A 54,723-nucleotide genomic window follows, 5' to 3' on the forward strand; every position below is an offset into this window, starting at 1 on the left:
GCAATGTGGCCCAGAATCGCTGCACCGGTCGGCGTCAGCAGTTCGGCGTCGACCGGGCCACCGCGGAGCGACCAGTCGGAACGCTCGGCGATTTCGACGACCGCCGGCGCGGGAATGGGATACTCGCCGTGGCTCATCGACACCGTGCCGTCGCCGGTCGAAATCGGCGTGGTAACGATTCGATCGGGCTCGAGATCGTGGACCAGCGCCGCGGCCCCGACGACATCCGCGATCGCGTCGTCGGCGCCGACCTCGTGGAAGTGAATCGACTCGAGATCCTCGCCATGGACGCCCGCCTCGGCTTCGCCGAGGAGTTCGAAGATCGCGAGCGCGTCGCGTTCGATCGCCGGCTCGAGGTCCATCTCGGTGACGATCTCGCAGACCTCGCGATAGCTGCGGTGGGGGCCGTGTCCTTCGGCGTGGACGCCGTCGTGGCTGTGGTCGTGGTCGTGGCTGTGATCGTGACTGTGGCCGTGGTCGTGCTCATGGCTATCGTCGTCGCCGTGATCGTGACTCGAGTCACCATGAGCGTGGTCGTGGTCCGCTTCCTCGTGGTCGTGGTCCGCTTCCTCGTGGTCGTGGTCCGCTTCCTCGTGGTCGTGGTCCGCTTCCTCGTGGTCGTGGTCCGCTTCCTCGTGGTCGTGGCCGTCGTGTAGGTCGTCGTCCGCCAGGAGCACGTCGACCGACGTCGCGGCGATGCCGCTTTTGTCGACGGTGTCGATCTCATATTCGACCTCGAGGGCGTCAGTCACGGACTCCAAGACAGCAGGATCGGCACCGGCGTCGAGGAGGGCGGCGAGGATCATATCACCGCTCGCACCCATCCGGCCATCGAAAGCGAGAACGCGCATGTTCATACTCCGGATGGGAAGCGAGAAAAAGCCATCTCTCCGGCCGGTCGGCACGCTGTCGGTAGGGCCAAAACCCACCGAGGCCGGTACATCTTTGTAGCGTCCGGTCCCAAGTATCTATGGTACAGACTAGCACATAGATGTGGGGTAACACAAAACCTATCCGATCACGTGTCGGAGACATTAACATCGCCGTCCATCCCTAAACCATGAACGAAGTCCAACTCGAGGTCGCGAAGGCGTACCCGAACGATTCGGGTCGTGGTATCGCCCGACTCGACCCGGACACGCTGTTACATTTGAAGCTCAGTCCGGGCGACATCATCGAAATCGAAGGTGCAGACACCACCGCCGCAAAGGTCTGGCGTGCAGACCGGCAGGACTGGAACACCGATACCGTCCGTATCGACGGGTTCACCCGCCAGAACGCAGACGTCGGTATCGGCGAGCGCGTGACGATCCGCAAAGCCGAGGCAACGAAAGCCGACAAGCTGACCTTGGCCCCACCGGAGGAGGCGTCGGTCCAGTTCGGCTCCGACGCCGCCGGCATGGTCAAACGCCAGATCCTCAAGCGACCGGTCGTCGGTCGCGACATCGTCCCCGTCATGAGCTCGACGAACCACCCGTTCATGCGCTCGCCGGGGCAGGCGATCCCGCTGATCGCCGTCGAAACCGAACCCGAGGGCGTCGTCCTCATCACCGAGGACACCGACGTCGAACTCCGCGAGGAACCCATTTCGGGCTTCGAGAAGACCGGCGGCGGGATCACCTACGAGGACATCGGTGGCCTGCAAAACGAGATCCAGCGGGTCCGGGAGATGGTCGAACTCCCGATGAAACACCCGCAGATCTTCAAGAAGCTCGGCATCGAGCCGCCACAGGGTGTCCTTCTGCATGGCCCGCCGGGGACCGGGAAGACCCTGCTCGCGAAAGCCGTCGCCAACGAGACCTCCGCCAGTTTCTTCTCTATCGCCGGGCCGGAGATCATCTCGAAATACTACGGCGAGTCCGAACAGCAGTTACGCGAAATCTTCGAGGACGCGACCGAGGAGTCGCCCTCGATCATCTTCATCGACGAACTCGACTCCATCGCGCCCAAGCGCGAAGATGTCACCGGTGAGGTCGAACGCCGCGTCGTCGCCCAGCTGCTGACGATGATGGACGGCCTCGAGTCACGCGGCCAGGTGATCGTCATCGCGGCGACCAACCGCGTCGACAGCGTCGACCCTGCCCTGCGCCGGCCGGGTCGCTTCGACCGCGAGATCGAGATCGGCGTCCCCGACGAGACGGGCCGTGAGGAGATCCTCCAGATCCACACCCGCGGCATGCCGCTGTCGGATGACGTCAGCCTCGGGCATCTGGCCGACGAGACCCACGGCTTCGTCGGAGCCGACATCGAGAGCCTGACCAAGGAAGCCGCGATGAAAGCACTGCGGCGCTACTTACCGGAGATCGATCTCGACGAGGAGGACATCCCGCCGAGCCTGATCGACCGGATGATCGTCAAACGCGAGGACTTCCGCGGCGCGTTGAACGAGGTCGAACCCTCGGCGATGCGGGAAGTGCTGGTCGAACTCCCGAAGATCTCCTGGGACGACGTGGGTGGCCTCCACGACGCCAAAGATCAGGTCAAAGAGTCCGTCGAGTGGCCGCTCTCGACGCCCGAGCGGTTCGACCGGCTGGGCGTCGATCCGCCGGCCGGCGTCTTGCTCTACGGCCCGCCGGGGACTGGCAAGACGCTAATGGCCAAGGCAGTCGCCAACGAGACCAACGCGAACTTCATCTCGGTGCGTGGCCCGCAACTGCTCAGCAAGTGGGTCGGCGAATCGGAGAAGGCCATCCGCCAGACCTTCCGCAAGGCCCGACAGGTCTCGCCGACGGTCATCTTCTTCGACGAGCTGGACGCGCTCGCTCCAGGTCGGGGCGGTGAGACCGGCTCGAACGTCTCCGAGCGCGTCGTCAACCAGCTGCTGACCGAACTCGACGGACTCGAGGAGATGGGCAACGTCATGGTTATCGGCGCGACCAACCGGCCGGACATGATCGACCCCGCACTGCTGCGCTCGGGGCGGTTCGATCGGCTGGTCATGATCGGTCAACCCGACGTCGACGGCCGTGAGCGCATCCTCGAAATCCACACCGAGGACACGCCGCTGGCCGCCGACGTCACGCTGCGCGAGATCGCCGAGATCACGGACGGCTACGTCGGCAGCGACCTCGAGTCGATCGCCCGCGAAGCGGCCATCGAGGCCCTGCGTGAGGACGAGGAGGCCGACATCGTCGAGATGCGCCACTTCCGGCAGGCCATGGAGAACGTCCGGCCGACGATCACCGACGAGATTCTCGAGTACTACGAGCAGATCGAAGAAGAGTTCCGCGGCGGCACGACCGGCGGCCCCGACCCAACTGGTCGTCGCGGCAGCCGAATCGGCTTCCAGTAACCGCCGTTCTTTCGGCCTGCAATTTCTGTTTTCGCGCCCGACTGCGATGACGGCGTTGGCGTTGCGTTCCTACTGGCGCTCGGTCGACTCCCGAGCAGCATCGAAGTGACGGCGCTCGATGCGGACCGTCGATGCCTTCTCGTTTGCTGTCGCTGGATCGTGCTCGCTTGCGACCTCGCGGATCGCGCGCATCGAAGCGTCTCTGACCAGTGCCTCGAGGTCGGCGCCGGTATAGCCCTCGAGATCGCCTGCGAGGGCCGCGATATCGACGTCGTCGGCGAGGGGTTTGCCACGAGTGTGGACGGTAAGGATCTGCTCGCGCGCTTCCAGGTCGGGTTCGCCGACGAAGACATGTGTGTCGAGCCGTCCGGGCCGGAGCAGCGCCGGATCGATCTGGTCTTTACGATTAGTCGCGGCCAGCACGACGAGATTCGGGTTTTCACGCATGCCGTCGAGTTCGGTCAGCAATTGTGAGACGACGCGCTCGGTGACTTCGTGGCCCTCGCCGCGAGCAGCCGTGATCGCGTCGATCTCGTCGAAGAAGACGATCGACGGGGCCGCTTGGCGGGCGCGCTCGAACACCTTGCGGATCGCCTTCTCGCTCTCGCCGACGTAGCGGTCGATGATCTCGGGGCCGTCGACACGGACGAAGTTGACGTCGGTTTCACCTGCTAACGCGCGCGCGAGCAGCGTCTTCCCAGTGCCCGGTGGGCCATGCAGTAAGACGCCAGAGGGCGGGTCGGTGTTTGTCTCCTCGAAGAGGCGGTCGTAGGTCAGCGGCCACTCGACGGATTCTCGAAGGGTCCGCTTTGCGTCCTCGAGCCCGCCGACGTCCGAAAAGTCCGTCGTCGGCGATTCGGCGACGTACTCGCGCATTGCCGAGGGTTCGACAGAGGCCAGCGCCGCGTCGAAGTGGGCTTTCTGGACTGTCGGGTTCCGATTCCACTCGCGGCGCTCGTCGTCGGCTGCCGGTCGATCGCGGATGGCGGCCATCGCGGCCTCGCTCGCGACGGCGTCGAGATCGGCGCCGACGAAGCCGTGGGTCCGGCGTGCGATCGCGTCGATGTCGACCTCCTTGGCGAGTGGCATCCCGCGGGTGTGAACCTCGAGGATTTCTCGACGGCCCGTCTCGTCGGGGACGCCGATCCCGATCTCGCGGTCGAAGCGCCCGCCACGCCGGAGCGCGGGGTCGATGGCGTCGACGCGGTTGGTCGCGCCGATAACGATGACTTCGCCGCGAGCGTCGAGCCCGTCCATCAGCGTCAGCAACTGGCCGACGATGCGGTTTTCGGCGTCGCTCTCGTCGTCGCGCGTGCCGGCGATCGAGTCGATCTCGTCGAAAAAGATGATCGTCGGTGCCTCCTCGCGGGCACGCTCGAAGGTTCGCCGGAGCTGTTCTTCCGACTCGCCTTTGTACTTCGACATGATCTCCGGGCCCGAGATCGTCTCGAAGCGGGCGTCGACCTCGTTGGCCACCGCGCGGGCGATCAACGTCTTGCCCGTGCCCGGCGGGCCGTGCAGCAAGACGCCCGAGGGCGGCTCGACGCCGAGTCGTCTGAACAGTTCGGGCTCCGACAGCGGGAGCTCGATCACCTCGCGGACTAACTCGAGTTCCTCGTCTAAGCCGCCGATGTCCTCGTAGGTAACGCCGGAACTCGTAGGCTGCTCATCGGTGCCGGCGTCGGGTGCAGTCGCTGTCTCCGATCCCGTCGCGTCGCTCGCGTCGGGGCGACGGCTGGCAGTCCCCGATTCACGCTCCCCCGAGTCAGTAGTGGGCGCGCTCGAGTCGGTACCGACGATCCGGACCGTCGTCTCCCGCGTGATCCGCACGTCGCCGTCCGGATCGGTGTCAGTTACCTTGAACGGCTGTTGATCGATACCCTCGATTCGGACCTGCTCGCCGGCACGAACCGGTCGGTTGCGGAGTTTTTCCGCTGCACCGGTTTCAGCGGCTCGCTGCTGATTCTCGGCGAGTCCCGGCGGCGCGATCAGCGTGACGCGGTCGGCGTCGGTGATCGTCGATTTGTCCTTCGCTCGGACGGTGACGGTGTCACCGACGTGAACGCCGGCGTTGGCTCTGGTATCCCCATCTATCTGGACGGCGTCGTCCGGAACGGACGGGTCTGCGGGCCACATCTTGGCAACCGTCGTTGACTCGCCGTCGATGACGACGGCGTCGCCGCTCAGGATACCGAGCTGTCGCCGCACCGGTTCGGGAATCCGTGCGACACCTCGGCCTGCGTCCCCCTTCTCGGCGGCGCGTACCGACAGCGTCACGCCGTCTCCCTCCGACGAACTCATAGTCGTTCCTTTCGGGCCAGCCACCTTGAGAATTGTCCCCGCGGGCGTCGTGAGACGCCACCAGACACGGGATTCTCGAGGCCCATTCGGTCAAGACAACTGAAAAAACGCCTTTTGTTGTTCGTCTCCCATGAGAACGTATGGTCGTCCAGACAGAACGCGACGACACGACCTGGTACGAGTGTGAGACCTGCGGGCTCCTTTTCGACGAGCAGTCGGATGCAACGGACCACGAACGGATGTGTGACGACAGCGACCCATCCTACATTCAGTAGGACAGCCGCTAGATCCGAAATCGGTTACTCGAGGCGGTCGCGATGCTCGGCCGCGAGCTCGCGTGCCTGCTCCATCGTGTGGGTATCCGTCCACCGGACGCGTTCGCCATCGCCGTAGGCGAGCGCAGACTTGAGTTCGTCCCGGAGGACGCCGTGGTCGATCGCTAGCACCGTTCCCGACGCGTCGCCCAGTTCGTAGACGCCGGGCCGATCCGGGGAAGCGGCGACCGTCTCGCGGGTAAGGTCACGCCAGGGTTTCTGTAAGGGCATCAGTCGGTGTTCTCGACGAGTTCGTAGGCGTGTTCGCTCATCTCGTCTTCGGCAAAGACGAAGACGCGCCCGTCGACGGCCGAGAGGTCGGCATCGACGCGGACCGAGTAGGCCTCCGTCGCGACGCGTACGCCCGGGAACAGTTCCTCCTCGTCGTCGCGGTCGAGCATCACGCGGCCGACGCCGGTCGACTCGAGGATGTCGTCGTGGGTGTTCCGATCGTTGACGTAGGTCATGACACCCTCGACGCCGTCGGGGTCAGTGACGAGGACGTGTACCTCCTTGCCCGGCGGGGTCGTCAGCGGGCCCTCGACTGGTTTGGGCGGTCCGTGGTAGAACACCTCGCGGCCATCGAGATACTGGACGACGATACCGCCGTCGACGAGATCGACGCCGATCGTGCTGGGGGCGACGTCGTTTCGCGCGCTCATGACCACACGTTCGATTGGATCGGGCAAAAGGCGTGCGTTCTGAGGGCCATCGAGCGTGTCGAGAACCGACGCCCTCCGTGTCGACGTATCACGAGGATCGTCAGCCGTAAGTATTCGGTCTGAGAGTGTCCGGGTATGGATGGCCGTGCTGTCGCCCCCGCTGCCGGGACGGTACTCAACGCGCTCGCGACCGGGACCGGCTCGGCGTTCGCGATCGACCTCGAGACGACGGCGACCGTCGATCTCACTGATGACGGCGAAATCGTCGGCGAGATCGCCGGTCAGCCCGACGCCGACACGGGGCTTATCGAGTGCTGTGCCGAACTGACGATCGCGGAGTACGCCGACGCGGCGGGACTCGACGAATCGGATGTGGGCGCGCGCGTCCGCACCGAAAGCGAGGTGCCGATGGCAGCCGGCCTCAAAAGTTCCAGCGCCGCAGCCAACGCGACGGTTCTCGCGACCCTCGACGCCCTCGAAGTCGCAGACGCGGTCGACCGGATCGAGGCCTGTCGGCTCGGAGTTCGAGCGGCCCGCGACGCCGGCGTGACCGCGACGGGCGCGTTCGACGACGCCAGCGCGAGCATGCTCGGCGGCGTGACCGTCACCGACAACACAAGCGACGCGCTGCTCGCCCGCGAGGAAGTCGACTGGCACGCGCTGGTCTATACGCCACCGGAACAGGCCTACAGCGCCGACGCCGACGTCTCGGCCTGTAAGCGCATTGCTCCCATGGCCGAACTCGTCGAAGAACTCGCACTCGACGGTCGCTACGGCGAGGCCATGACCGTCAACGGGTTTGCCTTCTCGGCTGCCCTCGAGTTCTCCACGGGTCCGATGATCGACGCCATGCCCGACGTTGACGGCGTCTCGCTGTCCGGCACCGGCCCCAGCTACGTCGCCGTCGGCGATCGGGACTCGCTCGAGGCCGTGCGAGAGCGATGGGACGACCGCGACGGAACGACACGATTACTGCAGACGCGAACCGACGGAACACGAACACGATGACTCGAGAGCCAACAGACACGGCGACGGACGGTGGAATCGACGAGGAAACACTGACACCTGAGGAGATGAGCCTCGACGAACTGCGCGAGGAGATCCGGACGATCGACCAGGAGATCGTCGAACTGATCGCCCAGCGAACCTACGTCGCGGACACGATCGCCGCGGTCAAGGACGAACAGGGGTTGCCGACGACCGACGAAACGCAGGAACAGCAGGTCATGGAACGCGCAGGAGACAACGCCGAACAGTTCGACGTCGACGCGAATCTCGTCAAGGCGATTTTCCGGTTGCTGATCGAGTTGAACAAGGTCGAGCAGCGAGAATCACGCTAAGCCTTACTCTATCAGATTTGAATCGTAGTAAGACACACCGCTGACAAGCCTTTGAACCCCATCCTGAGGCTTATAATTAGTAATTAAAAGGGTACTGTTAATAGTAATACCATATAAATCTGGAAAGGCTCAAACTCCGGGGGGCAGCCTATTTCCTCTGTAGAATGGGGACACCGACCGCCGAAATCCCTCAGTCGTCAGCCGCAGCCGCTTTGGCTTCCTCGGCGCTCGAGCCGGCACGCTCCAGCTCCTCGAGATACTCGTCGGCATCCAATGCGGCTTTCGAGCCCATGCCAGCGGCAGTGACGGCCTGCTGGTAGTGGAAGTCGACGACGTCGCCGGCACCGAAGAGGCCGGCGACGTCGGTTTCGGTCTGACCGCCGCCGTCGCCGCCGGTGGTCTCGAGGTAGCCCTCGTCGTCCAGTTGGACGCCGGTGTTCTCGAGGTAGTCGGTGTTGGGGGTGTGACCGATCGCGTAGAAGACCGCGCCGACGTCGAAGTCGAACTCCTCGGTTTCGGGGTCCTCGAGGCGGTCGGTGGGGTGGCCGGCGTCGTTTTCGACGAGGGTAACGTGGTCGACGCCGTCTTCTTGGGTGCCGTGGATCTCGATCAGTTCGGTGTTTTTCAAGAGCTCGATCTCGCCTTCTTCGACCTTTTCGTGGACGCGGTCGACCCAGTAGTCCTCCGCGCGGAACTCCTCGCGGCGGTGGGCGATGTAGACGGTGTCGGCGAACTTCGTGAGGAAGGTCGCTTCCTCCATGGCGGCGTCGCCACCGCCGACGACGAGCATGTCCTCATCGCGGAAGAACGCGCCGTCACAGGTCGCACACGTCGAGAGACCGTAGCCCATGAGTTCGTCTTCGCCGGGAACCCCGAGCGTCCGAGCGCTCGCACCGGAGGCGGCGATGACTGCATCAGCGGTGTAGACGTCGCCGGTTCTGAGTTCGACGCGGAAGGGTCGGCTCGAGTCGTCAACTGATTCGATGATCCCGTTTTTGAGGTCGGCACCGAACTGCGTGGCCTGCTCTTTCATCCGGTTGACGAGCTCGGGGCCGCCGATGCCCTCGGGGAAGCCGGGGTAGTTGGCGACGTCGGTGGTCAGCGTCAGCTGGCCGCCGGGTTCGTCGCCCTCGATGACCAGCGGCTCGTTGTTCGCACGCCCGGCGTAGATCGCCGCGGTCAGGCCAGCGATGCCGGTCCCAGCGATGATCAGTGGGCGGTGTTCGACGATTTCGTCGTTGGAAATCCCGAGCAATTCGTCGAGTTCGCCGGTCTCGTCAAGTTCGTGTGTGTCGTCCCAGCCACCGACGTGTTCGTCGTCGATGAATACTTGGGGTGCGGTCTTACGGTCGTTTGCGCGCTCGACCATCTCGTCGAAGCGCTCCTCGTCGTCGGAGACGTCGTACGCCTCGTAGTCGACGCCCTTGCTCTCGAAGAGATCCTTGGCTCGCTCGCAGTGTGTACAGCTGCCTTTAGTATAGATCTCGACGCGTGGCTGATCGGTCATATTGCAGGTGTTGGGCCAGAGAGCCTAAACCGCTTGTGCTCGCAGCAACGACACCCCCTTGCTGTGACGGTACTACCGTGCTGTCAGCTAGCGTCGTTCTGTCGCCGGTGGGAAAACCGTGGCCGATTTGACATCCTCCCCGCGCTGAAGCGCGAGGATTCCTTCGTGGGACAGCACGCCGTTCGTGTGCCCCCGAAGGCACCCTGACCGAGACCATCGGGGTCTCGGCTGTGGTTTGTGAGTAGTGCGTCGGGCCACCGAAGTGGCGTGGTGTGCTTGGGTATCCGCTTGCACCTCACAGGCCGTGCCATCGACCCGACTCACCCATGGTGGTTGAGTAGAACATCCGACGCAGGGTTGCTTTTTGTTGACGGAGACCCCAATCCAACTCCAATTTTCGCCTGATGTGCTTACACTACGATATACTGTCGGCCTACTTAATCGTTCGTGGTTTGTGGCCCTGTTGTCGGATTCATCTCCGCGCTAAAGCACGGGGCTTTCTCCTTGATTTCCCGTAATGGCGTTTCTCGAGGACCTCAGAGGCCATGAACGGTCGTACAACTCGAACGTCGTCCGAGGTGACGTCGCATACTCGCGTCGACACGACGCACTTACGGGCCCAAACGACGACCACCGACTATGGCTGCCGATCTCGAGGAGAAGACGGACCGGTATGGCGAGTTACTTACAGAGGCGCTCGACGCGGCGACGATCGCACCGCCGGAGGGGACGCCGATGGCGGACGCGGCTGCTGACTGTTACGAGATGGCGGCCTCGTATCTCGAGGACGGAAATCACTTCCGAGAACAGGACGATCTCGTCAATGCGCTAGCGTCGTTTTCCTACGGCCACGCGTGGCTCGATGCCGGTGCTCGCGTCGGGCTGTTCGATGTCCCACGGGAGGGACACCTCTTCACGGTCGAATAAGACGTTAGCGGCGCACGTACGTCGCGGACTCTCGTCGACAGCTTGCAGGTGAGAGCAAGGGCCGAGCCGGTTTTGTTGGGTATCTGGTGGAGAACAGACATGACTGTCGGCCCTGGTATCTCTGATGATTAATCACTATGTAACCGGAACATATATACCAACAAATCCGTTTAGTTTATAAAGTAGGCGAAAGCTTTATATGCTTTACGGCATTACTCTGTGTTAGCTGAGGCGACCGGGTTTCTTCTGGTTACCCCACCCGGGAGCCCCGAGTAACCCACCCGATACACAATGACTGATACGAACATTCGAACCTATACGAGCGAGCAAGAGACCGAGGACGAAGAAACCACGTCGGTATCCGACGAGCAGGAACGCTGTCCAGAGTGTGGCGGCCGACTCGTCTCGGACGACGAACACGCCGAGACGGTCTGTACCGAGTGTGGACTCGTCGTCGAGGAAGACGAGATCGACCGTGGCCCCGAATGGCGTGCGTTCGACGCCGCCGAGAAAGACGAGAAGTCCCGCGTCGGCGCGCCCACGACGAACATGATGCACGACCAGGGGCTCTCGACCAACATCGGCTGGCAGGACAAAGACGCCTACGGTCGGGCGCTCTCGAGCCGCCAGCGCCAGAAGATGCAACGGCTTCGCACCTGGAACGAGCGCTTCCGCACGCGTGACTCCAAGGAGCGCAACCTCAAACAGGCCCTCGGCGAGATCGACCGGATGGCATCCGCACTCGGCCTCCCCGAGAACGTCCGCGAGACGGCGAGTGTCATCTACCGACGCGCACTCGAGGAGGACCTGCTTCCAGGCCGATCGATCGAAGGCGTCGCGACCTCGTCGCTGTACGCCGCGGCCCGCCAGGCCGGCACGCCGCGCAGCCTCGATGAGATCTCGGCTGTCTCCCGCGTCGAGAAGATGGAGCTCACCCGCACCTACCGCTACATCATCCGGGAACTCGGTCTCGAGGTCAAACCCGCCGACCCCGAACACTACGTCCCGCGGTTCGTCAGCGATCTCGATCTCTCCGACGAAACCGAGCGGATGGCCCGCGAACTGCTCGAGTCGGCCCGCCAGGAGGGTGTCCACAGCGGTAAATCGCCGGTCGGCCTCGCGGCCGCGTCGGTCTACGCTGCCGCCTTGCTGACCAACGAGAAGGTCACCCAGAACGAGGTGAGCGAGGTCGCAAGCATCTCCGAAGTTACGATCCGCAACCGGTACAAGGAGCTGCTCGAGGCCTCTGATACGGCTGCACCTGCGTAAACCCGTTTGACGGTCGCTCGCAGGCTGCTCCGCGGGTGGTGTTTTCGACCGAGTGGAACTGCGGCAATGTTTTTGATCTCTCGTGTGAAAGAGTGTGACATGGATAAAACGACCGTCCAACTGTTGTGTCCCGAATGTGCGAAGGATTGGCAGGTTCCCCCAGACAAGCTCCCTGCGCCCGCCGACATGTTTCACTGTCCGAACTGTCATGCCTCACACCGCACTGCCGAGTTTATGCGGACGGATCGCGATCTCCAGACGCTGAAACAGCTCGGCTAGGCTCGTCGACACCGCGATTGGTAGTCCGTCGATCGGTAACAACTGAGGCGGTCTGCTGTCGATGTCTCGGGAGGACCACGACCGCGCTGTTGGTGAACCGGAACCCACTGACAGGAACTCGTCTGAGTACCGACCATCGGGCTGGCCCTGTAACCCGATTGCACGTCGGCCCTGTGGTCGGTGTCGAACGCGATTCAGTTGTCAACAGTATTTTGATCACGGGGCCAATGACGGTATCGGTTCACTGCGTGTCCGACACGAGTACGAACCGTGTTACGTCCACCGGAGCGTCTCGGAAATCGTAACGAAAGCCGCTATTACACCGGTAAATTACATAATAACGTGGTATCGTCCCCCGGATCCGTTCGCGTAATAACAGCATTCGAATCATCTCTATGAGTTACACACCAATCTCCGAACACAAGTAGTGTGCTAACGCGACTCAAGATAATAATATAACCCTGCAGTGGGTAGGAGTGGATGGTTATGAAGAAGCAGGAGCTCATTCACCTTCACGGCCTTCTCGCGGAGGTATCAAACCAGTGTGCAGAGTGGGAGGACTGCCAAATTGACCTCGAGGAATACGAATCACGAGGCATTCGGCCGACATCCATTCACAAATCGAAGACCGATCACAAAGCTGCTGTTTTTGCGCTCGCCGGGGGAATCACGAAGAATATGCGGGAAGGGGAGCAGGAAGCAGTCGCCGCAACTGCAGACTGAGAATATCGTCGTATCCTCCGATCGTTGCCAGACCGGTGACTGGCGAGACTCGTCGTCCGATCTTCTATCGTAGCCACTGAGATGGTCTGCTGCACCGAGACTGACTGACAGAAGTCCGCATGAACGTCTGTGCACACCTACTCGCACAGCCCTTGTGCGTGTGCGACCTGTGTTAAACCGTTTCAGTTGTTACTAGCGGTGTATTCTGCTATGTCGTGGGTCGCCGGTAGCTGCTCAGAACTGAGCACGCCAAGAAACAGCGACGTGATGCCGATCGGGAGAACCACAACCGCTATTCGACGAGGTCCTCGAACTCGGGAAGGATCTCGTCGTCGTCTGCTGTCTCCTCGGTGTCGTCGGTTGACTCCGTGTCCGTCGACTCGTCAGTCGCCTCCGTGTCAGTCGTCTCCTCCTCTTCGATGACGTCGACCGCCGTCACCTCGAGTGGGATGTTTTCGAGTCGTTGGCCGATCTCCTTTCGTGCGATCCGTGAGGCGTGTTCCTCACGTTCGACGTTGAAGACGGTCATCTCGAGTTCGAGTGCGACGAGCGCTTCGTCGGCGGCGATAAACGCAGGTGGGAGCTCCTCTCCGGATGGTGAGGTGCGCTCGCCCATGTTGATCTCGACGTAGTTTAGATCAGGGTTCAACATCTCTCCCGTCTTCGAGATAGCGATCCGGATCGCCTCGTCCTCCGTTTCAACGTCGAAGACCGGCACGGCAGCTTCAACGACGACCCTGCAATTCATACCGTGACATTGGATGGCCTACAGTAAGAAGGTTCGCCTCAGACCACTTCACCGATCGTATAGCCGGCCTCTCCTAATCGACGGTGGTCGTTCGATTGACACATCGATGGTGGTTCGAAAGGCAAAAGCTCACACCGCCGAAGGCTCGGACGAATGGAAACGGGGACGATTCTGATCGACGAACTGGCGGGTGGGTTCGATCTATACCGAACGCTCGAGAGCGGCCAGTCGTACCTCTGGCGGCGCTCGGACGGCGAGATGTACGGCGGCACGCCGGCACCTGACGCATGGTATACGACGGTCGTCGGCTCGAACGACACGGGAGACGGCGACGTGATCCGTGTGCGGGCCCGCGACGACCGCCTCGAGTGGGAGTCGACGACCGACGCCGAGCCAACCGTCCGACAGTTGTTACGTCTCGACGACGACCTCGAGGAAATCGTCGCAGCTGGGCCGGACGATCCGCTGCTCCGCGAGGCCTACGAGGCCCACCGTGGGATGCGACTCGTCGCTGATCCGGCCTTCGGCTGTCTCATCTCGTTTATTTGCTCGGCCCAGATGCGCGTCGGACGGATTCACACGATGGTCACGACGCTGGCCCGCGAGTATGGCAGTACGGTCGTTTTTGACGGCGAGACCTATCACGCGTTCCCGACACCCGAACAGCTCGCGACTGCGACCGAGGCCGAACTCCGTGACCTCGGACTGGGCTATCGCGCCCCCTACGTCGTCCGGACGGCAGAAATGGTTGCACACGGAGAGGCTCATCCGGAAGCTGCGCGGGACCTTGAGTACGAGGACGCACGCGAGTACCTGACGCGGTTCGTCGGCGTCGGTGACAAGGTGGCTGACTGCGTCCTGTTGTTTTCGCTTGGCTTCGACGAGGCGGTCCCGCTCGACACCTGGATCAAATCGGCGGTCGAGGAGTACTATCCCGAGTGCGATCGCGGTTCGTACGCCGATACCTCACGGGCGCTTCGCGACCGGCTCGGTGGTGAATACGCCGGCTACACCCAGACGTACGTCTTCCATCATCTCCGAACCGGGGACTGATACGGACGCCTGTCAGGCAATGTCGGCGGGCCCGCGACCGCCATCGGGTGCGCCGAAACCCAGTGACAGCAGCCCGGTATAACCGGCCATCGCCGATCGGCTCGTCCGGAACCGTTTTGCAAATTGACTGTCTATTGTCAGTATGGCCACCGCGTCGGTCGTTACCCTCCTCGCGACCGCGGGATTCGTCGGTATCCTGGGTGTCCTGATCAAGTACGCCGGGATGGTGCAGTTGATCGCGGGCTACGATCCGGATCGCGTCACCGACGAAGAAGGGCTCGCCGCGTTCGTCGGAACGAACGTCCTGTACGTCGCAGCGCTTCTCTTGCTCGTCGCGGTCGTCGAGGCAACGGCCCCCGACAGAGCCGATCCGGTCTGGATCGCGTTCGTCGCCGGTGTTGGACTGCTCACTATCCGCATGATCCGTGGTGCTCGCCGCTACGAAAAAGACGAATAACGCCAGGATGAGGAATCGAGGGCTGTCGGTCCGTGTCAGGACTGTTCGCGCCGCCCTCGTCCTGTGTGATCGTCGCTGTCAGTAGCGGATCTCGAAGTCGTCCTCGCCCTGTGGCTCCTCGTACTCGGCTTCGACGGCGTCGACCTCGGCTGCGGGGCTGCCCTCGTGACACCACTCGATCATCGACTCGACCCTCCTTTTGGAGCCTTCGAAAACTGCCTCGACGCGCCCGTCATCGAGATTTTTCACCCAGCCGTCGACGCCCTTCTCGCGGGCGGTATCGCGAGTATTCGCGCGATAGTAGACTCCCTGGACGGTTCCGGAGACGAACACGTGTGCGCGGGTCCGTTCTGCCATGCGCGAGTCGTCGGCTTCGATCAGCAAAAGTCTGGGTCCATTCGAGCGCGGTCGGGACGCCGTGGCGATCAGAACTCGGTGCCGCGTCGCGCTCGCTGTCCGTCGTCGATGGGATGTTTCACCTTCCGCACGTTCGTGATCAGGTCCGCGCGCTCCGCGAGATACGAGGGCTCGGTGTGGCTGCCCGACAGCACCAGTTCGAGACTGTCCGGCTTCGCGTCGATGAGTCCGTGAACGTCGTCCTCGGAGAGGAGCCCGCGATCCGCAGCGTAGAGCACCTCATCGAGGATCAGCATGTGCATCCCCGCCTCCGGCTCCGCGTCGAGGGCGATCGGCTCCTCGAGGGCGGCCTCGTCGGCTGCCTCGAGCAATTCGTGCGCGCGCTCGAGGCCGGCTTGGGCTTCGGCCTCGTGGTCGGCCTCGTCGCTGCCGTCGGCCATCCCGTGCCAGCCGTAGTGGCCGAGGTTTTCGTAGCTAATCCCGGGAAGGGCGGCGATCGCGTTGTACTCGCCACGGACCGCGTCGACGCTCGAGGCACCGCCTTTCATGAACTGGAGCATGTGGACGCGGTAGCCGTGGCCGGCGGCGCGCACGCCCATGCCGAGCGTCGCGGTCGTCTTCCCCTTGCCGTCACCCCACCACACTTGGACGAGGCCGAATTCCTCTGGTGCGGCTGGTTCGATCCGCTCGGCTTCTGGTGTCCGTCCCTGTCCTGGCGTGTGCTCGATCGGTGCGTCAGCGTCGGCTGTCCGGTCGTCGCTCATACCCGGTCGATCGAACCGGGCAGCTATGTAGTTGGCCACTCGGGATCTGCTGGAGCGATGACACGGCGAACCAAACGCGTCTTTAGCGCTGGCTGCAAATGACCCGTCAGCAATGACTCTCGAGGCTTCTGCCCCCGACGAAACAGCCTGTCTCGAGCGTGTCGTTACCGCACTGGACGATACCGGCTGCCGAGAGATCATCGCGGTTCTCGAGACACCGAAAACCGTCCCTGAGATCGCAGCGGCGGCAGAGCTCCCGCTGTCGACGACCTACCGGAAACTCGATCGGCTGACCGACGCCGGCCTCGCCAGCGAAACCGTCGGCGTTCGGCAGGGTCGTCATCACAAGTCGCGATACGTAGTCGATTTCGATCGAATCACGATCGGTCTCGACGACGAGGGGACGTTTCGCATCGACGTCGACCGCTCGAGCGATCAATTGCTGGGCAGCTGGCCGAACGCCGGCCGGACGTTGTGAACGCGTCGGCCACCGAGCAAGCTCTCACTTGCTCGAGGCGCTGCTGATGGCCTCGATCAGGTGTTTTCGTCGTCGGGCGACTGCGCCTCGAGCGAGTCGAGAGCGATGAAGGCGGCCTCGAGATCGGGTTCCGTGACGATCTGGGCGCCGAAGAGGATCACGTACGGGGCGTCCGACGGAATTTGGTCTTCGGAAACCTCCGACTGGGGGCCACCTGGGAACACGGGGCCGAGGCCGCCATCCTGTGTCGCGTTTCCGTTCGATGTCTCGTTTCCGTCCGCTGTCGTGTTGCCGTCCGGCATGTCGAACTCCGATTCGTCCGCTGGCGTCCCTGCCATCGCCAGGAACAGCGTGTCGCTGTCGCCACACTGGTACAGGAGCTGGCCCAGGAACACGTACTCGTCGGTCACGAACAACCGTTGGCCGCCGTCAGCACACTGCTCACCGACCTCGAGTTCCTCGAGATACTGGTCGAGGGCGTCTCCGAGGTCGGACCCCAACTCCGTCGTCGTGTATACCTCGATACCGGGCACGTCCCAGCTGGAGATGAACGCGTCGAGATCCGGCGCGGCCCAGATCGAGGGGCCGATGCTGGCCGGCGTGGTGTCGACGTCGCTCCAGGCGGCTGGAATCGTGACCTCGATGGTTCCGGTGTCGTCGGTGACCGTCTGCTGGTCATCGTACTCCTGATCGTCGGCGTGCTCTCTGTCCTGTTCGCGCTCTCGGTCAGATTGCCCGTGTTCGCCGTGTGAGCCGCCGGCAGGCCACTCGTGATCGCGCTGTGCGACCGCTGTCTGGACTGCCGCGAGTGTCCCCAGTCCCGTCAGCGCGGTGCTCCCCGCAACGAGGACTGATCGTCGATCGATCGTCGACTGTGACGAGTCGGTGTCATCGCTCATGCACCACATCGCACACCAGCAGGGGTAAGAAAGCCAATTCACGACCGGAGAGAAGATCAGATCTCGAGTAATATGAGAGCGCGTGACGAAGCGACGCCGTCCGCAACCAGCTTCCGGCATTCCGGTTCAGTTCGGGTCGACGATGTCCGCCTCCGTCGGTCCCTGTCCGTCGAACTCTTCGACGAACGCATCGAGCCTCTCGGGGTCCGACGCGCCCGGGAGGTCGGTCTCCGCCGTGCGACAGTCGATGTCGACGCCGAGTCGGTCACAGACCAGATCGGCCGTCGCCTCGGCCATCGCCCGGTAGGTCGTCAGTTTCCCGCCGACGATGCTACAGCAGTTCTCGACGCCCTCGTCGGCGTGCTCGAGCAAGTGAAATCCTCTCGAGATGCCGCGCCCGCCGTGGGCGGCTTCCTCGGGTTCGTACAGCGGTCGCACGCCCCACCACGTCCGGACGTGCTCGGCGTCGGCGACCGGCGGGAGCATCGCCGCACACTCGTCGATCGTCCGCTCGAGTTCCCAGTCGGCCCGCTCGTAGTCGTCCGGATCGTCGACCGGGACGCTCGTCGTCCCCAGGACGACCTGCCCGTCGTGTGGCACGACGATATCGCCGTCGTCGGGGTCGCGACAGCGATTGAGCACTGGCTCGAGGCCATCGTATTCGACCGAGATCATGACACCACGGGTCGGACGCATCTCGACAGTAACTCCCGCCATCGCGGCGACGTGGCCGGCATGAGGGCCAGCCGCGTTCACGACGTAGCGCGGGTGGATCGTCTCGTCTGCGTCGCCACCGAGCGTGACGCTCGTCACTCGCCCGCGGTCGACGGTCATCGACGTAACCGGCGCATGCGTATGGATGTGAGCGCCGTGCTCGCGGGCGTCGACCGCGTTGGCGGCAACCAGACGGGACGGAACGACGACGCCGTCCGGGACCCACATCGCCCGTTCGACGTCGGCTGTGAGGTTCGGGACTGCCTCGCGAGCGGTCGCGCCGTCGATCACGTCGGTCGGAATTCCCACGTCGTCGCAGGCGGCGCGCTTTGCGTCGAAGTACGCCGGGTCGTCGCCGGCGAGTTGGACGAACAGACCTCGCGTTTCCCGGATACACTCTCCGGCGATCCTACGGAGGATGCGGTTTTCCTCGAGACACTCCCTGGCCTCCGGGCCGTCGGCCTCGGCGTAGCGAGCGCCGCTGTGGAGCAAGCCGTGCGAGCGGCCCGAGGTGCCGGCTGCGAGTCCGTCTCGTTCGACGAGCGTGACGTCGACGCCCCGCAGTGCGAGGTCTCTGGCGATTCCCGTTCCGGTCGCGCCGCCGCCGATAACGAGGACGTCCGGGTGACTCTCCATATGTGCTTGTTTGACTCGAGACGGAGATACCTTTCACTGCTCAGTGAGAAACGGTGTCGCTGTCGAAAAAGAGACCACACGGAACTCTGGTTATGGACTGTAGTCCGGCGACTGCGTCTCGATCGTCTCGGCGACGTTCTCGAGTTGCTCGCCGATAACCGCGACCAGATCGTCTAGCGTGGCGATGCCCGCCAGTTCGCCGTTGTCGTCGACGATCGGGAAACGCCGGACGTTGTGCTCTTCGATCGCCTCCGAAATGGCGAGGGACCCGTCGTCTTCGTGGAGTGTCGCTGGGTCCTCGGTCATTATGTCCTCGATCGACGCCGAGCCAACGTCGTCTTGCTTGTGGATCGTGAGCGCGGCATCCCGGTCGGTGAGCATCCCGACGGGTTCGTTGTTCTCGGTTACGACGAGTGCGCCGACGTTTTCTTCGTCCAGCGTCTCGGTGGCGTCCTCGAGATCGCTGTCTGGACTGATCGTTACGACGTTTTCTGGGCCGAGTTTGCCAACAGACATGGTCGCACCAATCGACGACGAGGCCGGTATTCAAGCTGGACCTTTCGAGTGAACGCAGGTCAGCAGGGGTCGCGAGTCACAGCGGTCCACGCCACGCCGCGCGATCGTCCTGATCCGAGTCAGTCGTTGACGACGGCGTTCTCAGCGAACTTCTCACGGACCTTCTCGACTTTCGGCGCGGCGTGCATCCGACAGTAGGCGTCGTTCGGATTCTTTTCGAAGTAGTTCTGGTGGTACTCCTCGGCCTCGTAGAAGGTATCCAGCGGCTCGATCTCGGTTACGATCCCGTCGTAGATTCCTTCCTGTTCCAGTTCCGCAGCGAACGCCTCGGCGGTCTCGAGTTGCGCGTCGCTGTGTGCGTAGATCGCCGACCGGTACTGTGAGCCGACGTCCGGCCCCTCGCGGTCTTTCGTCGTCGGGTCGTGGATCGTAAAGAAGACCTCGAGTAAGTCCTCGTAGGCGATTTCGTCGGGGTCGTACTCGAGTTGGACGACCTCTGCGTGGCCAGTCTGGCCGGAACAGACCTCCCGGTAACCTGGATCCTCGGTGTGACCGCCGGCATAGCCCGAGATCACCGATTCGACGCCCTCGAGTTCCTCGAAGGCCGCTTCAACACACCAGAAACACCCGCCGCCGAACGTAGCTCGTTCCATACCCGAGACGAGGGCGTGCGCGAGGAAAGATGTGACGGGGGCCGGCATCGCAGTCGCGGTCGAACGTTGGGCAGTCGAACCGTCACCGTGTCCGAAAGGATTTGACGGTGGCCGTCGAACGCCGGGGTATGTCTTGGGACACAGTCCGACTCGAGTGGGACGGAGACGTTGCAACGCTGACCGTCGATCGACCCGATGCGCTGAACGCGCTGAACATCGAGACGATCGAAGCGATGGGTGAAGCGCTCGAGGAAGCCGCCGAGGAGGGTGCTCGCGCGCTCGTCCTGACGGGGGCCGGGGACGCGTTCATCGCCGGTGCCGACATCAAGTATATGCAGGACCTCTCTACGGAAGAGGGCGAACAGTGGGGCGCGCTCGGCCACGACGTCGCCGACGCGCTCGAGGCGTTCCCCGCGCCGACGATCGCCGCGATCAACGGCTATGCCTTCGGTGGCGGCTGTGAGATGGCGATGGCCTGCGATATGCGAGTCGCAGCCGAGTCGGCACTGATCGGCAACACCGAGATCGATCTCGGGATCATCCCCGGCTGGGGCGGTACCCAGCGACTGCCGCGACTGGTCGGCGACGAGACCGCGCGTCGGATGCTCTTCCTCGGTGAACGGCTCGATGCCGAGTCGGCTGCCGAGGTGGGGCTCGTCGGTGAGGTCGTCGCCGACGACGAACTCGAGGACGTCGTCACCGAACTAGCCGAGCGACTCGCCGCGAAGCCATCCTTTGCGATGCAGACGATCAAACAGGCGATTAACCAAACGCACGAGGGGTCACAGGAGAGCGGCCTCGCATACGAGAAACGTGCCTTCGGAAGTCTCTTCGGGACGCCTGACCAGCGCGAAGGGATGGCGGCATTCGTCGAAGACCGAGAACCAGATTTCGAATAGCGCTTCTACCGGTCGGCGACGCGCCAAGTCAGGACCACGCCGTCGTCGAGTCGGTCGACCGATTCGAGCTCGAGCGATGGAAAGTCCGCGACGAACCCCTCGCCGTCGGCCAGCGTTGGGGCGTCGCGACCGCCGATGATTTTCGGGCCGACGAACACCCGGAGTTCGTCGACCAGTCCAGCCTCGAACAGCGAGAAGATGAGTTCGCCGCCGCCTTCGACCATGACTTGCTCGAGGCCCTGTTCCTGTAGCGTCGCGAACGCACGGAGGAGATCGACTCGCTCCTCGCCTGCGGTGACCAACTCGGCGCAGTCGGCGAGGGCTGCGCGGCGCTCGACGGATGCAGCCTCGCTCAGACAGACGTAGGTCGTCGCCGCGTCGTCGAGGATCGCTGCATCCGTTGGGGTCCGGCCGCTCGAGTCCACGACGACGCGTGCGGGGTTCGCCGGACGGTCGTTCTCGCGGCGCTGGTCGCGCAGCGTGTCGTCTTTGACGGTCAGGTGTGGGTCGTCTGCGAGGACAGTCCCGACGCCGACCACGACAGCGTCGCCGTCCGCCCGGAGTCGGTCGACGCGGTCGAAATCGGCTGCGCCGCTGATCGCAATCTGTTCGCGTCGACGCGAGGAGAGCTTGCCGTCCGCACTCATGGCGGCGTTGACGACGACGTGCATACCTGTGGTGGGGTGTCGGTCGTAAAGAAATCCCATGTCTCGAGCGCCTGCCAACCGAATCCAACAGAGTCGTCGCAGACATTCCGGCTATAGGGTACTACATAGTGTGCAATACAGAACATATAAACGACTTATCCGGTCTCGCTGGAGCACTGCAACAGAAAACACGTGACGACCGGGAACTTCGCGCTCGACGACGCGGTATCGTTCGACCACCGACATATCGACCTCGAGAACCGGGACGACGTCTACATCATCGGTGACGTTCACGGCTGTCTCGGTGCGCTCGAGGAGCTCCTAGAGACGCTCGACCTCGACGGCAACGACCTCGCCGTGTTCGTCGGGGATCTGGTTCGAAAGGGGCCCGAAAGCAAGGCTGTGCTCGATCGCGTCAGGCGGTCGCCACGGCTGTTGTCGGTGAAGGGGAACAACGAGCAGAAGCTCATCGACGGGGAGAAGTCGCTGCCGTCGCTCGATCTGGCCGACCAGCAGTACCTGGAGTCACTGCCGACGGCGATCTCGTGGGACGGTGGCCTCGTCGTCCACGGCGGCGTCGATCCGAACCGACAGCTATCGGAACACGCCACTGAGGACCTGTTGACGATGCGAGCGCCGGACGGCGACGGTTATGACGGTCCCTTCTGGTTCGAGACCTACGAGGGGCCGCCACGGGTCTTTTTCGGGCACACCGTCCTCGACACGCCGATCGATCAGGAGTGGTCGGTCGGCCTCGATACCGGCTGTGTCTACGGCGGGGAACTTACCGCGTACGACGTTCGACGCGATCGCTTCCACAGCGTCTCCGGCCCCGATCACGTCGACCGCTCGGCCGCGAAGATCGTCGCGCTTGGCGATAGCTGAGGTGGACACTCAGATGAGCGATGGAAACACGACCGAGAACGATGAGGAGAGGGTGGAATCGGACGACCAATGGCATGACTCGGTGGCCGACGGTGGAGATGCGTTTGCGTTTCGGTCGATGCTGGGTGAGACGACCGAAGACGGCGACTCGAGTACATCCGACCAGTCGACGGACGGGAACGCTGTAGACGGGATGCTCCCCGCCGACAGCGAATCGGCTGCACGCCTTGATCCAGTCGAGGACGGGGGACTCGATGGATCTGCCGACGCCGACCCGATGGCAGCCGACGAAGTCGAATCAGCAGCGCTCGACGCGACGACCGCAGGCGACGGCACGGAGTCCGACACCGCGAGTCAGACCGTCGATCTCTCGGAGCCGGCGTACTATCTGAACCGCGAACTCAGCGAACTCGCCTTTCAGCGGCGCGTCCTCCACGAGGTACTCGACGACGACAACCCGCTACTAGAGCGTGTGAAGTTCCTCGCGATCGTCACGACGAACCTCGACGAGTTCTTCCGCAAGCGCGTCGGCGGCCTGAAACAGCAGATCGCGGCCGGTATCACCGAGGAGACACCCGACGGACGCACGCCCCGCGAGCAGTGGGTCGACTCTCTCGAGGAGGCCCGACCGCTGTTCGAGCGCCAAGCCGAGTGTTATCACGAGGAGATCCGGCCCGCACTGGCGGAGGAAGGAATTCACATCGTCGACTACGACGACCTCACCACTGCCGAACGCCAACACCTACGCGAGTACTTCGAGAGTTCAGTCCTGCCGACGCTGACGCCGCTGACGTTCGATCCGGCACATCCGTTCCCGTTTATCTCGAATCAGAGTCTCTCGCTGGCGGTCCTGACGCGGGAACGACCCACCGCCGAACTCACCTTCTCGCGGGTGAAGATTCCACGCAACCAGCTTCGATTCGTCCACCTGGGCGACGACACGCGGTACGTGCTGCTCGAGGACATCGTCCGGGCGAACCTCGAGTTGCTCTTCCCGGACGTCGAGATCGTCGACACCGCGCTGTTCCGGGTCACGCGCAACGCGGAGGTCCGGCGTAACGAGGAGGTCGCCGAGGACCTGATCGAGATGATCGAAGAGGTCATCGAGGAGCGACGCTTTGCAACCGCCGTCCGGCTCGAGATCGAACGCGACGCACCCGAGGCGGTCCGCGAGATCCTGACCCGCGAACTCGATCTCGACGAGCGGGAAGTGTTCGAACTCGACGGCCCGCTCGACTATCGGGACTTCGCGGAGCTGACGGAACTCGACCGCCCGGACCTGAAACTTCCTTCGTGGTCACCACAGCCCCATTCACGGCTCAAGCGGGCCGACGACGGAATGACCGTCTTCGACGTGATCAGCAACGACGACGTGCTCGTCCACCACCCCTACCACTCTTTCGAGGGGACCGTCCAGCGATTCCTCGAGGCTGCAGCTAACGATCCCGACGTACTCGCGATCAAGGCAGCGATCTACCGGACCGCCAGTGACTCACAGATCATCGAGAGCTTGCTCGAGGCCGCGCGCAACGGCAAGCAGGTCGCCGTCATGGTCGAACTCAAAGCCCGCTTCGACGAAGAGAACAACCTCGAGTGGGCAAAGAAACTCGAGGAAGAAGGGATCCACGTCGCCTACGGGACGATCGGCTACAAGACCCATACGAAGACGTCACTGGTCGTCCGTGAGGAAGCCGACGGGGTGCGACTGTACTCCCACGTCGGCACCGGGAACTACCACTCAGAGACCGCAAAGCACTACGAGGATCTCGGGCTGTTGACGGCCGATCGAGACGTTGGGCAGGACCTCGTCAAGCTATTCAACTACTTTACGGGCCACTCGATGCATCGCGACTACCGGAAACTGCTCATCGCGCCGGGGAACATGCGCGATCGCTTCGTCGAGCTCATCCGGGCTGAAGCCGACCGTGCCCGCAACGGCGAGGACGCTCGTATCATCGCCAAGATGAACCGACTCGAGGATCCCGACATCGTCCGCGAACTCTACGAGGCGTCGATGGCCGGTGTCGATATCGATCTCATCGTCCGCGACATCTGCCGGCTTCGGCCCGATCTCGAGGGGATCAGCGAGACGATCGACGTTTACAGCATCGTCGGTCGCTTTCTCGAACACTCACGGATCTTCTACTTCCGGGCTGGCGGCGAGGACCGATACTACATCGGCTCGGCCGACTGGATGACGCGCAACCTCGACAACCGAGTCGAGGCGATCACGCCGATCGACGATCCACAGCTCAAAGCGCGGCTCGAGACGATCCTCGAGACGCTGCTGTCGGACGACCAGAACCGGTGGGTGATGCGCTCGGACGGGAGCTACGAGCGATGTAACTCGGACACGGATGGATCGACCACGAACGTTCACGAAACGTTCATGCGTGCTGTGCGAGGTGACGGTCGAACCGATCCCCGGTAGCGACGCCGGATTGGACACAGTCGTCTCGCTTGCGATCGGCTGTTGGGTCTTGTCGTCCTGTATTCGAGATTGTGTCTTCGTGTACGGCTGATAGCCGTCTCTGACAGTCGTATGGAGTGGCTGGAACCGATACAAACCCCTCAATAGCACAACTAGCAGTGGCTTTGTACGTGCCGTTGGTCGGTTCACATACGCGACTCCATCCGAACTCATGACCGGATCCACCAGCGGCTACGACGACCGGACCACTCGACAGCGACTTGCCACGGTTGCACAGTACGATCACGACGCCGACGCCCTCGAGTCGACCGTCGTCCGATACGAGGACGGACCCGATCGGTGTACGATCGCGCCGCGCGAGTGTTCCGAACCCGAGCGGTTGACCACGTGGCTGTCGGCGGATCTCGACATGGTTGTCGATCTCGATGAGATGCGCTAGCGATACACTACGCCGTCCTGAATCCAGGGGACTCTCGTCTATATAGGTCTATGGTTGTGAATCGTTATCGATAGAGTGATACCATCCCAAACCGGTCGAAAACAGCACGTATGATTACTCTATCGACCGTCTCGCCACCACCACACCGCTCTATAGTCTGGTGGATTTATATTGTTGTAGTAGAAAGCGCCGCGTATGGAGACGCGAAAGGTCCAGATGACTGGTGGGTCGACGTATACCGTTTCGCTGCCGAAAACGTGGGCGACCGAGAACGACGTCAGCAGTGGGACGACAGTCGAGTTCTATCCTGAAGGCGACGAACTGCTCTTGACTCCCGAGCGAGAAACACGACGACAGGAGGGGTCGCTCGACGTCTCCGGACTCGAGGACGAACAGCTGATGCGGGCCGTGATGACGATGTACGTCAGCGGCTTCGACGTCATCTCGCTCGAGGCGGGCCGGATCACGACCGACCAGCGCAGCGCGATTCGCGACGCGACCCAGCGCCTCGTCGGCGTCGAAGTGCTCAAAGAGACCAACGACAGCGTCGTGATTCAGGACTTGCTCGATTCTGCCGAACTCTCGATCGTCAATGCGGTCACTCGGATGCGGCTGATCGCTCAGTCGATGCTCGAAGACGCCGTCCGGGCGCTCGTCGAGAACGACGACGACATCGCCCGTGACGTGATCGAGCGCGACGACGACGTCGACCGGCTCTGGCTCGTCGTCTCGCGGATCTTTCGCGCGACGCTTCGTTCGCCACGGGCCGTCGAGGAACTGGGTGTCTCGCGCGAGGATTGTTTTGACTTCCACTCGAGTGCCCGCCAACTCGAGCGGATCGCCGACCACGCCGTCAAGATCAGCGATATCGCGCTCAAACTCGACGACCTCCCGGCAGATGTCGCCGACGCGATTCACGGCCTCCACGCCGAAACCGAGAGCGTCTGCGAACAGTCGATGGACGCGCTGTTCGCCGAAGACGCCGACGAGGCCAACCGACTCGGCCACGACGCCCTCGCGGCCGTCGTCGATATCGACGAACACACCCGCAGAATCGACGACAAACTCCGCGATCTCGAGCCGGCACAGGCCCAGTCGCTGGGACTGATCGTCGACTCGCTGTCTCGAAGCGCCGACTACGGCGGCAACATCGCCGAGACGGCACTCCAGAAGGCCGCACCGCGACCCTGACCACCACCGCCGTCTCTCGCCTCCATTCTCCGTTCAGTATCGGTCCGACTTGGGAGATCGCCACCAGAGCGACTGCACGAGGGTATCGACTCGAGTGCGAGTGCTCTCGAGCCACCGGAACGTGTCGACCGTCGCTGAGAACACGGCTACACGGATCGAGTACTGTTGACACCCGGTCAGCGAAGAGAGCTAGCTCTTGGCACCTCGCTGCAGCATCGGAAAACAGTGCGAGTCGACGGAACGGCGTTATTCGACGAGGACGGCGTTGACCTGACCAGTCTGACCGGGACGGGACGTGACACGTGCCTGTCCTTCGGAGGTCTCGATGACGGCACCCTTCGTGATGATGTTTCGGCGGATGTAGTTCGGGTTGGCGTCGTTCTCGACGACGTCTTCGATCTCCGCGGAGACCGTCTCATCGCCTTTGTTGACGCTTGCGACGTCCGTCGCGAGCGCACGCGTCTTCGTGTCGTTGCCGCGAACGTCGACGGTGCGGAACCGTGGCTCGCCGACCTGCGTTTCGGTCGGCAGCCGACCGAGTTCGTCTTTGCGGCGCTTTCGAACGTTCTTCAGTCGACCGCCGGTTCGCTTGCGCGTAGAGCGTCCCTGATCTTGCATACCAGATCAAAATCTTGGCGTCTACTTGAATGCACTGCTACGAAACTCCGCATGCGATTCGGACGCTACTGCCCCGTTGGTACGGCACAACGTGGTTCGCAACGGTGGCGCCATTTCACCAGCACGCGAAACCCTCGGTTTCGCGGGTGGTAGGAAAGTAACGATCCCTCGAGCGACAGGGTTCGAAGCGGTCGAGAAGCACAGTAGGACAGGGATACAGCAGCGTTCCATCAGACAGCCGCTCCGCGATACCTGATCCGCCGACGGCAGGGTCAGGTCTTCGGTGAGTACGATGTGGGTTACCTACTGGCTCCGTATCGTATAGGCTCGAGAGAGATCGGCATTATAACTCCCTCTGCCACCAATGACATCGAAATACACCCGAGACGGCGGTCGATTCCACACCGGAAGACGTCGGTTTATTAGAACTGTCGCTGCGACTGGCGCGGCCATTGGACTAGGTGGCCTGACAACTGCGGACACGGACGAGGGATTCCCGCCGACCGACAGCACCGTGTGGGGACGGTCCGTCAGCCTCGGAAACGGGGAGGCGACGCCGTTTACGACCGTCACGCCGTCAGGGATCCCGAAATATCATGGTCTCTTGATGGAACGAGCCGCACTCGAGGGGCTCCCGTCGACCGATGCACTCGCGACCACCGGCGAGGACGAGTACACGGACAAATACGGCCCGAACGGCGAGTCGACGAACATCCACCACAAATGGTCTCTGGAATTCTTCGTTCCGTTCCCGGAGACGGACGCGACACCGGTTACGTTTCTCGGGCTGAACTGGAACCCGGGTGGCCATCCGCCGGACGGCGTCTGGACGGTGCCGCACTTCGACGTCCACTTTCACATGCTGCCAACCGAGACCGTCGACGCGATCACTGGACCGGCTGCGCCGACCTACGACCTCCTGGCCAGATACGTTCCCGAAGGATACGCTCGAAATCCGACCGTCGACGAACGGGTCATCACCGATATGGGCGAACACCTGGTCGATCCCACCGTCCCCGAGATGAACGGTGGGACGTTCACGAACACGCTTATCTGGGGAGCGACCGACCCGGACGGCGACGGGACTGCAGAGCTGACGTTCGTCGAGCCGATGCTCACTCGGGCGTATCTTCGCGAGCATTCCGGAACCGATCGGCGAGCGATCGCACAGCCTGACACGTACGCCAGAGCCGGTCGCTATCCGACCGCGTACGCAGTTCGTGACCTACCGGGTCGGGACGCGATTGCGGTCACCATCGAGAACTTCAAGCAATTCAAGGGCTATTCTTGGTAGACGACCTCACTCATCGGGAACCAAACAGTAGGCGCGGCCGGGCTTCTCGAGCACGGTTTCCTCGTCTTCGTTGTAGTAATTCTCGAAGACGCCGCGCTCGGCATAGTAGAGCCGACCGTCGTGGGGAATCGCGCCGCTGGTCACGTGGCCGCGGTTTCGGATCCGCCAGCGGCGTTCACCAGTCGCTCTGTCGAGTGCATACAGGTATCTATCGTACGAGCCGACGAGGATCGTGTCGGCGGTCGCCGTGATCGAGCCGATGACGTGGCCGCCGACGTACGCCGACCAACGTTCGTCGCCGGTCGCAGCATCGAGTGCACGAACGCGACGGTCGTCGCCGCCGACGTAGACGATGCCCTGATCGGGGTCGATCGCCGGATTCGACATGATGACCTCGCCGGTGTCGACCGACCACTCCTCGCTGCCATCTTCAAGATCGAGTCGATAAAAGCGCCCGTCCCAGGAGCCGACGAACGCCGCGCCGTCGTAGACCGGGGTCGTGCCCTTGATCTGTGCCCCGAGGGTGAAGCGACCGCTGGCCATCGATTTGCCATCGGGGCCGCCCTCGCCGCCGGCCTGGAACGACCAGGCGAACTCGAGAGAGGGAAACTCCCAGCAGTAGACGACGCCGTCGTTCGAGCCGGTGACGAGCTTGCCGGCCTCGCAGTCGATCGCCGGCGAGGGATGGGGCATCCCCCAGATACGGTCGTCGCTCCAGGTCGGAGTCCCGGTTTCGGCGTCGACCTCCCACAGTGCACCCTTGGCGGGGTTCTTGTACTCGGCAACGAGGTAGAGGTTCCCGTCGACGTAGGCGGGACTCGAGCCGATCGCGATCGCGCCGCCGAACTCGCGCAGTCGGGTCTGCCAGATCAGTTCGCCAGAGGGGATATCGACGGCGTAAAGCTCCCCGTCGTAGCCGCCGATGTAGGCGGTGTCGCCGACGATCGCCGGCGTGGCATGAAAGCCGAGGCTGCGACCAGCACCCGTCTCGAGCGTCCAGCGGGTCTCACCGGTCGGCCTGACGGCGTGGATCGTCCCGGTGTCGCCGGCGATAAGGATCGTCTCGCCGTCGGGCGTCGGTCGCGGCGTCGACTTGGCCGCGGTGTGGCCGATGCGGTTGACCGGCATCGACCAGTCGACGCGCACGGACGAGGGCACGGTTTCGTCGGGATAGTAGCCGTACCGGCGTAGGCCACGGCGAAACATCGAGATGTCGTCGTCCGCCGGAAGCGGGACGTATCCGTCCGTATTCATCGCGGCAGTGATGGGCGAACACTCGGGTCTCGAGCGATACGCTCGGTCGGAACAGCCGGCAAGACCCACGGTGCCAGCAGTGCCGGCGGTACAGAGAAGCTGCCGTCTAGAGAGCCGCGGACCGTCGGCTGTCTCGTCCTTCCGATCGGACGTTGCGTCCTGACGGTCAGCGACTTTCTCGCTCACAGGTTAGTCTTTCTGTGCGTCGACGACCGCAACGCCTGCCAGGTTCACGATGTCCTTGACTTCGTCGCCGCGCTGGAGGACGTGGACCGGCTCGTCCATGCCAACCAGCATCGGGCCGATCGCATCCGCACCGCCGAGTCGCTGGAGCAGCTTGTAGCCGATGTTCCCCGACTCGAGGTTCGGGAAGACGAGCACGTTCGCGGGCTCTTCGAGTTCGGAGAAGCCGTAGGTGCCCTCGAGGATGTCCTCGACGACGGCGGTGTCGGCCTGCATCTCGCCGTCGACGGGGAAGTCGACCTCGGGATCGTCCTGGAGCATGGCCGCGGCCTTACGCGGCTTGCGCGTCCCCTCGTTGTCGACGCTGCCGAAGTTCGAGTACGAGAGCAGGGCCGCGCGGGGTTCGACGTTGAACCGGCGGGCCAGTTTCCCGGTCTGTTTGGTGACCTCGGCGAGCACGTCTTCGTCTGGAGCCTGATTGACCGTCGCGTCGGCGATGAAGATCACGCGGTTTTTGAACGTCAGCATATAGACGCCCGCGGCGTAGTCGACGTCGTCAGCGGTGCCGATCACCTGCAACGGTGGGCGAAGCGCCGACGGGTAGTGATGGGAGAGCCCGGACAGCAAGGCATCAGCGTCGCCCTGTTCGACCATGACGCTACCGAAGTAGTTCGAGTCGCGTTCGATGAGTTCGCCGGCCTCGCTCCGCGTGATTCCCTTCCGCGCGCGGAGTTCGTGGAGTCTGTCGGCGTACTCCTCGTAGTCGCCGACGGATGGATCGGCGACCTGCGGATCGTAGTCGAGTCCGAGATTCGCAGCCGTTCCCCTGATCTCGTCTTCGTCGCCGATGAGAATCGGCAGGGCGATTCCCTGTTCCTGGATCTGGTAGGCCGCCCGAATCATCTTCTCGTTTTCGCCCTCTGCGAGCGCGATCGTCTTGGGATCGCTCTTGGCCTTGTTGAGGACGACGCGCATCATCTCGCGCGACTTGCCGAGGCGGGCCTCGAGTTCTTCCTCGTACTCCTCGAGATCGAGTTCGGTGCGGGCGGCACCGGATTCCATCGCGGCCTCGGCGATCGCCGGCGCGACGCGGAAGAGCACGCGCGGGTCGACGGGCTTGGGGATGATGTAGTCGGGGCCGTACTGCAGTGGCTCGTCACCGTAGGCTTTGACGACGGCGTCGGGCACATCCTGGCGCGCGAGTTCAGCAAGCGCTTCGGCGCAGGCGACTTTCATTTTCTCGTTGATCTCGGTGGCGCGGACGTCGAGTGCGCCACGGAAAATGAAGGGGAACCCGAGCACGTTGTTGACCTGGTTGGGGTAGTCAGAGCGCCCGGTGGCCATGATGACGTTGTCGTCACGGGCCGCCTTGGCGTCCTCGTAGCCGATTTCGGGGTCGGGGTTGGCCATCGCGAAGACGATCGGGTTGTCGGCCATCGACGCGACCATCTCCTGGGTGACGATGCCGCCGGCCGAGAGGCCGACGAAGACGTCCGCACCGGCCATCGCGTCCGCGAGACTGCCTTCGGGGACGTCACGGGCGAACTGCTGTTTGTACTCGTTGACGTCACCTGCCTTGGCGCGTTCTTCGGTGATGATCCCCGTCGAATCACACATCGTGATGTTCTCTTTCTGGACGCCAAGCGAGACGTAGAAACGGGCGGTCGCGATCGCACTCGCGCCCGCGCCCGAGAACGTGACCTCAAGTTCGTCGAGGCTCTTATCCGCGATGTCGGCGGCGTTGAGCAGTGCTGCGCCGGAGATGATCGCGGTGCCGTGTTGGTCGTCGTGGAAGACCGGAATGTCGATCTCCTCTCGCAGTCGCTCCTCGACGGTGAAACACTCGGGGGCTTTGATGTCCTCGAGATTGATGCCGCCGAAGGTCGGCTCCATCATCTTGACGGCCTCGACCAGTTTGTCGGGGTCGGAGTCGTCGAGTTCGATGTCGAAGACGTCGATATCAGCAAACCGCTTGAACAGGACGCCTTTCCCTTCCATGACGGGCTTGGATGCCTGTGCGCCGATGTCGCCGAGGCCGAGCACGGCCGACCCGTTCGAGACGACGCCGACGAGGTTGCCCTTCGCCGTGTAACTGTAGGCGTCAGTTTCGTCCTCGTCGATCTCGAGACACGGCGCAGCGACGCCCGGCGAGTACGCAAGCGCGAGGTCACGCTGCGTATTCGTCGGTTTCGTCGTCGATATCTCGATCTTGCCTGGGGGGTCTTCCCGGTGATACTCCAGTGCGTCCTCGTCTAATCCCATATTGGGGACACTGTGGGGGACTACTAAAAACAATGCGAAGGGGACAATCGACAATCGTCGAACCCAGGGTGGGAATCGGGAGACGAGTGTGTGAGTGAGAAAACACAGCAATTCGACCGTTTTATACGGGCCGCGAGAGTGACGTGGGATATGGACGTCGCGCTTGGTGGGACCTTCGACCCCGTTCACGACGGTCATCGACGACTGTTCGAACGGGCATTCGAACTCGGAGACGTGACGGTCGGGTTGACCAGCGACGAACTCGCGCCGAAGACACGAGACAGCGACCGACAGGTCCGGTCGCACGACGAGCGAAAAGAGCGACTCGCGACCGAACTCGAGTCGATCGCGACCGAGTACGACCGCGAGTTCGAGATTCGCAAACTCGAGTCGCCGACGGGGATCGCAACGGAAGCACAGTTCGACTATCTCGTCGTCTCTCCGGAAACCCGCGAGGGCGGCGCACGGATCAACGAGATCCGCCGCGAGCGCGGCCACGACCCCCTCGAGGTGGTCGTCGTTCCACACGTGCTCGCCGACGACGGCGACATCATCTCGAGTACCCGGATCGTCAACGGCGAGATCGACGAACACGGGTCCGTTCGCGACACCAATTGACGTGGCCGTCTTCCCGATCGGCTGGGTCGACCCCATCGCGCCGGTTCGAGCGGTGCTCGGTTCGCCGGTCGAATTGTCTTCGTAGCCTATACTTACATCGAAGAGGCCTCTCATTACGTCAGGTGCAACAGTCGTTTGTGGGTGTCACCAGCGCGGTGGCTCGAGCCCCGCCGACTCGAGCAGCTCCTTCCAGCGGGACTGAATCGACAGTCGAGAGACGTCCGCGGCGTCGGCGACTGCACCCTGTGTGCGACCGTCACCGGCGACGAGCGAACCAGCATACACGCTTGCTGCCAGTACCGCTCGCTTCGATCGATCGGAGTCGGGAACGTCGGCGAGGAAGAGATCGGTCGCACACGACCGCGCCTCTGTCGACAGCTCCAGCCGGTCGGCGACGGCCTCGAGTTCCTCGAGCCACGGTTCGTACTCGATTCGGTCGCGCGCGCTGTGCATACGTCGTAGATACGGAGCGGACAGCATAAACGTGTGGTTCGACCCGAACTCGCTGGCTACTACGAGTTCAGGTCGCTCCAATACGACGCTACGACGCACAACAGTCTGCTACGAATGGATCGGTAATCTGGCCGTTCACTGTTGGTTTCACTAGGAGACAACTACTAAACCAGCTGTCGACCGAACTGGAGCCAGACGCCGGCGGTCGGTGGCGATCCACGACGCCCCCATGAAAGAGCCCACCTGTAAACTCGTCTGTACTGGCTGCGGTCTCGAGATGCCCTATCGGGATCGCGCACTCGCCGAAGAGGCCGCTGAGTTGCATCAGTTGCGGGATTCCGAGCACGTGACCTATATCGTGCCACCGGACTGGTCGCCGGAGGAATCGGTGACCCGTTGCTAACGCGGACCGACAGGTACTTACTCGATTCTGCAAAAGGCGAAGACGAGCGCGGGTAGCCAAGCTAGGCCAACGGCGCAGCGCTTAGGACGCTGTCCCGTAGGGGTCCGCCGGTTCGAATCCGGTCCCGCGCATTCTCCGCGAACAACTCCGTGATCGGAGACTGCGGTCAGCGGATTCGAATTAGGGAAGACGCGCGCAACGTAGTGAGCACGTCTTCACGTGGTTCGAATCCGGTCCCGCGACATTGCTCGAGCCCGGTCAGACGGACGCCTGTCAGTGGGTGCCGGCGCATCTGTGATCGCGTGCAGACCCATCGAGACAGCGTGACAGCAGCCCCAAAGATCGGACAACCAACTGTGATCGACAACTGATAGGATGGGGCCCGATTGGGGCCCGACAGACGAGTGAATTCGGTCGCTGTGAGTGATAATCGAAAGACGTGCGTCAGACAGCCCATAACGCTTATTCGCGCAGGAACGAGTTGTAGTATCAATGGCCGGGTTAGACGACGTGTTCGGGGATCTCTTTGCGAGTGTGGATGCCGTGGCCCTCTTTTCGCCGAGCGGCTCCTACTACGAACAGGTCGCAGCCGTCGAGGACCTGAACGTGATCGTCGTCGGCACCGAAAACGCCGTCGGCGCAGAGACGTTCGTCGAGTTACCGCTCGAGTTCGAGGAAATCACCGAGCGGATCCGATTCGGGCTCGAGGGGGCCCTAGAACAGGACGTGATCGAGGACGGCGACGAGCTCCTCTGCGCGACGAGCGTCTTCAGCGATGGGATCGATACGATCTCTCGCGTCCGTGCGGATGCAGAAACCCACACGGGAATCTACGATCTCTTTTCGAAATCCCGCGCCGAACCCGAGGTGGTCAAGGCGGTCCTCGAGCTGGCAATCGAGCTGGGACAGAAAGGGCAGAAGGGCAAACCCGTGGGCGCGCTGTTCGTCGTTGGCGACGCGGGCAAGGTGATGAACAAGTCCCGACCGCTGTCGTACAACCCCTTCGAGAAGTCCCACGTCCACGTCGGCGATCCGATCGTCAACGTCATGCTAAAGGAGTTCTCGCGGCTCGACGGCGCGTTCGTCATCTCGGATGCAGGCAAGATCGTCTCGGCGTATCGCTACTTAGAGCCCTCCGCGGAGGGTGTCGACATTCCGAAGGGACTGGGTGCACGCCACATGGCCGGCGGCGCGATCACGCGGGATACGAACGCGATCGCGATCGTCCTCTCGGAGAGCGACGGGCTCGTCCGAGCGTTCAAGGGCGGTGAACTCATCCTGGAGGTCGACCCGGAGGCGTACTGATATGGTAGCGTGGCAGTCGTTGCTCAATGAGCCAGCCGTCATCGCGGCAGCAGTGCTGGCACTCGGGCTCGTCGTCGGTTATCTCGTCGGTCGGCTCAACGAGGAGTTGCTCTCGGCATCGGGCGTCCCGGACGCTGTCGAGGGAACGCCGTTCGAGCGGACCGCCCAGTCGCTTGGCACCTCGACGGTCGAGATCGTCGCCAGGCTGAGTTCCTGGTTCATCTATGGGATTGCGGTGCTGACCGCGATTCACATCGCCAGACTACTGGATACAGACGCCTTCTGGCTCCGGATCACGGAATTCGTCCCACAGCTGTTTATCGCCGTCCTCGTACTCATCGTGGGGTTCGTCGTCGCGGACAAGTCCGAACTGGTCGTCAGCGAGTATCTCCGAGGCGTCAAACTCCCTGAAGTATCGATCATTCCGAAACTGGTCAAATACTCCGTGCTGTACGTCGCTTTCATCATCGCACTGGGCCAGATCGGCGTCCACGTCCTCGCCTTGCTGATCTTGCTGACAGTCTATGCCGTCGGCGTCGTCATCGTCGGCACCGTTGCCTTCAAGGATTTCCTCGCCTCGAGCGCAGCCGGCATCTACCTGCTGCTCAACCAGCCCTACGGAATCGGTGACCGGGTCCGAATCGGCGACCAGCGCGGGATCGTCCAGGAAGTCGATCTGTTCGTCACCAAGATCGAAGACGACTCCGAGGAGTATATCGTTCCGAATCGCAAGGTCTTCGAGGACGGGATCGTCCGTATTCGGGAGTGAGGATCGGAACTACTCGAGCGAGAGGCCGGCGTGCCAGCGGTCGACGCCGGCCTCGCGCTTGACGACGTCCATCTTCGCTAAGAGATAGGTCGCAAGCGTGGCAGTTTCGGCAGCTCGAGCCTCTCCTTCGGTTCTGAACTCGCCGGTTTCGCGGTTGGCGTAGACGGTACAGATCGCCCCTGCACGAAGGCCATAGAGGTTCGCGAGCGTGAGGATGGCGCTGGCTTCCATCTCGATGTTTTTGACGTTCGCCGCTTTGAGGTCGTCGACCAGCTCGTCGGCACCGGCAGCCTCGAAGCCATCGAAGCCGGGCCGGCCCTGCCCGGCGTAGAACGAATCCGCGCTCATCGTGACACCGGTGTGGTAATCGTAGCCGAGCCGTTCGGCGGCGGCGACCAGCGCGGAAACGACCTCGTAATCCGCAGTCGCCGGGTAGTCCTCGCGGACGTACTCGTCGCTGGTTCCTTCCTGACGGACCGCACCGGTCGTGATCACCAGATCGCCGACGGCCATCTCCGGCTGGATCGCCCCACACGAGCCGACCCGGATGAACGTCTCGACGCCGACGCGTGCCAGTTCCTCGACGGCGATCGCAGCAGAGGGACTGCCGATGCCAGTCGAAGTGACCGAAATCGGTGTTTCCTCGTAGACCCCTGTCGCCGTCCGATACTCGCGGTGGTGGGCCCGAATCTCGTGGTCGTCCCAGAGCGTGACGATTTTCTCGAGTCGTTCGGGATTGCCTGGCAACAGAACAGTGTCTGCCACGTCGTCGGAGCCGACCTCGAGATGATACTGGACGTCGGCGTTCGGATCTTCGCTGTCGCGAGCCATTGAACAGCGGCGGTTCGATGCGTCACCGTATATAACTGCAGGGCCAGTAGAGTCATAATATGTCACGGGAACCTCTCACAGACACGTACGTCGCCGCCATCCAGCACGATTTGGTCGAGCTACCACCAGACACGACCCGCGTCGGCGTCGTTCGGCGACCGACCGGCTGGTTTCACGCAGCCGTCGACGAGAACCAGCCCGAGCTTGGCCCGCCAACGGACTTGCTCGAGGCGTTTCACAACGCCGAGGAGGATATGAAGATACAGGGCCTCTGTGAGGAAGGTGCCCACAACGCCGCGTGGGATCAGGTCGGGTTCGGTAAGGCATACCGGGAGTATCTCGAGAGATCGAGCGACGCGAAAGCGGCGCTTTCGGAGCTCGAAGACCGGCTAGAATCGGGCGAATCGCTGGCGCTGGTTTGCTATGAAAACACTGAGAAAAAGCGGTGTCACCGGACGATTCTCAGAGAGCGACTTGAGGAAACGATCCCGTAATCGTTCTTCTCGATCCCTGTTACTCGAGTGTCTCCTGTGTGATCGTATTCGGCAGCAGTTCGCCGAGCGTGTACTCGGTCACATCGCCCTCGCCGTCGTCACAGAGCACCTCCAGGTCGTCGTCACAGAACTCGGTGAGCGTCTGGCGACACATCCCACAGGGGGTGACACCATCGCGGCGATCCGAACTCACCGCAAGTCGTGCGAACTCCCGATGGCCCTGCTTGACTGCTTCGGCGATCGCGACCTCCTCGGCGTGAAGGCTGTTGCTGAAGTTGGCGTTCTCGAGGTTGCAGCCGACGAAAACGTCGCCGTCTTCGGTCTCGAGGGCGGCACCGACCCGGTACTCGGAGTAGGGGACGTGCGCGCGGTCTTGGACGTCGCGAGCGGCCTCGATCAGGTCATCCATAGACGATGGGTTCGACCAGTGGCCACCAAAGGATATCGACTCCCTACTGACTCCGTTCGATCGCCGTCTCGATGACCGACCGTGCCTCGGAAACGAGGTCGTCGACGGCGTCGCTCTCAGCATACAGGCGGATGTACGGCTCCGTGCCGCTGGGTCGGACGAGCAGCCACGAGGCGTCGTCGAACTCGAGACGGATGCCGTACTCCGTGTCGACCGCCGCATCCGGGAACGCGTCGGGGAGGGCCGTCTCGAGGGCGGCCATCGCGTCGGTTTTGACCGTGTCGGGACAGTCGGCACTGACTTTCCGGTAGGGACGTTCGGTGACAGGTTCGCGGAGCGTTGCCGTGTCGCCCGCATCGGCGACGAGCGCGGCGACGACGGCAGCGCCGACGACGCCGTCGATCCAGCCGCCGAACGCGGTGTGAATGTGTTTCCAGGGTTCGGCGGCGAAGACGATTTCGGTGTCGTCCGTCCCCTGCTCGCGCTCTCTGGCCACTCCTTCGTGGAGGGCACCCAGCTGGACGCGTTCGACTCGGCCACCAGCTGCCCGGACCCGCTCGTCGATACGCGCCGAGGCGTTGGGCGTCGTGACGACGACGGAATCGCCAGCGTCGCTATCAGCTGTGTAGTGGGCCGCGACGACGGCGAGGATCGTATCCTCGTGGATTACGTCGCCGTCGGGGCCGAGAACGACGAGGCGGTCGGCGTCGCCGTCGTGGGCCAGTCCGAGGTCGAAGTCACCGTCTGCGAGGAACTCGGTAAATTCGGTAAGCGTCTCCGGCGTGGGCTTGCTCTCGCGACCAGGGAAGTGGCCGTCGACGGATGCGTTGATCGCGACGACCGTCGCACCAAGGCGTTCGAGGACCTGTGGCGTCGCGAGCGCGCCGACGCCGTTCCCGCAGTCGACGGCTATCCGCAGCCCCGACAGCGGTCGGTCCCCATTCGTCCCATCGGTGCCGCCGAACCGGTTGCGGACGTAGTCGACGACGGCATCGCGATAGCGCTCGAGCACCGAAAGGCGCTCCGAGTCGCCCCATTTTTCCCAGCGGGCGAGACGGGACTCGTCGCTGGCGACGCGGTCGTCGATCACCTGTTCTGCGTCGCTGTCGTACTCGACGCCGTCGACGAAGAGTTTGATGCCGTTGTCAGCGGGCGGGTTGTGACTGGCGGTGACCATCACGCCATGTCGGCCACGCGAGGCAAAAGCGAGCGCGGGCGTCGGTACCTGTCCGAGTCGGCGGACGTCGGCGCCGGCACTCTCGAGGCCGGCTTCCATCGCCGCCGCGAGCGCTGGGCCCGTTTCTCGACCGTCGCGACCGACGACGAACGTTTCGCCGGGCTCACCGGCGGCCTGGCCAACAGCGAGCGCAAGCGAGGGTGAGACGTCCTCGACCGGGCCGCGAATCCCTGCAGTCCCAAAAAGCGTCATGTGCGTTCGTTCCGCGAGGAACTACTTAGCCGCGTTGCAACATCCCTGTTTCGCCGATTGCGGCTGTCATGAGCCGACAAAAACGGCTGTGATACGCAGCGAGCGATTTCGTCAGTTCGACCGGGATGAATTTCTTATTCGGCGGGCAGATCGTCGATCAGGACGACGGCCTCGCCGTTGATCACGGTCGTGTCGTCGTCTTCGTCTCGGACGAGCGTCTCGAGTCGGTACTGGTCGTTCCCGAGGCTCTCGACGACTTCGACGCGCGCGGAGACGCGGTCGCCGATGCCGACGGGGCCGCTGAACTCGAGGTCCTGCGAGAGGTAGATCGTGAGTCCGGGAAGCCGCGCGAGGGCAGCGCTGATGAGCCCGGAAACGAGCGTGCCGTGGACGATGCGTTCGCCAAATCGTGTCTCAGACGCGAACTCGTCGTCGAGGTGGAGCCGGTTCGTGTCGCCGCTGACGGCGGCGAACGCCCGGATATCCTCGTCGGTGAGCGCCTTCTCGAAGGTGACGGTGTCACCGACGCTGATGTGGTCCGAATCGTCGACAGTCCGGTCGAACTGCCAGTCTAAATCGGAGTAGTCGATCGACGGAATCGACGGCGCAATTCGCTCTACCTCTGCGCCGTTGCTCTCCTCGGTCGAGGGCAACATTGCAGAGACAGCAGCACGATTCGCCGCGGTCGCCGTTCGAAGGAATCCTCGCGTCATCGCCGACCACGCGTCGGTCATCGCCGCAAGGTTATCCTCGCCCGCGTTCTGATGGGACATCTATAGACGGCTAAGTGTGGCGGCTATATGACTTCTTTGGCTGTTGCAAGTCTCATTTGTTGACGGAAAATCACAGTAACAGGCACTTAGAGGCGCTCTTCCTGGAAGTCTCTGCTTACAGGGTGGGGATGTTAGATCCACTTATCCACCGCGAGCGCTGTCTTTCACAGGGACGAAATGAATCTGATGGGCCATAGTAACCATCTCTTGCCATTAGATGGTATCTAGTGGAAAGCCTTATTGTGTATGCGACCCAACCAACAGGTGATGACGGACGACTCCGACCGATCGCTCTGGTTCCCGCCTGCGATGTTCACCGAGCAGATGCAGGAAGCAGGCGAGCAGGTCGCTGAATCCCAGCAGGAGATGATGAAACAGTTGCTGCAGGCCACGTCGGCAAACCCGCTCGAGAACACGTCGGCCTTCGGACCGATGAACATGGGCACGGCGACGTTCAAAGCCCGTGTCCAGAGCGGCGGTCGGATCAGCATTCCCGGTCCCGAACGGGAAGCCCTCGACATCGAAGAGGGAGATATCGTCCAGACCATCGTCGTCCCAGTCAAACGCAACCGAGAGGATTAACCATGACACAGAACCCATTCACCGCAGTCTTCGATGCCCAGCGCACCGCACTTGAACAGAGCCAGTCGTTCACCCACGATGCCCTCGATGCACAGCAGACGTCGATCAGCGTCTTTGCCGACGCCATCGAAACGTCGAGCTCGATGGTCGAATCCAACGCCGAACTGACCAAGGGCGCCGTCCACGCCTACTTCGACGCCCTCGAGGCCTCGATGCCCGAGGAGGCAGCCGACTTCGACGAACTCCGCGAACTCGTCGACGAAAGCGTCGACTCGGCCACCGAGGCCCAGGCGCAGTCGATCGACGCGATGCTCGAGGCCCTCGAGGAGTCGGAAGTCGCCTACGAGGAATTCGCCCAGAGCTACACCGAGGTCGTCGACACGTCGTTCGATGCGGCCCTCGAGGCCCACGAGCAGATCGAAGAGAACATGAGCGCCGTCGCAGAGAACGTCGAAGCGGCCACCGACGAGTTCGACGCCTCGGCGTAGACCGTCGACCGGGCCTAGCCTTTTGGTAGTCGATCCCCAATTTTATCACAATGACAGATTCACAGCCCCAGACACAGAACTGGAACGCGTTCGTCGAACAGTGGAACGAACAGTTCCTCGAGGCGCTCGAGGACAACATGGAAGCCCAGGCACAATTCGTCGAGAGTTGGTCGGAAACCGTCGGTGAGGTCAGCGAGGACACCGAACTGTCCGACGGCGTCGAGGGCTATGCCCGCGCCTACGAGACGTGGATGAACGCCTCCCAGCAGATGGTCGAGCGCATGAACGACCAGCTCGAGGGCGAAGACGTCGACGTCGAGGAGTTCCGCGACATCTGGCTCAACACGGCCAACGAGGCGTTCAAAGACGTCATGTCGACGACCGCCTTCGCGAAGATGACCGGCGAGACCGTCGGAGACGTCCTCGAACTTCAGCAACAGGCCGACGAGGCCTCTCAGGAGACGCTCCGGTCGCTCGGCTTTGCGACCGAGGACGACGTCGTCGAGATCGGCGACCGCCTCGTCGAACTCGAGCGCCGTCAGCACGCCGTCGAGGAGAAACTCGACCGCGTCCTCGAGCACCTCGACAACGAGCAATGAAGAACCCGTACGCAACCGCGCTGGAAATGCAGCGACAGGCCTGGGAGGCGACTGCCGACTTAGCCGAGAAGAGCCAGGTCGCCCCCGAGCGTACCGAGACACTCGAGAATGTCGAGGTCGGCCAGACGCCAAGCGAGGTCGTCTACGAGGAGAACAAACTCCGCCTCCTCCACTACGAGCCGAAGACCGAGGAGCAACACGACATTCCGATTCTCGTCGTCTACGCCCTGATCAACAAGCCGTACATCCTCGATCTCCAGCCCGACCGCTCTGTGGTTCAGACGCTGCTCGAGGCCGGTTTCGACGTCTACCTGATCGACTGGGGCGAGCCATCCAAACTGGATCGACAGCTCTCGCTCGACGATTACGTCAACCGATACATCGACAACTGTACCGACGTCGTCCGCGAGCGCTCCGGCGAGGACGCGATCAACATTCTCGGCTACTGTATGGGCGGGACGATGTCGGCGATGTACGCCGCGTTGCACCCCGAAAAGGTCAAGAACCTCTCCCTGATGGCTGCTGGCCTCTGTTTCGCCGGCGACGGTGGCGTCCTCGAACTCTGGGGTGCCGAGGACTACTACGATCCCGAGCGAGTCACCGAGACGTTCGACAACGTCCCAGCGGAGTTCTTGGATATCGGCTTCGCACTGATGGACCCCGTCGCGAACAACGTGACGAAGTACGTCCGATTCTACGACAACGTCGAGGACGAGGACTTCGTCGAGAACTTCGCCCGAATGGAACGCTGGCTCGACGAGGGGATCGACGTCGCCGGCGTCGCCTACGAGGAGTTCATCAGCGACATCTACCAGGAGAACAAACTCTACAACAACGAACTCGAGCTCGGCGGCGAGCACGTCGACATCACCAACATCGACATGCCCGTCCTCCAAATCGTTGCCGAGTACGACCACCTCATCCCGCCAGGAGCTTCCAAACCGTTCAACGAGAAGATCCCGTCCGAGGATACCGAGATCCTCGAGTTCGCGACGGGACACATCGGCATGTCCGTCTCCTCGCGGAGCCACGAGGAGCTTTGGCCGCAGGTCTGTGACTGGTTCGAAGCGCGTTCGAACGGCACGGAGGAACACGCTGAGCCGGAAATAACAGCATCCGAAGCCGAGGGCGTCGCGGGCGACGAGTCGGGAACAGTGGATCTTACCAACGGTGGCTCGAGCGTCGAGACGAGTTCTGATAGCGGTGCCCAGACGGACCTCGACTCCGTGACGAGTCCCGATACGGAGACAGATCTTGACGCAGAGACGAGCGAACTCCACGGTGAGGACCGGTCGGACGAGGAGATCGTCGAGCGCGGCGAAGCGGACGTGCAGGAAGAACCCGCAGAACCCGGCGAAATGAACGTCGACGAGGACGTCGTCGAGGAAGTTACGGACGAGGAACTCGAGTCCGAACCTGACGATTTCACGGAGCTGACCGGTGTCGGCCAGGCGTACGCCGAGGACCTCTCCGAAGCCGGTATCGATACGTTCGACCAACTCGCGGAGGCGGATGTCGCTGACCTCGCCGCCGAGACGGGCATCGCTCCCAGCCGGATCGAGGACTGGGTCGAACAGGCTCAAGAACAATAGGTAGCGACTACGGTCACAGGAGCCGTCAAGCAACGGCGGCTCAAGCAAATTCTCGCTTCGTATCCGATACCGATTCGACCGAACCAGCGACGGTAGTCTGTCGATCTACCATCGGAATCTGAGGCACACGCAAGTGCGTCCACCGCCTCGTCGTAATACTGTTATCACTCTCAGACAACTGACTAATAACACGTCATTATTTATCATCCGAGATTGAACATGTGAACTATGTCTATGGATGGTCGCACCTGTGTGATCACAGGCTCGGCGCGGGGTATCGGTCGCGGTATCGCAGAGTATCTCGGTGAAGAGGGGGCGAACGTTGTCATCAACTACCGATCGTCGGAAGAGGACGCACACGAGGCCGTCGACGCCATCGAATCGGCGGGCGGCTCGGCCGTCGCGGCCCAGGCCGACGTCTCCGACCGCGCGGCTGTCGAGCACATGCGCGAGGTCTGTCACGAGGCCTTCGGTCAGTGTGACGTGCTGGTGAACAATGCTGGCATCACCGCCGACAAGCAGTTCACCGAAATGTCTCGTGAGGAGTGGGACCGCGTGATGGACGTCAACCTCGGTGGGATGTTCAACTGTACTCAGGTGTTCTACGACGACATCTGGAACGCCGAAGAGGGTCGGCTGATCAACATCTCGAGTGTCGTCGGCAAACAGGGGAACTTCGGACAGGCCAACTACGCCGCCGCGAAAAGCGGGATGTTCGGATTTACCCGGACGATCGCCCTCGAGTTCGCTCAGGGCGGGTCGACGGCCAACTGTGTCGCACCCGGTTTCACTGCCACAGACATGGTCACGAGCGTTCCGGACCACGTGCTCGATCGGATCATCGCGGAGATTCCGCTCGAGCGGCTGGCAGAAGTCGAGGACATCGCCGCTGTGGTCCGGTTCCTCGCGAGTGAGGACTCGTCGTACGTGACGGGAGAAGTGATCGACGTCAACGGCGGGATGGACCTGTAGGACGGACTCGAGTGTCACGCAGTCTCGAATCGTCTCTGCTGCTCTGATCGACTGGGTGTGGTCTCTTTCGGTGTTCGAACGCCGTCGCGAGCGGAAACACGGTTCATGTCTCGAACCGGCCAACCGGTACGGAGCGTCTGCAAACGAAGTCGAATCGGTGGCTTACCACACCTGTGCGCTCGGCGTGTGACAGCTGTCACAGATCACCGCCTGGTTTCCCTTGTAGCTGTCCTGCAGAAGGATACCGTTCTCACAGAACGCGCAAGTGTTTCCTTCGAGAGCCTCGAGCACCGGAGAGCCGACAGCGTCGTCCGTTAGTTGCATCTCATTGGTTTCAAATCAGGAGACTATTGTAAATCCTTTTACTGATAGTGGGTAACAGACATACTTCTCGTGGGTTTGGATAGTACACACAGATAGCCGGTAGCGAAGTCGACGGCGGCTGTCACGCAGCCCGTTTCGACGCTACCCACACAGCGGTGTGCAGCTGTACGGTATGAGGCAGGCCACAGGCACGAGCGACGGCTGCAGTATCGTCTCCCCTGCTACGCTCGCTGTTTCTCTTTCGCAAGCACCCGCACGTTTTCGATCCTGGTATCCGGATACTGCCCGTCTTCATCTTTCTCGACGGCTTTGACCATATCCCAGACGACGTTGAGACCGGTCGTGACACCCTCGAGGGCCTCCATCTCACAACCCGTCTTCCCAGTGGTCTCGACGGCAACCCGAAGGTCGATTCGGTCTTCGGTAAGCGAGAAGTCGGTGTCGACGTTCGTGATGGGGATCTGATGGCACATCGGGATCGTCTCCCACGTGTGCTTGACAGCCTGGATCGCGCCGATGCGGGCGGTCGCGAGCACGTCGCCCTTGCCCACCTGATCCGCGCGGATAGCTTCGATCGTCGACGGCTGAAGCCGAATCTCGCCAGCCGCGACCGCGCGACGCTCGCTGTCGGGTTTGTCGCCGACGTCGACCATCTGCACGTCGCCCTCGTCGGTGGTGTGGGTGAGGTCGTCAGCTGTGTGGTCGTCGCCGCTCGAGTCTGCCGCGTCGTCGTTCTCACTCATCTGCCTCACGCCACAGCGCCGCGGGAATCTCGTCGAGCATCTCGGAGGCGAGCACGCCCAGTGCATCGCTGACAGCGAGGCGCTCGCCGGCAACGCCGTTGACGTACGCGCCAGCCGTCGCGGCCTCGAGCGGGTCGGCCTCCTCGAGCAGCGCTGCGACGATTCCAGCTAGAAGGTCACCGGTGCCGCCAACTTTCATTCCGGGCGTCCCTGCTCGGCAGATCCGGGTACGCTCGCCGTCGGTTATTACGTCGTCGACGCCCTTCGCGAGGACGACGTGACCCAGGTCGGCCGCGAAGGCCTCGATCTCGTCGGCTGCGTCACGAAGGGAGTCGGTGTCCGGCCCGCCCATCCGAGCGAGTTCCCGGCGATTGGGTGTACAGACGAGCGTCGCCGCAGTGTCGACCTCTGGGACGACCGACAGCGCGTCGGCGTCGACGACCGCCGGCCCTGTGTACGATTCGAGGAACTGGCGCGTCGCCTCGAGTGTCTCGTCTGCTGTCCCGAGACCGGGGCCGAGGACGACGATGTCGTCGTGGCGTTCGGCCGTCTCGACGAGGTCGTCGGCCTGATCGGGCGAGAGTCGGTCGCGTCCGTAGGGCTGGACGATGAGGTCCTCGGCGTAGCTCTGGATCTCGCCGGCGACGGAGTCGGGCGCAGCGACGAACGAAAGTTCGACGCCGCCTCGCAGCGCCGCCTGTGCGGCGAGTGCCGGCGCGCCGGTGTACGGGCCGCCGCCGATGACGAAGACGCGACCGTCGCGATTCCGGGGCCGGGCGAGAGCGACATCGCCGGGGCCAGCGAACCGTTCTGCGGTAGCTGGGATCCCGATATCAGCGACGGTAATCTCGGCGTCGAGGTCGTCGAGCCCCGGTTTCGTATCGTGGAAGGTAACGACACGGTCGGCCTCGACGCCGTTAGACGCGTGGTCGCCCCCGTCGGCGTCGAACCCGGACGGGACATCGACCGAAACGACGGTCGCGTCGGCTGTATTGATCGCCGCCGCCGCAGTCGCCGCCGGCTCCCGGAGGTCGCCGCTGATTCCCGTACCGAGCATCGCATCGACGATTACGTCCGCTTCGTCGAGGGCGGGGGAGTCGGCTGCGAGGGCGCTCGAGTCGGGCACCTCGCGGATGTCGTAGTCGGCCTGCTGGAGTGCGTCCCAGTTCTCGCGAGCGATGTCGGTGCCGATCAGGTCGGCGCGACCAAGCAACAGCGTCGTGACATCGTACGCGTCGAGGAACCGGACGGCGACGAACGCGTCTCCGCCGTTGTTCCCACGACCAGCGACGACGACGACTCGAGCGCCCGGATCGGCGACCGTTTTTATCTCCCGGGCAATTGCGTGCCCGCTCGACTCCATTAATTGCTTTCGCAGCACGCCTAGCGCCGCAGCGTTCGCGTCGACGGCGGCCATTCGCTCGCCTGTAATCATACACGAGGGTTCGACCGGCCGACCGTTGAAGATTGCGGACGGGACAGCCCGTTCGGCGGCTGTCTCCTATCGTCTATCGAGCGTTGCGTGATACGGACTCCTCTCAGTCAGTGCCGGCACACCCGCGACCCGTCCTGCGGGTGCGCCGGTACCCAGTGATAGCAGACCGTATGACTCGAGGGGGACTGGGTTCCGCGACCAGCACCGTTATTATCAGCTCTTGTGAATGGTTCGGCGTTCAATGGGTGCAATTCGCGTCAACGGACTCCGGAAGTCCTACGGGTCCGTCGAGGCAGTCGCCGGGATGACGTTCACCGTCGAGCGTGGGGAGCTATACGGCTTTCTCGGCCCGAACGGGGCGGGGAAGACGACGACGATCCGAACGCTGACCGGACAGATCCAACCGGATGGGGGAACGGTCCGCGTCCTCGAGACCGATCCGACGACAGAGCCACTCGCAACGCGCCGGCAGGTCGGTATCCTGCCGGAGCAGGGCTCGCCGCCGAGCTTTCTGACGCCGCGTGAGTATCTCGAGTTCGTCGGTGAGGTGCGCGAGCTTTCGGCCGACCGGGTTGCCGAGGGGACGGCGGCGTGGGCCGAGCGGCTGGGATTCGAGAGCAAGCTCGATACGCTGCATACCGATCTCTCTCGCGGGCAACAACAGAAGGTGATGATCACACAGGCGTTCATTCACGAGCCGGACGTGGTCTTCATCGACGAGCCGCTGGCGAACCTCGACCCGCTCGTCCAAGAGCAGGTCAAGCGCTTTCTCGTCTCCTATGCTGCCGGCGACAACGCCGTCTTCGTCTCGACGCACAACATCGACGTCGCCGAGGAGATCTGTTCCCGCGTCGGCATCGTCGCCGACGGTCGGCTCGTCACGGAACGCGCGCTCGCGGGCAAGCGCGACGATGACGAATCGCTCCTCGAAGTCTTCCTCGAGCGCGTCGAGGGAACGGCAGAGCGAGATATGCCGAGTCTCGGCCAGATCGACCGGACGGACACAGATACATGAGCGAGACGGGACTCTCGACGCGACAGTTGCTCGCAGTGCTCTTTCGCGAGGAGTGGCGCATGCACACCCAGCTGTTCGGGGGCTGGCGATTCGCGCTCTTTCCGGTCGTCATCGCCGTCCTTGCGGTGAGCGCGACGGTCGCGCTGCTCGAGACCGGCACCGCGCACGGACCGATCGTCGGCGGCCTCCACGCGCTGGCCGTCGGCTTCGGGCTCTATAGCGGCACCGCGGGTTTCGCGGGATCGGACATGCTCGAGAACGTCTTCGGACGACTGTCCCTGCTGCTCTCGTCGTCGACGACGCTGCCACTTTCGCGGCGGCGGTTGCTCGGTGTCTTCCTCCTGAAGGACGCGCTGTTCTACGGTGTTGCGTTCGTGTTGCCGATGGCGCTTTCGAGCGCGGCCCTGACTGAGCTTTCGGCTGCAACGCCGGTCGTCGTCGGACAGTTCTGGCTGTCGCTCTGTCTCGTCTTCGCCGTCGGGATGGCGACGACCGTCGCGCTGATCGCCGTCCGAACTCGTGGCGTCCCGCCGTGGGCGGTCGGACTGCTGATCGGTTTCGCCGTCGTCGGCACCTGGGCCGCTGGCGGACTCGGCATCGTCCAGTCCGTCCTCGTACCAGTCCGCGGCTCCGCGATCGCCGCGAGCGGGCTAGCCGTCGGCACCGTCGTCGTCGCAGCGGTCTCGCTTGCAGCCTACGATCCGACGTACGGTCGTCCCTCACGGACCACGACCGATCGCTTCGCCCGACTCAGCGAGGCACTGCCCCTCGAGAACGCGCCACTGGTCACGAAGTCGCTGCTCGATCTCGCGCGCTCGTCGGGCGGCGTCTGGAAGCCGTTCGTCTCGGCGTCGATCCTGCTGGCGCTCGTGGCTGCACTCGTCGGCGTCGTCGACTCGATCACCGGCATCGCGCCCGCGCCGGGGATCTTCTTCGGCGGCGTCCTCGGGCTCTCGGCGTTTACGACCTACAACTGGCTGACCCAGTTCGACTCGCTCGAGGCCTATCTTGCCTACCCCGTCTCGATCGCGGACGTCTTCCGGGCGAAGCGGATCGCCTTTATCCTCGTGGGTGCGCCGACGGTCGCCGTGCCCTACCTCGCTGCCGTCGTCTGGTTCGACGCGACACCCCTCGACGCCGTCGTCGGTGCGATCCTGCTGGCTGGCTACGCGCTGTACTACTACGGCCTGACCGTCTACATCGCCGGCTTCGACCCCAACGAGTTCCTTTTCGACGCCGTTCGCTTCGCGACGTTTACCGTCGGCGTCGCCGTCGCGCTCGTGCCGACGCTGGTCGCTGGCTTCGTGGTCGTCCCGCCGTCCGTCGACCTCGCTGTTGCGCTCGGCGTCGGTGGGGTCGTGATGGGTGTCGTTGGGACCGTCCTCTCGAGTCGTGCCGGGCCACGCTGGGACGTGCGCTATCGGGCGGAGTGAGCGGGTGATACCGCCATTACGAGGATGATAGAGAAGTCTTCTGCCGATGTCGATCACAGATCCAGGTGGCGAATTGCCAGACGAGGAGTGGTACAAACAGAGGAGGAGTGGCGCCCACGAGCGGCGATCAAATCAATTTCTCAGGAGTTCTAAATTCTGTACCGTCGGGAGGTTCCAGTTGTAAGTGACCGCAGCTAACCGAGTCAGAACGGTCACTGCCGCACACGCTACAGCAGCCGCACTCCCAGTTGCGCCGATCGTTTCCACGAGCCAGTATGTACTCCCACCAAGGACTGCACAACTGGCATAGAAATCTTCGAAGAGGATGAACGGGGACCGGTCGAGCAGAATATCTGCAAACGCACCACCACCGACGGCGTTGATCATTGCGATAACGACGACACCGAACACTGAGACACCTGCCTCAGTTGCGACGATCGCACCAGTTGTCGTAAAGGCAGCGAGCCCGATCGCGTCCGAAACAAGCGTGATCGGATGCGTCTCCGGAGCGGTGAAGACGACGCTCAGTGCGATCGCCAGCCCAACACCAAGCAGTCCCAGACTGATCTCGATCGGGGATTGAAGTGCTAATGGAACCCGTGTCACGAGAATATCGCGTGTTGCCCCACCTGCGAATGCCATTGCCAACCCAACGATCGTAATGCCAAGCACGTCGAACTCTTCGCGGATCGCCTTCGATGAGCCGACGAGGGCGAACGCGATCAACCCGATCGTGTTCATCACCGCAAATGGATCGCCAAACAGTACTTCAAGGAGTTGCTGACCCATTGCCCGTGCCTACGAGAACGTGTCTCTTGAGTGCTCCGGGACTACGTTTCTCCAGATCCACGGACCGCTCCATGCGAGACCTGCACGACCCGTACAACGAGAGCGGGCTGACCCTCGCGGCGAACCGATAGGACAATACACTCCCCAGCGGGAGTATTGCCAACGCGGATGACACGAACGCTTCTCGTCGCCGGAACTGCAAGCCACGTCGGCAAGTCGACGGTCGCAGCGGGCCTCTGTCGATTGCTCGCCGACCGTGGGGTCGACGTCGCGCCGTACAAGGGCCAGAACATGAGTAACAACGCGCGCGTCGTCGTTCGACCGGATGGTGACGACCAGCGAACTGGTGGCCCTGCCGCGACCACCGACGACCGGTGGGGCGAAATCGGCGTCTCCCAGTTCGTCCAGGCTCGAGCGGCCCGCATGACTCCCACGACCGACTGCAACCCAGTCCTCCTCAAACCCCGCGGCGATGGTGAAAGCCAGCTGGTATTGCAGGGCGAGGCCCACGATCACGTCCCCGCTGGGACCTACTACGATGAGTACTGGGAGCGAGCACGCGAGGCTGCCGAACAGTCATATTGCCGGCTGGCAGCCGATAACGACGTGATCGTCGCCGAAGGCGCGGGCAGCATCGGCGAGATCAACCTCCACGATCGGGACCTCGCAAACGTCGAAACCGCCGAGTTCGCCGATGCCGATATCCTCCTGCTGGTCGACATCGAACGCGGCGGGGCCTTCGCCAGCCTCTACGGAACGATCGAACTCGTGCCCGACGCCCTCCGCGAGCGCATCGTCGGCGCGGTCATCACGAAGTTCCGTGGCGACCCATCCCTGCTCGAGCCCGGCATCGAGGAGATCGAATCCCGAACTGGCGTGCCGATTCTGGGCGTGCTCCCCTACGACGATCCCGGCCTCCCCGAGGAGGACAGCGTCGGCCTCCCCGGTAGCGAGGAACGAGGCGTCGTCGGTGCAGACGACGGCGTTTCTGCCGACCGACGAGTTCGGATCGCCGTGCCCCGGCTTCCGCGGATCTCGAACGCGACCGATCTCGAGGCGCTGGCGGACGAACCTGGCGTCTCGGTGGTCTACGTGCCGGTCGACGGCGACGGGACAGCCGACCCGCTCGAGGGGATAGACGCCGACGCGGTCGTCATCCCGGGCACGAAGAACACGGTCGACGACCTGCTGGCGCTCCACGAGGCCGGCTTCGCCGACGCGCTCGCGGCCTTCGACGGCCCGGTCGTCGGGGTCTGTGGTGGCTACCAGATGCTCGGCGAGCGGATCACCAACGCCGCGCTCGAGGGGACAGGCACGGACGATGTCGTCGACGGGCTTGGGCTGCTGCCGGTCGAAACCCGGTTCGAGGGGGACAAACGCCTCGAGCAGACGTCGGTGCCCGTCGACGGCTCGGCGTCGCCGCTGCTGTCGGGAGCAGACGGGTCTGCATCGGGCTATGAGATCCACGCGGGCCGGACGCAGGCACTCGAGGATGTCCGTCGGCCACTCGGCGACTCGAGTGCGGCCACGGGGCAGGTGCTCGGAACCTATCTGCACGGCCTGTTCGACAACGAATCGGTTCGGATGGCGTTTCTCGAGTCTGTCGCGGCGACGGCGGGGGTCGACTGGCCGCCGCAGGCGGAGACGGACGCGTCACCGTCGACGGACTCGGACGCGACAGAGGCTGGATCGACGCCGTACGATCGTGCGGCACGACTCGTCAGCGAACACGTCGATCTGGCGGCGCTTGGCGACCCGTTCGGCGAGTAAGAAAAGAGACGGCAAGACCAACAGCAGAGACGTTCGAGCGACTACGATCCGTCGCGGTAGGTGCCGAGCAGTTCCTCGAGAATGATACACTCCTGGTCGGTCTCGTCGTAGTGGGTGTCGATGAAGCGTTCGGCGGCCTCGTAGTTGCCACGTAGTCCGTGTTTGCGGACGTTGATGACAGCATCGAGGAAGAACGTGCCACCGTCGGTCCCGAGCGCCTCGGCGTGATCGCGGTCGCTAATATCGAGTTCGGTCTGGATCTCGTCGAAGTTGAACGTCTTGACGTCGTGATCGTCGTTGATCAGAGTGAGGACGTACTCCGCAGAGAACCGGTAGAACTCGGATTTACTCTCGAACATACCGTCTTCGACGAGCGCGTCGATCTCTTCGACCACGTCGTCGGGGTACCTGACGGTATCTTTCGCCATGTACCTAGACTGTACGGTACTGATTAATTACTGTTTCGACGATCAAGTCACTCCTGAAACACAATGGCGCGATCGACACACCGTCGACGAGTGCAGACGCGGATATCACGGACCGTCATCGGGGCGGCGGTCACCTGCAGAGTTATTGGGGTTCGCGCAAAAGGACGGACTGTCATGGTAGACGAAACCGAACTTCGCGAGCAGATGATCGACGCGTTCGAAAATGCTGACTACCCAGTCTCGAGTCCGATGGACCTCGTGCCAGCGTTACCTGACGGTCCGGGAACGAAATTCGAATCCGGCGACTTCTCGATGACCGCGATGGAGCTCAACACCAAGACCACGGGCGGCGATTTCCCCTACGATGACGTCGAGTCCCTCGTCGACGACCTGCTCCGTGAGCTCAAAAAGCAAGACGAACTGTAACTGTCGGACACGTGCGGCTGTGGGCCGATCCGGACACGTCGCTTGCGTGCTGCCCGCATGAGCGCCATCGCGACCGCCGAGCCGACTTCTCGTCGATGAGTAGGGACGCCAGTCGTTGACCAGCAAGCTTTTATTCCAGAGTGTGGTTTTGAGAGAAGAGAGCGGACACGGACTGGTTGGACTGAGATACACGGATGAGCGACAGACAGCGAGCGAGACCGATCGTCATCGTGACCGAGACCCCTGCCAAGGAGAGCCGTCTTCGGTCGCGGCTCGAAACGGCAACCGAACGCGATATTCGAACGGTCTCCGCTCCGACCGATCCCGACAGTCTCCTCGAGTCGATGACAGCGCCCCCCGGCGCCAAACGCGACGGCGGGGCGGAGACGCCCTCGACACACGGCGAAGACTCAGCGATCAGCGAGCCGGAGACAGCCGACGACGAGACCGTGCCGATGACACCAAGTGCCGTCGTTCTCGAACTTGACCGTCCGGACGACATACAGGCCCTGCTACAGCGTGTGCATGCTGACTTGTCCGACGTGCCGACGATCGTTGCCCCTCACGAGGGCAGCGAGCGACTCGCAACGGTGGCACTCCGTGCTGGTGCGACCGACTACGTGCCGATGAAACGTGACGAAGACCCGATCGATCGGATCGTCTCGGCGGTCCAGTCCGAACGCAGCGTCCTCTCTGACGACGACAGTCGGTATCACCACATCCTCGCCAACGAACTGCCCGACGAAGCGTTCGTCATCGGCGAGGACGGCACCTATCTCGAGGCGAAGGTCCGTCCCGAATCGGGGGACCTCTACACGATCCCCGCCAACGAACTAGTCGGCACGACGCTCGCGGACGCGTTTTCCGATTCGGTCGCGGCGGACCTACAGGACTGCATCGATCAGGCGATCCAAACAGACGATGTGCAGTCGATCGAGTATCAGGCGAGCACCACCGACGGGTGCCGGCAGTTCGAGGCCCGTGTCGTCCCGATCGACGAGCGAATTCAGGGGCGACGCGCCGTCGTCTGGCTGGCACGAGACATCACCGAACGCGTCGAGCGCGAGCAACGGCTCCGCTCGCGTCAGGATCAACTCGAGACGCTCAACCGGATCAACGCCGTCGTCAGACAGGTCATCGAGACACTCGTCGAGGCACCGGCCAGAGACACTATCGAACGCGAGGTCTGTGAACAACTCGTCGACTCGGAGCTCTACTGTGGCTCGTGGATCGCCGAATGGACCGGCGACGGGCAACTGTCCTACCGGACCGGCGCGGGCGACGCCGAGACCGTCCTCGAGTGTGTTCGTGAGTGTTCCGGCGAGTACGAGAACCCAGTCGAACAGGCAGCACGCACGGGCGAGTTGCGGACGACGAACGCCATCGTCGAGAACGAGTCGCTTCCCGAGGAGTTGCGGGAAGCAGCCCGCACGGATGACGTCAGATCCGGCATCGTCGTTCCAATCACACACGAGGACGCGACCTACGGCGTACTCACGGTTCTCGCAGGTCGTGACGACGCCTTCAGCGAGCGCGAGCGAGCCGAGTTCGAACTGCTCGGTGAGACGATCGGCTTTACCATCATGGCCGTCAAAAACCGTCAGCTGCTCTTTGCCGATTCCGTCGTCGAACTCGAGTTCCAGATCGACGGCGGCGATACGTTCTGCTTCGATCTCTCCGAGCAGTACGACTGTACCGGTTCGCTCGAGTGGGCCGGCACCACGTCGAACGGGCGTACCTTCCAGTACGTGACGGTCGACGGACTCGGGTGTGAGACGGTCCTCGAGGAGGCGAGAGACCACGAGTCCGTCGAGGAGTGTCGGGTCATCCACGACGGCGACGAGCGCTGTACGATCGAGTTGCGGCTCTCGACGTCGGGTGTCCGCACGCTCGCAAACCACGGTGCGACGATCCGGGACGTCACCGTCGAGGACGGCGTCGGGACCTGTCTGGTCGAGGTATCACAGGACGCCGACATTCGGGAGATCGCCGAGGCACTGACCGTCGCCTACGAGAACGCCGAACTCGCCGCCAGACGAGAGGTCGACCGGGCGGTCAGGACGGCAGCTGAGCGACGAACCCGGATCCTCGACGGGCTCACTGACCGCCAGCTGACGACGTTACGACTCGCCTATTACGGTGGGTTCTTCGACTGGCCGCGCGAGAGCACCGGCGAGGAGATCGCCGAGGCGATGAACATCTCGCCACCGACGATGCACCAACATCTCCGAAAGGGACTGAAGTCGATTCTCGGGGAGTTCTTCGAGGACAGTACCGGTACTGGCACAGGTATTGATTGAGACGGTTTGCTGTCACTGTCTTCTGGCACATCCGCATGATGAGTTGCGGGCCCACCACACTGACTAGACAGTAGTGACTCGGTGATACGCCAGACGACGGGCAGCGGCTGTGTGGAGCTGATTCAGTCGATCCGGTGATGGACCGTCAGAAAGCGCCAGGAGACGTCGGCGCGCCGTCCGAGAGTGCAGTAGGTGGTGGTTCGAATGGGTGCGCTCGCACAGCGGCCATCGTCCAACTGACGCCACTTGGACAAGCGACTCGAGTCAAATAATAGTGTGTGATGTGGCCTGAACGGTCGGTTAGCATCGGTTACGTGGGCTGCCCGCCGGCGACAGAACGTGCTGGTCTGA

General features: G+C 62.9%; 58 protein-coding genes and 1 tRNA gene (1 of these 59 running past the window's edge). 33 read left to right on the top strand and 26 right to left on the bottom strand.

Annotated features, from left to right (window positions below):
* Positions 1–851, bottom strand: partial view of a nickel pincer cofactor biosynthesis protein LarC gene (larC, locus tag ACERI1_RS08765; protein ID WP_373617731.1) — the 5' portion only. It extends 589 nt beyond the left edge of the window; the window shows 851 of its 1,440 coding nt (coding positions 1–851); the start codon lies at positions 849–851; its stop codon lies off the left edge, out of view.
* A gap of 209 nt (positions 852–1,060) precedes the next feature.
* Here larC and ACERI1_RS08770 point away from each other — a divergent pair, with 209 nt between their 5' ends.
* Positions 1,061–3,292 (top strand): CDC48 family AAA ATPase, encoded by a 2,232-nt coding sequence (locus ACERI1_RS08770; protein ID WP_373617732.1) that lies wholly within the window; start codon positions 1,061–1,063, stop codon positions 3,290–3,292.
* Positions 3,293–3,361: 69 nt separating this feature from the next.
* On the opposite strand, the gene ACERI1_RS08775 is transcribed toward ACERI1_RS08770, so the two are convergent.
* Positions 3,362–5,593, bottom strand: a complete 2,232-nt coding sequence (locus ACERI1_RS08775; RefSeq protein ID WP_373617734.1) for an AAA family ATPase — start codon at positions 5,591–5,593, stop codon at positions 3,362–3,364.
* A 140-nt stretch (positions 5,594–5,733) separates the two neighbouring features.
* Here ACERI1_RS08775 and ACERI1_RS08780 point away from each other — a divergent pair, with 140 nt between their 5' ends.
* Complete coding sequence (locus ACERI1_RS08780) at positions 5,734–5,868, top strand: hypothetical protein (RefSeq protein ID WP_008013960.1); 135 nt, start codon at positions 5,734–5,736, stop codon at positions 5,866–5,868.
* 24 nt (positions 5,869–5,892) lie between these two features.
* Here ACERI1_RS08780 and ACERI1_RS08785 read toward each other — a convergent pair whose 3' ends face one another.
* Positions 5,893–6,138 carry a hypothetical protein gene (locus tag ACERI1_RS08785; protein WP_373617735.1) on the bottom strand — a complete coding sequence of 82 codons (246 nt, stop codon included), beginning with the start codon at positions 6,136–6,138 and terminating at the stop codon, positions 5,893–5,895.
* The gene (locus tag ACERI1_RS08790; RefSeq protein WP_373617736.1) at positions 6,138–6,569 is read right to left on the bottom strand and encodes a DUF5796 family protein; all 432 of its coding nucleotides are present in this window, start codon (positions 6,567–6,569) and stop codon (positions 6,138–6,140) included. The genes ACERI1_RS08785 and ACERI1_RS08790 overlap by 1 nt, the downstream gene beginning before the upstream one ends.
* 135 nt (positions 6,570–6,704) lie before the next feature.
* Here ACERI1_RS08790 and ACERI1_RS08795 point away from each other — a divergent pair, with 135 nt between their 5' ends.
* The gene (locus ACERI1_RS08795) at positions 6,705–7,577 is read left to right on the top strand and encodes a shikimate kinase (protein WP_373617737.1); all 873 of its coding nucleotides are present in this window, start codon (positions 6,705–6,707) and stop codon (positions 7,575–7,577) included.
* Entirely contained in the window at positions 7,574–7,909 is a 336-nt protein-coding gene (locus tag ACERI1_RS08800) for a chorismate mutase (protein ID WP_373617738.1), read from the top strand. Before ACERI1_RS08795 ends, ACERI1_RS08800 begins: the two co-directional genes overlap by 4 nt.
* A 190-nt stretch (positions 7,910–8,099) precedes the next feature.
* Here ACERI1_RS08800 and grxC read toward each other — a convergent pair whose 3' ends face one another.
* The gene (gene grxC, locus ACERI1_RS08805; protein WP_373617740.1) at positions 8,100–9,416 is read right to left on the bottom strand and encodes a glutaredoxin 3; all 1,317 of its coding nucleotides are present in this window, start codon (positions 9,414–9,416) and stop codon (positions 8,100–8,102) included.
* A 639-nt stretch (positions 9,417–10,055) separates the two neighbouring features.
* Between grxC and ACERI1_RS08810 the strand changes: the two genes are divergently transcribed.
* The 4 genes from ACERI1_RS08810 (at position 10,056) to ACERI1_RS08825 (ending at position 12,614) form a co-directional block, all read left to right on the top strand.
* Positions 10,056–10,343, top strand: coding sequence for a DUF357 domain-containing protein (locus ACERI1_RS08810; RefSeq protein ID WP_373617741.1), 288 nt, complete (start codon positions 10,056–10,058; stop codon positions 10,341–10,343).
* Positions 10,344–10,634: 291 nt separating this feature from the next.
* Complete coding sequence (locus ACERI1_RS08815) at positions 10,635–11,612, top strand: transcription initiation factor IIB family protein (protein WP_373617742.1); 978 nt, start codon at positions 10,635–10,637, stop codon at positions 11,610–11,612.
* Between the two features lie 99 nt (positions 11,613–11,711).
* Complete coding sequence (locus ACERI1_RS08820) at positions 11,712–11,891, top strand: hypothetical protein (protein ID WP_373617743.1); 180 nt, start codon at positions 11,712–11,714, stop codon at positions 11,889–11,891.
* A 486-nt stretch (positions 11,892–12,377) separates the two neighbouring features.
* Entirely contained in the window at positions 12,378–12,614 is a 237-nt protein-coding gene (locus tag ACERI1_RS08825) for a UPF0058 family protein (protein WP_373617745.1), read from the top strand.
* A gap of 292 nt (positions 12,615–12,906) precedes the next feature.
* Here ACERI1_RS08825 and ACERI1_RS08830 read toward each other — a convergent pair whose 3' ends face one another.
* Positions 12,907–13,362, bottom strand: a complete 456-nt coding sequence (locus tag ACERI1_RS08830) for a DUF555 domain-containing protein (RefSeq protein ID WP_373617746.1) — start codon at positions 13,360–13,362, stop codon at positions 12,907–12,909.
* A 153-nt stretch (positions 13,363–13,515) separates the two neighbouring features.
* Here ACERI1_RS08830 and ACERI1_RS08835 point away from each other — a divergent pair, with 153 nt between their 5' ends.
* Both ACERI1_RS08835 and ACERI1_RS08840 read left to right on the top strand, forming a co-directional pair.
* On the top strand, positions 13,516–14,415 hold the full coding sequence (locus tag ACERI1_RS08835; RefSeq protein ID WP_373617747.1) for a DNA-3-methyladenine glycosylase: 900 nt from the start codon (positions 13,516–13,518) through the stop codon (positions 14,413–14,415).
* Positions 14,416–14,557: 142 nt separating this feature from the next.
* A complete protein-coding gene (locus ACERI1_RS08840) occupies positions 14,558–14,872 on the top strand; it encodes a DUF3784 domain-containing protein (RefSeq protein WP_373617748.1) in 315 nt (104 codons plus the stop codon).
* Positions 14,873–14,950: 78 nt separating this feature from the next.
* On the opposite strand, the gene ACERI1_RS08845 is transcribed toward ACERI1_RS08840, so the two are convergent.
* Positions 14,951–15,229, bottom strand: a complete 279-nt coding sequence (locus ACERI1_RS08845) for an acylphosphatase (protein WP_373617749.1) — start codon at positions 15,227–15,229, stop codon at positions 14,951–14,953.
* 68 nt (positions 15,230–15,297) lie between these two features.
* Positions 15,298–15,993 (bottom strand): cob(I)yrinic acid a,c-diamide adenosyltransferase, encoded by a 696-nt coding sequence (locus ACERI1_RS08850; RefSeq protein ID WP_373617750.1) that lies wholly within the window; start codon positions 15,991–15,993, stop codon positions 15,298–15,300.
* Positions 15,994–16,105: 112 nt separating this feature from the next.
* Between ACERI1_RS08850 and ACERI1_RS08855 the strand changes: the two genes are divergently transcribed.
* The gene (locus tag ACERI1_RS08855; protein ID WP_373617751.1) at positions 16,106–16,471 is read left to right on the top strand and encodes a helix-turn-helix domain-containing protein; all 366 of its coding nucleotides are present in this window, start codon (positions 16,106–16,108) and stop codon (positions 16,469–16,471) included.
* A gap of 56 nt (positions 16,472–16,527) precedes the next feature.
* Here the strand turns inward: ACERI1_RS08855 and ACERI1_RS08860 are convergent, their stop codons facing one another.
* From ACERI1_RS08860 to msrA, 4 genes are all read right to left on the bottom strand, one after another.
* On the bottom strand, positions 16,528–17,370 hold the full coding sequence (locus tag ACERI1_RS08860) for a hypothetical protein (RefSeq protein WP_373617752.1): 843 nt from the start codon (positions 17,368–17,370) through the stop codon (positions 16,528–16,530).
* A gap of 126 nt (positions 17,371–17,496) precedes the next feature.
* Complete coding sequence (locus ACERI1_RS08865; RefSeq protein WP_373617753.1) at positions 17,497–18,720, bottom strand: FAD-dependent oxidoreductase; 1,224 nt, start codon at positions 18,718–18,720, stop codon at positions 17,497–17,499.
* 90 nt (positions 18,721–18,810) lie between these two features.
* A complete protein-coding gene (locus ACERI1_RS08870) occupies positions 18,811–19,236 on the bottom strand; it encodes a CBS domain-containing protein (protein ID WP_373617754.1) in 426 nt (141 codons plus the stop codon).
* A 119-nt stretch (positions 19,237–19,355) separates the two neighbouring features.
* The gene (gene msrA / locus ACERI1_RS08875; RefSeq protein ID WP_373617755.1) at positions 19,356–19,889 is read right to left on the bottom strand and encodes a peptide-methionine (S)-S-oxide reductase MsrA; all 534 of its coding nucleotides are present in this window, start codon (positions 19,887–19,889) and stop codon (positions 19,356–19,358) included.
* Positions 19,890–20,017: 128 nt separating this feature from the next.
* On the opposite strand from msrA, the gene ACERI1_RS08880 reads away from it, so the two are divergent.
* Positions 20,018–20,788, top strand: a complete 771-nt coding sequence (locus ACERI1_RS08880; RefSeq protein ID WP_373617756.1) for an enoyl-CoA hydratase/isomerase family protein — start codon at positions 20,018–20,020, stop codon at positions 20,786–20,788.
* 5 nt (positions 20,789–20,793) lie between these two features.
* Here the strand turns inward: ACERI1_RS08880 and ACERI1_RS08885 are convergent, their stop codons facing one another.
* Positions 20,794–21,459, bottom strand: coding sequence for a 2,5-diamino-6-(ribosylamino)-4(3H)-pyrimidinone 5'-phosphate reductase (locus tag ACERI1_RS08885; protein ID WP_373617757.1), 666 nt, complete (start codon positions 21,457–21,459; stop codon positions 20,794–20,796).
* A 168-nt stretch (positions 21,460–21,627) separates the two neighbouring features.
* Here ACERI1_RS08885 and ACERI1_RS08890 point away from each other — a divergent pair, with 168 nt between their 5' ends.
* From ACERI1_RS08890 to ACERI1_RS08905, 4 genes are all read left to right on the top strand, one after another.
* Positions 21,628–22,320, top strand: coding sequence for a metallophosphoesterase (locus ACERI1_RS08890; protein WP_373617758.1), 693 nt, complete (start codon positions 21,628–21,630; stop codon positions 22,318–22,320).
* A gap of 13 nt (positions 22,321–22,333) precedes the next feature.
* On the top strand, positions 22,334–24,751 hold the full coding sequence (gene ppk1, locus ACERI1_RS08895; RefSeq protein ID WP_373617759.1) for a polyphosphate kinase 1: 2,418 nt from the start codon (positions 22,334–22,336) through the stop codon (positions 24,749–24,751).
* Between the two features lie 211 nt (positions 24,752–24,962).
* Complete coding sequence (locus ACERI1_RS08900) at positions 24,963–25,190, top strand: hypothetical protein (RefSeq protein WP_373617760.1); 228 nt, start codon at positions 24,963–24,965, stop codon at positions 25,188–25,190.
* A 195-nt stretch (positions 25,191–25,385) separates the two neighbouring features.
* A complete protein-coding gene (locus ACERI1_RS08905; RefSeq protein ID WP_373617761.1) occupies positions 25,386–26,381 on the top strand; it encodes a PhoU domain-containing protein in 996 nt (331 codons plus the stop codon).
* A 246-nt stretch (positions 26,382–26,627) separates the two neighbouring features.
* Here ACERI1_RS08905 and ACERI1_RS08910 read toward each other — a convergent pair whose 3' ends face one another.
* Positions 26,628–26,999 carry a 30S ribosomal protein S8e gene (locus ACERI1_RS08910; protein ID WP_373617762.1) on the bottom strand — a complete coding sequence of 124 codons (372 nt, stop codon included), beginning with the start codon at positions 26,997–26,999 and terminating at the stop codon, positions 26,628–26,630.
* Between the two features lie 364 nt (positions 27,000–27,363).
* Here ACERI1_RS08910 and ACERI1_RS08915 point away from each other — a divergent pair, with 364 nt between their 5' ends.
* On the top strand, positions 27,364–28,293 hold the full coding sequence (locus tag ACERI1_RS08915; protein ID WP_373617763.1) for a hypothetical protein: 930 nt from the start codon (positions 27,364–27,366) through the stop codon (positions 28,291–28,293).
* 6 nt (positions 28,294–28,299) lie between these two features.
* Here the strand turns inward: ACERI1_RS08915 and ACERI1_RS08920 are convergent, their stop codons facing one another.
* Together ACERI1_RS08920 and ACERI1_RS08925 are read right to left on the bottom strand one after the other, a co-directional pair.
* Entirely contained in the window at positions 28,300–29,733 is a 1,434-nt protein-coding gene (locus ACERI1_RS08920; RefSeq protein WP_373617764.1) for a PQQ-binding-like beta-propeller repeat protein, read from the bottom strand.
* 3 nt (positions 29,734–29,736) lie between these two features.
* Complete coding sequence (locus tag ACERI1_RS08925; protein WP_373617765.1) at positions 29,737–31,992, bottom strand: NADP-dependent malic enzyme; 2,256 nt, start codon at positions 31,990–31,992, stop codon at positions 29,737–29,739.
* A gap of 150 nt (positions 31,993–32,142) precedes the next feature.
* Here ACERI1_RS08925 and ACERI1_RS08930 point away from each other — a divergent pair, with 150 nt between their 5' ends.
* Positions 32,143–32,610, top strand: coding sequence for a phosphopantetheine adenylyltransferase (locus ACERI1_RS08930; protein WP_373617766.1), 468 nt, complete (start codon positions 32,143–32,145; stop codon positions 32,608–32,610).
* A 144-nt stretch (positions 32,611–32,754) separates the two neighbouring features.
* On the opposite strand, the gene ACERI1_RS08935 is transcribed toward ACERI1_RS08930, so the two are convergent.
* Positions 32,755–33,063: a transcription initiation factor IIB family protein gene (locus tag ACERI1_RS08935; protein ID WP_373617768.1), complete on the bottom strand. Its 309-nt coding sequence runs from the start codon at positions 33,061–33,063 to the stop codon at positions 32,755–32,757.
* Between the two features lie 229 nt (positions 33,064–33,292).
* Between ACERI1_RS08935 and ACERI1_RS08940 the strand changes: the two genes are divergently transcribed.
* The 4 genes from ACERI1_RS08940 (at position 33,293) to ACERI1_RS08955 (ending at position 35,540) form a co-directional block, all read left to right on the top strand.
* Positions 33,293–33,466, top strand: coding sequence for a hypothetical protein (locus ACERI1_RS08940; RefSeq protein ID WP_373617769.1), 174 nt, complete (start codon positions 33,293–33,295; stop codon positions 33,464–33,466).
* A gap of 46 nt (positions 33,467–33,512) precedes the next feature.
* Positions 33,513–33,597, top strand: a tRNA-Leu gene (locus ACERI1_RS08945).
* A 361-nt stretch (positions 33,598–33,958) separates the two neighbouring features.
* Positions 33,959–34,771, top strand: a complete 813-nt coding sequence (dacZ, locus tag ACERI1_RS08950; RefSeq protein WP_373617770.1) for a diadenylate cyclase DacZ — start codon at positions 33,959–33,961, stop codon at positions 34,769–34,771.
* 1 nt (position 34,772) lies between these two features.
* Positions 34,773–35,540: a mechanosensitive ion channel family protein gene (locus ACERI1_RS08955; RefSeq protein WP_373617771.1), complete on the top strand. Its 768-nt coding sequence runs from the start codon at positions 34,773–34,775 to the stop codon at positions 35,538–35,540.
* A gap of 9 nt (positions 35,541–35,549) precedes the next feature.
* Here the strand turns inward: ACERI1_RS08955 and ACERI1_RS08960 are convergent, their stop codons facing one another.
* Positions 35,550–36,371: a nucleoside phosphorylase gene (locus ACERI1_RS08960; RefSeq protein ID WP_373617772.1), complete on the bottom strand. Its 822-nt coding sequence runs from the start codon at positions 36,369–36,371 to the stop codon at positions 35,550–35,552.
* 59 nt (positions 36,372–36,430) lie between these two features.
* Here ACERI1_RS08960 and ACERI1_RS08965 point away from each other — a divergent pair, with 59 nt between their 5' ends.
* Complete coding sequence (locus ACERI1_RS08965) at positions 36,431–36,865, top strand: DUF488 domain-containing protein (RefSeq protein WP_373617773.1); 435 nt, start codon at positions 36,431–36,433, stop codon at positions 36,863–36,865.
* Between the two features lie 19 nt (positions 36,866–36,884).
* Here ACERI1_RS08965 and cdd read toward each other — a convergent pair whose 3' ends face one another.
* The 3 genes from cdd to ACERI1_RS08980 all read right to left on the bottom strand — a co-directional run bounded on the left by cdd (position 36,885) and on the right by ACERI1_RS08980 (position 39,476).
* Positions 36,885–37,274, bottom strand: a complete 390-nt coding sequence (gene cdd / locus ACERI1_RS08970; protein ID WP_373617775.1) for a cytidine deaminase — start codon at positions 37,272–37,274, stop codon at positions 36,885–36,887.
* Between the two features lie 43 nt (positions 37,275–37,317).
* The gene (locus tag ACERI1_RS08975; RefSeq protein ID WP_373617776.1) at positions 37,318–38,703 is read right to left on the bottom strand and encodes a phosphomannomutase; all 1,386 of its coding nucleotides are present in this window, start codon (positions 38,701–38,703) and stop codon (positions 37,318–37,320) included.
* A 134-nt stretch (positions 38,704–38,837) separates the two neighbouring features.
* Positions 38,838–39,476, bottom strand: a complete 639-nt coding sequence (locus ACERI1_RS08980; protein WP_373617777.1) for a MaoC family dehydratase — start codon at positions 39,474–39,476, stop codon at positions 38,838–38,840.
* 267 nt (positions 39,477–39,743) lie between these two features.
* On the opposite strand from ACERI1_RS08980, the gene ACERI1_RS08985 reads away from it, so the two are divergent.
* From ACERI1_RS08985 to ACERI1_RS09005, 5 genes are all read left to right on the top strand, one after another.
* Positions 39,744–40,058: an AbrB/MazE/SpoVT family DNA-binding domain-containing protein gene (locus ACERI1_RS08985; RefSeq protein ID WP_373617779.1), complete on the top strand. Its 315-nt coding sequence runs from the start codon at positions 39,744–39,746 to the stop codon at positions 40,056–40,058.
* Positions 40,059–40,060: 2 nt separating this feature from the next.
* Positions 40,061–40,546, top strand: coding sequence for a hypothetical protein (locus tag ACERI1_RS08990; RefSeq protein WP_373617780.1), 486 nt, complete (start codon positions 40,061–40,063; stop codon positions 40,544–40,546).
* Between the two features lie 50 nt (positions 40,547–40,596).
* Positions 40,597–41,145, top strand: a complete 549-nt coding sequence (locus ACERI1_RS08995; protein ID WP_373617781.1) for a poly(R)-hydroxyalkanoic acid synthase subunit PhaE — start codon at positions 40,597–40,599, stop codon at positions 41,143–41,145.
* Positions 41,142–42,737: a class III poly(R)-hydroxyalkanoic acid synthase subunit PhaC gene (phaC, locus tag ACERI1_RS09000; RefSeq protein WP_373617782.1), complete on the top strand. Its 1,596-nt coding sequence runs from the start codon at positions 41,142–41,144 to the stop codon at positions 42,735–42,737. The genes ACERI1_RS08995 and phaC overlap by 4 nt, the downstream gene beginning before the upstream one ends.
* Positions 42,738–42,965: 228 nt before the next feature.
* Entirely contained in the window at positions 42,966–43,709 is a 744-nt protein-coding gene (locus tag ACERI1_RS09005) for a beta-ketoacyl-ACP reductase (protein ID WP_373617783.1), read from the top strand.
* 162 nt (positions 43,710–43,871) lie between these two features.
* Here the strand turns inward: ACERI1_RS09005 and ACERI1_RS09010 are convergent, their stop codons facing one another.
* The 3 genes from ACERI1_RS09010 to ACERI1_RS09020 all read right to left on the bottom strand — a co-directional run bounded on the left by ACERI1_RS09010 (position 43,872) and on the right by ACERI1_RS09020 (position 46,211).
* On the bottom strand, positions 43,872–44,033 hold the full coding sequence (locus ACERI1_RS09010; RefSeq protein ID WP_373617784.1) for an HVO_A0556 family zinc finger protein: 162 nt from the start codon (positions 44,031–44,033) through the stop codon (positions 43,872–43,874).
* 221 nt (positions 44,034–44,254) lie between these two features.
* Positions 44,255–44,776, bottom strand: a complete 522-nt coding sequence (gene moaC, locus ACERI1_RS09015; RefSeq protein ID WP_373617785.1) for a cyclic pyranopterin monophosphate synthase MoaC — start codon at positions 44,774–44,776, stop codon at positions 44,255–44,257.
* Entirely contained in the window at positions 44,769–46,211 is a 1,443-nt protein-coding gene (locus ACERI1_RS09020; RefSeq protein WP_373617786.1) for an NAD(P)H-hydrate dehydratase, read from the bottom strand. Before ACERI1_RS09020 ends, moaC begins: the two co-directional genes overlap by 8 nt.
* Positions 46,212–46,452: 241 nt before the next feature.
* On the opposite strand from ACERI1_RS09020, the gene ACERI1_RS09025 reads away from it, so the two are divergent.
* Together ACERI1_RS09025 and ACERI1_RS09030 are read left to right on the top strand one after the other, a co-directional pair.
* Complete coding sequence (locus ACERI1_RS09025; protein ID WP_373617787.1) at positions 46,453–47,226, top strand: ABC transporter ATP-binding protein; 774 nt, start codon at positions 46,453–46,455, stop codon at positions 47,224–47,226.
* Entirely contained in the window at positions 47,223–48,659 is a 1,437-nt protein-coding gene (locus ACERI1_RS09030) for a hypothetical protein (protein WP_373617788.1), read from the top strand. The genes ACERI1_RS09025 and ACERI1_RS09030 overlap by 4 nt, the downstream gene beginning before the upstream one ends.
* Before the next feature lie 132 nt (positions 48,660–48,791).
* Here the strand turns inward: ACERI1_RS09030 and ACERI1_RS09035 are convergent, their stop codons facing one another.
* Entirely contained in the window at positions 48,792–49,448 is a 657-nt protein-coding gene (locus ACERI1_RS09035; RefSeq protein ID WP_373617789.1) for a trimeric intracellular cation channel family protein, read from the bottom strand.
* A 168-nt stretch (positions 49,449–49,616) separates the two neighbouring features.
* Between ACERI1_RS09035 and ACERI1_RS09040 the strand changes: the two genes are divergently transcribed.
* Positions 49,617–51,218 carry a cobyric acid synthase gene (locus ACERI1_RS09040; RefSeq protein ID WP_373617790.1) on the top strand — a complete coding sequence of 534 codons (1,602 nt, stop codon included), beginning with the start codon at positions 49,617–49,619 and terminating at the stop codon, positions 51,216–51,218.
* Positions 51,219–51,259: 41 nt separating this feature from the next.
* On the opposite strand, the gene ACERI1_RS09045 is transcribed toward ACERI1_RS09040, so the two are convergent.
* On the bottom strand, positions 51,260–51,646 hold the full coding sequence (locus ACERI1_RS09045) for a ribbon-helix-helix domain-containing protein (RefSeq protein ID WP_373617791.1): 387 nt from the start codon (positions 51,644–51,646) through the stop codon (positions 51,260–51,262).
* Between the two features lie 174 nt (positions 51,647–51,820).
* On the opposite strand from ACERI1_RS09045, the gene ACERI1_RS09050 reads away from it, so the two are divergent.
* Positions 51,821–52,072: an MTH865 family protein gene (locus tag ACERI1_RS09050; RefSeq protein WP_373617793.1), complete on the top strand. Its 252-nt coding sequence runs from the start codon at positions 51,821–51,823 to the stop codon at positions 52,070–52,072.
* 194 nt (positions 52,073–52,266) lie between these two features.
* A complete protein-coding gene (locus ACERI1_RS09055) occupies positions 52,267–54,372 on the top strand; it encodes a bacterio-opsin activator domain-containing protein (RefSeq protein ID WP_373617794.1) in 2,106 nt (701 codons plus the stop codon).
* Positions 54,373–54,723: the final 351 nt, after the last annotated feature.

Origin of the sequence: Natrinema sp. HArc-T2 (assembly GCF_041821085.1) — an archaeon.
Taxonomy (GTDB): Archaea; Halobacteriota; Halobacteria; order Halobacteriales; family Natrialbaceae; genus Natrinema.

Bases quoted from the DNA above. Each gene is read 5' to 3' on its own strand.
- ACERI1_RS08770 (WP_373617732.1), top strand. From the start codon at position 1,061: ATGAACGAAGTCCAACTCGAGGTCGCGAAGGCGTACCCGAACGATTCG.
- ACERI1_RS08775 (WP_373617734.1), bottom strand. From the start codon at position 5,593: ATGAGTTCGTCGGAGGGAGACGGCGTGACGCTGTCGGTACGCGCCGCC.
- ACERI1_RS08780 (WP_008013960.1), top strand. From the start codon at position 5,734: ATGGTCGTCCAGACAGAACGCGACGACACGACCTGGTACGAGTGTGAG.
- ACERI1_RS08785 (WP_373617735.1), bottom strand. From the start codon at position 6,138: ATGCCCTTACAGAAACCCTGGCGTGACCTTACCCGCGAGACGGTCGCC.
- ACERI1_RS08790 (WP_373617736.1), bottom strand. From the start codon at position 6,569: ATGAGCGCGCGAAACGACGTCGCCCCCAGCACGATCGGCGTCGATCTC.
- ACERI1_RS08795 (WP_373617737.1), top strand. From the start codon at position 6,705: ATGGATGGCCGTGCTGTCGCCCCCGCTGCCGGGACGGTACTCAACGCG.
- ACERI1_RS08800 (WP_373617738.1), top strand. From the start codon at position 7,574: ATGACTCGAGAGCCAACAGACACGGCGACGGACGGTGGAATCGACGAG.
- grxC (WP_373617740.1), bottom strand. From the start codon at position 9,416: ATGACCGATCAGCCACGCGTCGAGATCTATACTAAAGGCAGCTGTACA.
- ACERI1_RS08810 (WP_373617741.1), top strand. From the start codon at position 10,056: ATGGCTGCCGATCTCGAGGAGAAGACGGACCGGTATGGCGAGTTACTT.
- ACERI1_RS08815 (WP_373617742.1), top strand. From the start codon at position 10,635: ATGACTGATACGAACATTCGAACCTATACGAGCGAGCAAGAGACCGAG.
- ACERI1_RS08820 (WP_373617743.1), top strand. From the start codon at position 11,712: ATGGATAAAACGACCGTCCAACTGTTGTGTCCCGAATGTGCGAAGGAT.
- ACERI1_RS08825 (WP_373617745.1), top strand. From the start codon at position 12,378: ATGAAGAAGCAGGAGCTCATTCACCTTCACGGCCTTCTCGCGGAGGTA.
- ACERI1_RS08830 (WP_373617746.1), bottom strand. From the start codon at position 13,362: ATGAATTGCAGGGTCGTCGTTGAAGCTGCCGTGCCGGTCTTCGACGTT.
- ACERI1_RS08835 (WP_373617747.1), top strand. From the start codon at position 13,516: ATGGAAACGGGGACGATTCTGATCGACGAACTGGCGGGTGGGTTCGAT.
- ACERI1_RS08840 (WP_373617748.1), top strand. From the start codon at position 14,558: ATGGCCACCGCGTCGGTCGTTACCCTCCTCGCGACCGCGGGATTCGTC.
- ACERI1_RS08845 (WP_373617749.1), bottom strand. From the start codon at position 15,229: ATGGCAGAACGGACCCGCGCACACGTGTTCGTCTCCGGAACCGTCCAG.
- ACERI1_RS08850 (WP_373617750.1), bottom strand. From the start codon at position 15,993: ATGAGCGACGACCGGACAGCCGACGCTGACGCACCGATCGAGCACACG.
- ACERI1_RS08855 (WP_373617751.1), top strand. From the start codon at position 16,106: ATGACTCTCGAGGCTTCTGCCCCCGACGAAACAGCCTGTCTCGAGCGT.
- ACERI1_RS08860 (WP_373617752.1), bottom strand. From the start codon at position 17,370: ATGAGCGATGACACCGACTCGTCACAGTCGACGATCGATCGACGATCA.
- ACERI1_RS08865 (WP_373617753.1), bottom strand. From the start codon at position 18,720: ATGGAGAGTCACCCGGACGTCCTCGTTATCGGCGGCGGCGCGACCGGA.
- ACERI1_RS08870 (WP_373617754.1), bottom strand. From the start codon at position 19,236: ATGTCTGTTGGCAAACTCGGCCCAGAAAACGTCGTAACGATCAGTCCA.
- msrA (WP_373617755.1), bottom strand. From the start codon at position 19,889: ATGGAACGAGCTACGTTCGGCGGCGGGTGTTTCTGGTGTGTTGAAGCG.
- ACERI1_RS08880 (WP_373617756.1), top strand. From the start codon at position 20,018: ATGTCTTGGGACACAGTCCGACTCGAGTGGGACGGAGACGTTGCAACG.
- ACERI1_RS08885 (WP_373617757.1), bottom strand. From the start codon at position 21,459: ATGCACGTCGTCGTCAACGCCGCCATGAGTGCGGACGGCAAGCTCTCC.
- ppk1 (WP_373617759.1), top strand. From the start codon at position 22,334: ATGAGCGATGGAAACACGACCGAGAACGATGAGGAGAGGGTGGAATCG.
- ACERI1_RS08900 (WP_373617760.1), top strand. From the start codon at position 24,963: ATGACCGGATCCACCAGCGGCTACGACGACCGGACCACTCGACAGCGA.
- ACERI1_RS08905 (WP_373617761.1), top strand. From the start codon at position 25,386: ATGGAGACGCGAAAGGTCCAGATGACTGGTGGGTCGACGTATACCGTT.
- ACERI1_RS08910 (WP_373617762.1), bottom strand. From the start codon at position 26,999: ATGCAAGATCAGGGACGCTCTACGCGCAAGCGAACCGGCGGTCGACTG.
- ACERI1_RS08915 (WP_373617763.1), top strand. From the start codon at position 27,364: ATGACATCGAAATACACCCGAGACGGCGGTCGATTCCACACCGGAAGA.
- ACERI1_RS08925 (WP_373617765.1), bottom strand. From the start codon at position 31,992: ATGGGATTAGACGAGGACGCACTGGAGTATCACCGGGAAGACCCCCCA.
- ACERI1_RS08930 (WP_373617766.1), top strand. From the start codon at position 32,143: ATGGACGTCGCGCTTGGTGGGACCTTCGACCCCGTTCACGACGGTCAT.
- ACERI1_RS08935 (WP_373617768.1), bottom strand. From the start codon at position 33,063: ATGCACAGCGCGCGCGACCGAATCGAGTACGAACCGTGGCTCGAGGAA.
- ACERI1_RS08940 (WP_373617769.1), top strand. From the start codon at position 33,293: ATGAAAGAGCCCACCTGTAAACTCGTCTGTACTGGCTGCGGTCTCGAG.
- dacZ (WP_373617770.1), top strand. From the start codon at position 33,959: ATGGCCGGGTTAGACGACGTGTTCGGGGATCTCTTTGCGAGTGTGGAT.
- ACERI1_RS08955 (WP_373617771.1), top strand. From the start codon at position 34,773: ATGGTAGCGTGGCAGTCGTTGCTCAATGAGCCAGCCGTCATCGCGGCA.
- ACERI1_RS08960 (WP_373617772.1), bottom strand. From the start codon at position 36,371: ATGGCTCGCGACAGCGAAGATCCGAACGCCGACGTCCAGTATCATCTC.
- ACERI1_RS08965 (WP_373617773.1), top strand. From the start codon at position 36,431: ATGTCACGGGAACCTCTCACAGACACGTACGTCGCCGCCATCCAGCAC.
- cdd (WP_373617775.1), bottom strand. From the start codon at position 37,274: ATGGATGACCTGATCGAGGCCGCTCGCGACGTCCAAGACCGCGCGCAC.
- ACERI1_RS08975 (WP_373617776.1), bottom strand. From the start codon at position 38,703: ATGACGCTTTTTGGGACTGCAGGGATTCGCGGCCCGGTCGAGGACGTC.
- ACERI1_RS08980 (WP_373617777.1), bottom strand. From the start codon at position 39,476: ATGTCCCATCAGAACGCGGGCGAGGATAACCTTGCGGCGATGACCGAC.
- ACERI1_RS08985 (WP_373617779.1), top strand. From the start codon at position 39,744: ATGACGGACGACTCCGACCGATCGCTCTGGTTCCCGCCTGCGATGTTC.
- ACERI1_RS08990 (WP_373617780.1), top strand. From the start codon at position 40,061: ATGACACAGAACCCATTCACCGCAGTCTTCGATGCCCAGCGCACCGCA.
- ACERI1_RS08995 (WP_373617781.1), top strand. From the start codon at position 40,597: ATGACAGATTCACAGCCCCAGACACAGAACTGGAACGCGTTCGTCGAA.
- phaC (WP_373617782.1), top strand. From the start codon at position 41,142: ATGAAGAACCCGTACGCAACCGCGCTGGAAATGCAGCGACAGGCCTGG.
- ACERI1_RS09005 (WP_373617783.1), top strand. From the start codon at position 42,966: ATGTCTATGGATGGTCGCACCTGTGTGATCACAGGCTCGGCGCGGGGT.
- ACERI1_RS09010 (WP_373617784.1), bottom strand. From the start codon at position 44,033: ATGCAACTAACGGACGACGCTGTCGGCTCTCCGGTGCTCGAGGCTCTC.
- moaC (WP_373617785.1), bottom strand. From the start codon at position 44,776: ATGAGTGAGAACGACGACGCGGCAGACTCGAGCGGCGACGACCACACA.
- ACERI1_RS09020 (WP_373617786.1), bottom strand. From the start codon at position 46,211: ATGATTACAGGCGAGCGAATGGCCGCCGTCGACGCGAACGCTGCGGCG.
- ACERI1_RS09025 (WP_373617787.1), top strand. From the start codon at position 46,453: ATGGGTGCAATTCGCGTCAACGGACTCCGGAAGTCCTACGGGTCCGTC.
- ACERI1_RS09030 (WP_373617788.1), top strand. From the start codon at position 47,223: ATGAGCGAGACGGGACTCTCGACGCGACAGTTGCTCGCAGTGCTCTTT.
- ACERI1_RS09035 (WP_373617789.1), bottom strand. From the start codon at position 49,448: ATGGGTCAGCAACTCCTTGAAGTACTGTTTGGCGATCCATTTGCGGTG.
- ACERI1_RS09040 (WP_373617790.1), top strand. From the start codon at position 49,617: ATGACACGAACGCTTCTCGTCGCCGGAACTGCAAGCCACGTCGGCAAG.
- ACERI1_RS09045 (WP_373617791.1), bottom strand. From the start codon at position 51,646: ATGGCGAAAGATACCGTCAGGTACCCCGACGACGTGGTCGAAGAGATC.
- ACERI1_RS09050 (WP_373617793.1), top strand. From the start codon at position 51,821: ATGGTAGACGAAACCGAACTTCGCGAGCAGATGATCGACGCGTTCGAA.
- ACERI1_RS09055 (WP_373617794.1), top strand. From the start codon at position 52,267: ATGAGCGACAGACAGCGAGCGAGACCGATCGTCATCGTGACCGAGACC.